Origin of the sequence: Dickeya zeae NCPPB 2538 (genome assembly GCF_000406165.1) — a bacterium.
Classification (GTDB): domain Bacteria; phylum Pseudomonadota; class Gammaproteobacteria; order Enterobacterales; family Enterobacteriaceae; genus Dickeya; species Dickeya zeae.
The window spans coordinates 4262054-4319724 of sequence record NZ_CM001977.1 but is presented as its reverse complement, the minus strand read 5'-3'; the positions used below and the strand labels follow the sequence as shown (position 1 = coordinate 4319724).

Genomic DNA, 57671 nt, shown 5'->3' with positions numbered 1-57671 from the left:
GCGCCCTTTCATTTCGTGCAAAATATGCGTCAGGTTACCGTCGACAATTTGTGCGTGATACAGATCGACCTGCACCATCACGTTACGGCGGTCTATCCGGTTGACCATCTCCAGCGTCTGATATTGGCTGGCGAGGAGATAGCGTGGTTTGAGGCCAGGATTTAACGCTTCCAACATCACGGTGATGCCGTAGGGCGCAAACAGATCCGCGGCGTAGCGAATATTGTCGATGTAGGTTTGTTGGCAGCGCTGAATATCGGCATGTTCGGGTATCACGCTTGCCATAATATGTACCGACGGACACTGCAGTGCGATGGCGTATTCCAGCGCGAGCTGAATATCACGACGGGCGTCATCTACCCGCTCAGGCAGTGCGGTAACGCCCCATTCTCCGGCGGCGACGTTGCCTGGCGCGGTATTAAATAATATCTGTTGCAGTCCATGCTGCTTTAATTTCTCCGCCAGCAGGTCGGCGGGATAGTCATAGGGAAACAGAAATTCAACGGCCTTGAACCCGGCCTGCGCAGCGGCCTGAAAACGGTCCAGAAAAGGCAGTTCGGTAAATAGCGTAGAAAGATTGGCGGCAAATTTCGGCATGATTAACTCCGTAATTCGGCAATTTCTTCATCCGTCAGATAACGGATGCGTCGGTCACCAAGAATAAAAATCAGTCTGGCGGTTTCTTCCAGCTCTTCCATATTGTCTGCGGCGGCCCGCAGGTCTTTGCCGGTCACAACTGGCCCGTGGTTGGCCAGCAGAAATGCCCGGTAATGCGGCGCCAGGCGGGCGAGGTTTTCCCCCAGCCGGGCATCGCCAGGGCGGTAATAGGGCACCAGCGGCACAGGGCCTACCCGCATCACGACATAGGGTGTAAACGGTCGGATCACATCCTGCGTATTCAGTCCTTCCAGACAAGATAACGCGGTGAGGTAAGCACTGTGCAAGTGGACCACGGCGCGGCAGTCGGGATTATTCAGATACAGTGCCCGGTGAAAGCTCACCTCTTTAGACGGTTTGTCACCAGATAACCATTCGCCGTTCAGGCTGACTTTGGATAAGCGCTCAGCCTGTAATTCCCCCAGACACGAGCCGGTGGGGGTGGCGAGCAGGTTGCCGTCTTCCAGCAGCAGCGACAGATTACCGGCCGAGCCGGTGGCATAGCCGCGCTGAAAGAACGACGCACCCAGCCGCACCATCTCTTCGCGGGCCCGTTGTTCGCTTAAGGTAATATGTTCACTTAAGGTGATATGTTCGCTCATGCACTCAGTTCCTATTAGTAACGCGTTGAGGGTGACGAGGGATGCTGGGCGCGGGCAAAAAAGTTTTCATCGCCAAAGTTGCCAGACTTGAGTGCCAGCGACAGTGGGTGATCCACCGAGGTGACCCACGGTACGCCGGGTGAAATCGTGGGGCCGATGTGGAAGGCGCGAATACCAAGCGTTTGTACGACGATGCTGGAGGTTTCGCCACCCGCGATGATAAAGCGGCGGAAACCCGCAGCCTGCAAGTGTGCCGCCACGCTGGCGAACAGGGTTTCTACCGCGCGACTGCTGGCGGCGGCACCATACTGGTGTTGAATAGCACTCAGCGCCTGCGGTTCAGCGGTAGCGAACAGCAGGGGTGCCAGCGTGTCATTCCGATGGGCGATCGCCCAATCGGCGAGTTCACGGGCGTAACGTTGCAACCCGGCTTCGCTTGCCAGGCAGCGCGCGACATCCACCGCCTGACTGGCCGCCTGCTGGCGATAGCACGCCACCTGTTGGTTGGTCATCACCGAGCAGGAACCGGAAAGCACCACCGCCGGGCCGGGTTGCGGCTCGCCCGCCTTCGTCGCCGGGCGTGAGTCGGCACCAGCCCAAACGCGCGCCAGTCCTATCGCCAGCCCGGAACCACCGGTGACCAACTTCATCGTTCGCAGCGCCTCGCCCTGCGTCAGCAAATGCTGCTCGTTTAGGGTGTCTAACACCGCGTAGCGGCAGCCTTGTTCACGCAGTTGCGTCAGTTGCTGTTGCACCGCGGTGCTACCTTGCTCCATCACACGATAAGGCACCAGCCCACAACGTCCGCGCGCCTGACGTTCCATCAGTCGTAGCAGGCTGCTGTCGGTCATGGGTGTCACCGGGTGATGGCGCATACCGGAGTCGGATAACAACTGATCCATCACAAACAGGTGCCCCTGATACACGGTGCGACCATTGACTGGCAGCGCCGGGGAAATCACTGTCATTGACTCGCCCAGCGCGTCCAGTAGCGCGTCGGTTACCGGGCCGATATTACCGTTTGCCGTGCTGTCGAAGGTGGAGCAGTACTTGAAGTAAAACTGCTGACAATGCTGTGCCTGTAACCACGACAGTGCGCTCAGTGAATCGTCGATGGCTTGCTGCACCGGACAGGATCGCGACTTGAGGCTGATGACCACCGCCTGCGCCTGCACCTGATAATCCGCCGACGGTACACCGTTGAGTTGTACCGTCGACAGGCCGTTTTGCACCAGAAAGCTGGCGATGTCGGTGGCACCGGTAAAATCATCTGCGATGACGCCCAGGGTAATCATGCGTCCTCCCGTTGTTGTGACGATCCTTGTTGTGGCAGTTCGATACCACTGAAAATCTTGATCACCGCGCTGTCATCTTCTTTGCCGAAACCGGCGTTGCTGGCGGCGGTAAACATGTTGAACGCGGTGGAAGCCAGCGGTAGCGGGAAGTGCAACGATTTGGCCGTGTCGGTGACCAGGCCCAGATCCTTGACGAAGATATCGACGGCAGATTTTGGCGTGTAGTCACCCTCTACCACGTGTTTCATGCGGTTTTCGAACATCCAGGAATTACCCGCGGCGTGGGTCACCACGTCATACATCACTGACAGCGGGATACCGGCGCGGGCGGCCAACGCCATCGCTTCGGCACCGGCGGCGATATGTACGCCCGCCAACAACTGGTGGATGATTTTTACTGTCGCGCCAAGGCCAATCTCTTCTCCGATACGGTATACCTTGCCCGCGACGGCATTCAGCACCGGCTCCAGCTTCTCAAATGCGTCGTGGCTACCGGACGCCATGACCGTCATCTCCCCGGCAGCGGCTTTGATAGCACCGCCAGACACCGGCGCATCCAGCATCAGTAATTGGTGTTCCGCCAGTCGTTCGGCAATGCGTTTGGCGTCCTGCGCTGAAATGGTGGAAGACACCATGACCGCGGTGCCCGGTTTTAGCTTTGCGGCGACCCTGGCCTCGCCAAACAGAATGCTGTTGACCTGTGCGGCGTTAACCACCAGTAACACGACCGCATCGAGCTGTGCGGCAAAGTGGTCGATCCTGCTGTCGGCTTGTTCTGCGCCTTCCTGACGCAGCCGCTCTAGTGCGTGCGGGTTGATGTCTACGCCGTAGGTGGTTAATCCGGCGCGGATACAGGAGACGGCGGCACCAAATCCCATGGAGCCGAGGCCGATCACGGCGACAGCATACTGTGCGGGGGTCTGTGGGTTCATAGATCGCTCTCTGTTAATTTTAGTGATATTTTGTTGTGATGTGTTAAATGTAGGCGCTTGTTAGCGGTAATGCGGTGACTGATGTCACATAAATTAACACCAATGGAAAATACGAGTTCGGCCGGGGTGATGGACATGATGTGGGCATACAGAGGGAATGTTATGCCCTATCGGCGCTGGATGTCGGCGAGCGCATAGTTTGCGACGTGAATTTATGATAATTATCGCGCTCGGCACAGGGTAAAATCACAATAGTTATCACAGCAATTAACAGGAGCAGGGAGTGATACCGGTAGAACGCCATCAAAAGATTTTGTCACTGATAACTGAACGTGGTGTGGTCAGCATCAGTGAGCTGACGGACATGCTGGGCGTATCGCACATGACGGTGCGGCGGGATGTGCAAAAGCTGGAACAGGATGGACTGCTGCTCAGCGTGTCTGGCGGGGTACGTTCGCCGGAGCGGTTGGCGATGGAGCCTTCTCATCAGGACAAGTCAGTGATGTTCAGCCAGCAGAAAGAGGCGATTGGTCGGCTGGCAGCGCAGCAGATCCCGCACAACAGCTGTATTTACCTGGATGCGGGCACCACCACGTTGTCGCTGGCGCGCCAGTTGGCAGAGCGGGATGATTTACTGATTGTGACCAATGATTTCGCCATTGCCGCGTTGCTGATCGAATCCAGCCAGTGCCGCATGATCCACACTGGTGGCACCCTGTGCCGGGAAAATCGCTCCTGTGTTGGCGAGGGGGCGGCGTTGGCTCTGCGTAACCTGATGATTGATATTGCTTTCGTTTCTGCTTCCTCATGGAGCCTGCGTGGCTTGTCTACCCCTAACGAAGACAAGGTATCGGTGAAACGGGCAATTATCGAGGCCAGCAGTAAACGCATCCTGCTCAGCGATGCCTCTAAATATGGCCGTATCGCCACCTGGATTGCCACGCCGATAACGGTATTCGACAGCGTCATTACTGATAACGGGCTACCCGTCGCCGCCAGAGACGCACTGGGCAAGATGGGGGTAACGGTGATGGTGGCCGGGTGAGAAAGGCCTGTGTGATGAGGAGTCGCTGCTATTTTTCAGGCCACAGACGTGCTGGCGGCGGCTCACGTTTTACGGTGTCGTTTGTTGTGCTCAACAGTGATGGGGATCATGCCGACCAGGGCTGATGGCTACGGTGATGATTCTCAACAACGTACTGATTAAAAAATAAAATTCGGTTACTGACCTCTCGACCTTCCCCCGTCCCCTTTCCGCCAATGCAATCGTATGCATTTGTCATTTGGTTGTCACATTGGGGTTATTTTTCTGTCATCTGCGCGTGTCATGTTACCTGCCGAATATAAAACGCGCTTTTTCGCTCATGGCGCTAACAACGAATCCGTACTCGCAATCGCTCGGTACTGACAAACGATCCGTACTTACAGCAGTACTCACCATGATCTCAGGAGACAGCATGTTTCAGCACGCTATCCGTAAAACTGCCGCCGTCGTCATTATGGCGTTAGCCGCCAGCTCACAGGCGCAGGCCGCCACCGAAGTCCAGTTCTGGCATTCAATGGAAGGGGAACTGGGCAAGACCGTGAACTCTCTGGCTGACCGCTTCAACCAGACACACAGCGACGTCAAAATCGTTCCGGTGTACAAAGGCAACTACGAGCAGAGCCTGGCAGCGGGTATCGCCGCGTTTCGTAGCGGTAACGCCCCGGCTATCCTGCAGGTGTATGAAGTCGGTACGGCGACCATGATGGCCAGCAAGGCTATCAAGCCGGTCTATCAGGTATTCAAAGACGCGGGCGTGCCGTTTGATGAGAGCATTTTCGTGCCGACCGTTTCTGGTTACTACTCCGATGCCAAAACTGGTCACCTGCTGTCTCAGCCGTTTAACAGCTCCACGCCGGTGCTGTATTACAACAAAGATGCCTTCAAAAAGGCCGGTCTGGACCCCGAGCAGCCGCCGAAAACCTGGCAGCAGATGGCTGATTACACCGCCAAACTGCGCGCTGCAGGCATGAAGTGTGGTTACGCCAGCGGCTGGCAGGGCTGGATTCAGATTGAAAACTTCAGTGCTTGGCACGGCCTGCCGATTGCCACCAAAAACAATGGCTTCGACGGCCTTGATGCGGTGCTGGAGTTCAATAAGCCGATTCAGGTCAAGCATATTCAAATGCTCGAAGACATGAACAAGAAAGGCGACTTCACCTACTACGGCCGTAAAGACGAGCCGACCGAGAAGTTCTATAACGGCGATTGCGCGATGACTACCGCGTCATCCGGTTCGCTGGCGAATATTCGTCAGTACGCCAAATTTAACTACGGTGTGGCGATGATGCCATATGACGCCGATGTGAAAGGCGCGCCGCAGAACGCCATTATCGGTGGTGCCAGCCTGTGGGTGATGAGCGGCAAAGACGCGGCGACCTACAAAGGCGTGGCGGAATTCATGCAGTTCCTGTCTACACCGGAAATCGCCGCTGAGTGGCACCAGAAGACCGGCTATCTGCCGATCACCACCGCCGCTTACGAGCTGACCAAAAAGCAGGGTTTCTATGACAAGAACCCCGGTGCGGATATCGCCACCCGTCAGATGCTGAACAAAGACCCGCTGCCGTTTACCAAAGGGCTGCGTCTGGGCAACATGCCGCAGATTCGCACCATCGTCGACGAAGAGCTGGAAAGCGTCTGGACTGGTAAGAAAACCCCGCAGCAGGCGCTGGATGCCGCTGTGGAACGCGGCAACGTGCTGCTGCGTCGCTTCGAACAAGCGAACAAGTAACCGCATTCCGGGCCGAAGGGATTCGGCCACCCCTGTTTTTTCCTGAGAACCCTGTTTTCTGAGAATTCTGTTTTCTGAGAGCCTTGTGCATGAGTGCTTCCCGTCCTGTTTTTGGCCGCAGCCTGTTGCCTTACCTGCTGGTGCTGCCGCAACTGGCCATCACGGTGGTTTTTTTCCTCTGGCCAGCCGGGCAGGCGCTCTGGTATTCGGTGCAGAGCGTCGACCCGTTCGGCCTGTCCAGCCAGTTTGTCGGGCTGGAGAACTTCATTAATCTGTTCCACGACAGCTATTACCTTGGCTCGTTTTACACCACGCTGCTGTTCAGCTTCTTGGTGGCGGCCTCGGGGCTGGTGTTGTCGCTATTTCTGGCCGCATTGGTGGATTACACCCTGCGTTTTAGCCGCTTATACCAGACGTTGCTGATTCTGCCTTATGCGGTTGCGCCCGCAGTGGCGGCCGTACTGTGGATGTTTTTGTTCAACCCCGGTCTGGGGCTGATTACCTGGTTATTGCACCAGTTGGGCTATGACTGGAACCACGCGCAGTACAGTGGTCAGGCGATGTTTCTGGTGGTGCTGGCATCGGTCTGGAAGCAAATCAGCTACAACTTTCTGTTTTTCCTCGCGGCGTTACAGTCCATTCCCCGCTCGTTGATTGAAGCGGCAGCGATTGATGGTGCCGGGCCGGTACGCCGTTTCTTCAATCTGGTACTGCCGCTGATTTCACCGGTGAGTTTTTTCCTGTTGGTGGTCAACCTGACCTACGCCTTCTTCGATACCTTCCCGGTTATCGATGCCGCGACTGGCGGCGGGCCGGTACAGGCGACCACCACGTTAATCTACAAGATTTACCGCGAAGGGTTCGCCGGTCTTGATCTCTCCAGTTCGGCGGCGCAGTCGGTGGTGCTGATGCTGGTGGTGACCGTGTTGACGGTTATCCAGTTCCGCTTTGTCGAGCGTAAGGTGAATTATCAATGAGCCAGTCTGCCATGACCGCAAGCCGGATGATTGAGAACCGTCGTGGGCTGGATGTCTTCAGCCACGCCATGCTGGTCGTCGCCATTGTGGTGGTGCTGTTCCCGCTGTATGTCGCGTTTATCGCCGCCACCATGAGTCAGGAACAAATGTCACAGGTGCCGATGTCACTGCTCCCCGGCGGCCACCTGTGGGAAAACATGGTGTATATCTGGCAGCACGGCGTGGGCGACAACAACAGCGCGCCGTTCGGGCTGATGCTGTTTAACAGCTTTGTGATGGCGCTGACGATCACCGTCGGCAAAATCAGCGTCTCGATGCTGTCAGCCTACGCCATTGTCTATTTCCGTTTCCCGTGCCGTAACCTGTTCTTCTGGATGATCTTTTCCACCCTGATGTTGCCAGTGGAAGTGCGTATTTTCCCGACGGTAGAGGTGATTTCTCACCTGAATATGACCAACAGTTATGTCGGGTTGACTCTGCCGGTGATGGCATCGGCCACCGCCACGTTTCTGTTTCGCCAGTTCTTTATGACACTGCCGGACGAACTGCTGGAGGCGGCGCGTATCGACGGTGCCAGCCCCATGCGCTTTTTCTTCGACATGGTGCTGCCGTTGTCTAAAACCAATCTGGCGGCGCTGTTTGTCATCACCTTTATCTACGGCTGGAACCAGTATCTGTGGCCGTTGTTGATCATCAATGACCCTCGTTTGGGGACGGCGGTCGCCGGTATCCAGAGCATGATCGCCACCGGCGATACCGCTACCCCCTGGCATCAGGTGATGGCGGCGATGCTGATGACGATGTTACCGCCGCTGTTGGTGGTGTTGCTGATGCAACGCTGGTTTGTTCGCGGTCTGGTTGATAGTGAGAAATAAAACCCTATGGCATGCTTAAAACTTCAGGCCGTCACCAAATCCTACGACGGCAAAAATCAGGTAATTCGACCGATTGATCTCGACGTGGCGGACGGCGAATTTGTGGTGATGGTGGGGCCGTCTGGCTGCGGTAAATCGACCCTGCTGCGTATGGTCGCCGGTCTGGAACAGACCACCAGCGGCGATATTTATATCGGCGATGAGCGCGTGACGGATAAGGAACCCAAAGATCGCGGTATTGCGATGGTGTTCCAGAATTACGCGCTCTATCCGCACATGAGTGTGTACGACAACATGGCCTACGGCCTGAAAATTCGCGGCTTTGGTAAAGAACAGATTCGCCAGCGGGTGGATGAAGCGGCGCGCATTCTGGAATTGCAGCCGTTGTTGCAGCGCAAACCGCGCGAGCTGTCTGGCGGCCAGCGCCAGCGCGTGGCGATGGGGCGCGCCATTGTGCGCGAACCATCCGTGTTCCTGTTCGACGAGCCGTTGTCCAACCTTGATGCCAAACTGCGTGTGCAGATGCGTCTTGAGCTGCAACAACTGCACAAACGATTGAAAACCACCAGCCTGTATGTCACCCACGATCAGGTGGAGGCGATGACGCTGGCTCATCGCGTGATTGTGATGAATAAAGGCGTGGCGGAGCAGATCGGCGCACCGGCAGAGATTTACCGCAAACCGGCATCGCTGTTCGTCGCCAGTTTTATCGGCTCGCCTGCGATGAATTTGTGGGCCGGGCAGGTGAGCGCTGACGGTAGCCGGGTCGAGTTGTCAGCGGATTTTTCGCTGCCGTTGCCGGTGGCGAAACCGGAATGGCAAGGGCGTTCGGTGACGCTGGGCATGCGCCCGGAGCACATTGTGCAGTCCACCGCCGAGGCCGGTGGCGTGCCGCTGGTGGTAGACACGCTGGAATTGCTGGGTGCGGATAATCTGGCGCACGGCAAATGGGCGGGGCAGAATATCGTGGTGCGCCTGTCGCACGAGCATTGTCCGGCGGTGGGTGAAACCCTGTGGCTTACTCTGCCGACGGTATCCTGGCATATATTTGATTCGCAAAGCGGATTACGGATGGAAGCATGACCCCGAACTGGCTTTATCCTGCTATCGTCGCCCACCGTGGCGGTGGTTCTCTGGCACCGGAAAACACACTGGCGGCGATTGATGTTGGCGCGCAGCATGGTCACAAGATGATCGAGTTCGACGCCAAGCTGTCGCAGGACGGGCACATCTTCTTGTTGCACGACGACACGCTGGAGCGCACCAGCAACGGCTGGGGCGTAGCGGGCGAGCTGCCGTGGGACAAACTGGTTGGGTTGGACGCCGGTAGCTGGTACAGCAGCCAGTTTCAGGGTGAACGCCTGCCGTTGCTGTCTGAAGTGGCGAAACGCTGCGAACAGTACGGTATGGCGGCCAATATCGAGATCAAACCGACCACCGGCTGTGATGAGCAGACCGGCCGCGTGGTGGCGCTGGCCGCCCGCGAATTGTGGCGCAACCACCCTGTCGCGCCGCTGCTGTCGTCGTTTTCGGTCGAGGCGCTGGCAGCGGCACAGCAGGCCGTGCCGGAGTTACCGCGTGGTCTGCTGCTGGATGAGTGGGAGGATGACTGGCGTAATCTGACGACACGGTTAGGCTGCGTCTCGATTCACCTCAACCACCGCCTGCTCGATGAAGCACGCGTCAGAGAGTTGAAAGACGCCGGGCTGCGTATTCTGGTGTATACCGTCAATCAGCCCGATCGGGCGCGCACCCTGTTGCAGTGGGGCGTTGACTGTATCTGTACCGACCGGATAGATTTGATTGGACCGCAATTTAATTAACGTCGGCGGGTATCGTCTGTCCTGACAGCGCATAACGCCGACCCATAAATCGGCGTGTTTCGTCAGGCGTTTTCTGTATGACCTCGGGCTATGTCGCCCGCTCCCCGGTAAGGCGTCATGCCTTACCGTCGTGACCTGCCATCAGCCTTCGCCTGGGGAACAACGCCTTATTAAGGAAGGGCGATGCCCACGTTTATTGTTTCTCTTTGGCACCAGATTTTTCTTTCTCTGCCGCTGTTTGTGCTGATTGCGCTGGGATATGCCTTGATCCGTTTCGGCCACTGGTCGTCCACGGTGACCGATGCGCTGAGTAAATTCGTTTTTTCCGTAGCGCTGCCCGCCATGCTATTTCGCATGATGTGCGACTTTTCCAAACGACCGTCGGTGGATGCCCGGTTGCTCATCGCTTTTTTTGGCAGTTGTCTGCTGGTGTTCATTCTGGGTCGGGTGGTGGCCAGTCGGGTATTCCGGCTGGATGGCGTTTCCGGCTCGGTGTTTTCGCTCAGCGGTATCTTCTCCAACAACGTGATGCTTGGCCTGCCGATAGCCACCCTGATGCTGGGGCCGCAGGCGGTTCCGTCCGTGGCGCTGGTGCTAGTGTTCAATGGCTTGATTTTATGGACACTGGTGACGGTGTCGGTGGAGTGGGCGCGTAACGGTTCGTTGTCGATGCAGGGGTTTACCAAAACGGCGCTCGGCGTGCTGAAAAACCCGCTGATCATCGGTATTTTATCCGGCACGTTTTACAGTCTGACAGGCTTGCCGCTGCCGGATGTGGTGGACAAGCCGATAGGCATGTTAGGGCAAATTGCCGTCCCGCTGTCGCTGATAGCGCTGGGGATGGGGCTGGCGGAGTACCGCATCCGTGACGGGTGGCAAATTAGCATGGCTATCTGCCTTATCAAACTGGTGGTACAACCGCTGGTGGTGTGGGGGCTGGCGCTGGCATTAGGACTGCCGGAGATGGAAACCCGTGTGGTGGTGCTGCTGGGGTCGATGGCGGTGGGTGTGAATATCTACCTGATGTCCCGGCAGTTTAATGTATTGGGTGGCCCGGTTGCCGCCAGCCTGCTGATGTCGACCGCGTTGGCGGGGGTGACCACGCCGTTGATCCTGACGCTGATGGGCGTGAGGGTCTGACACACACTCAGGCCGCTGGCCTGCTCATGTCAGTGCCTGTCAGGCGATTTTTGACGGACACTGACGCCTATTCGGTGATCGCAACGATATCAGTAGCTGCGGTTGGTATTACCGGGGGCGGATTGCTGAATACGCTGGCGATTCTGCTCCAGTTGCTGTTGCAACTGCTGCTGTTGTTCACGGCTGCGCTGCTGGATTTCCTGATTTAACAGTTGCTGCTGCATCTGCTGGTTTTGCTGCATCTGCTGCAACAACCGCTGCTGGCTGCTGATGCCGTTTTCAAATTGCTGTTGCTGGGGCGAGATAGGTTGTGTAGCGGCCTGGGCCAGCAACGGCAAGCTCAGCAGCCACATCAGGGAAGGCAGTATTCTCATAGCTCCTCCGGGGGAAACGACGGCCTTATCAGGTTTTATTCTAGCGGTTTATAAAGGCCACGTCTGGTTTTCGCCGACAGATCGGACGATGTGCTACACAGGTCGTTGCTGGGGTATCGACAGGGAATAGACTATACCCGTCATACTTCAAGTTGCAGGTGTGTTGGCTACGTTCGTTCACCCGAATCACTTACTAGAGTAAGCTCATCGGGCTTCACTCACTTGCCGCCTTCCTGCAACTTGAATTATTTTGGGTATATACTGACGCCCACCTTTTTTCGTGCCTGACTTTATCATGTTTCATATTGCACTCTATGAGCCGCAGATTGCTCCCAACACCGGCAATATTATCCGTCTGGCGGCCAACAACGGTTGCTCGTTGCACCTGATCGAACCCTTGGGTTTTGATTTCGAGGAAAAAAAGCTGCGTCGCGCCGGGCTGGACTATCACGATCTGGCGAATGTCAGCCGTCACCGTAATTATCAGGATTTTTTGCAGGCCGTGGCAGGGCAGCGGATTTTCGCCTGTACCACCAAAGGCAGCCGTCCTTACGATGAGCCTGACTATCAGCCGGGTGATGTGCTGTTGTTTGGCTCGGAAACCGCCGGTCTGCCGGATGAAATTCGCAATGGTTTTGCACCGGAAAACCGCATCCGTATTCCGATGGAACCCAATTGCCGTAGCCTGAATTTGTCCAATTCGGTGGCGATCATCAGTTACGAAGCCTGGCGTCAGAATGGATTCGGCGGCCGCCGCTGACTGACTGCGCATGCCATCGAGAAACAGGCTATTTCGCCCGATGGCATGCAGGATGGATGACTGTTTAACTGCCGCGTTGATACAGCCATCCATCACGAAAGGCGTGTGTTTTTAATGCGCTAAGGCTTCGCGTGGGTGTAAGCCTAACCATCCAGGTGAGGGCTCGCCTTTCACTTCTCCGAAGTAAAGTGTCATCTGTGAGCGGAAGCGTTCCACGGCTCCTCTGTCCTGCATGAATTTCGCAAAAGCATCAGGATTGGTATTTTTGTACTCCCAGATAGGCTTATAGCCTTTTGGTGGGGTCACATCTGTTCTGACGGACCACATGTACCAGGTGTTTTGTTGTGTCTCTTTGTCCGTAAGCCAGTTGAGATAGAGCTTGGCCGCGTCAGGATGTTTGGCACCTTTCATGATGGCCGCCCGCTGAGCCCAGGATACGAAGGGGTCATGCTGCGGGAGTACGAAGCGCGAATGTGCTTTTTCATCCGGTACCAGACTGCCATCGGTTGAGAAGGTCGCTACTGCCTTGCCGCTCTCGACATCATCGGCAGGCGCTTGCGTACCTCTGACTAACTGCGGGTTCTGCTCAACAAATTTCTGAACGTATTCCCAGCCGTATCTGTCTACGACCTGTTTAAACCAGAAAAGAACTGCATCATCGTCGTTTGGCCAGGTAACGACAATTTTTCCTTTAAGTGATGGATTTAAATAATCGTTAGCTTCTCTTGGCCACTCCTTTTCAGGCAGGGATTTTGTGTTAACGACATTTGAGAACGCGTCCACAAAAACACCTGTCCATGCACCGTCTTGATCCTTGAACGTCGGATAAATCTGGTCCCATCCCCTGGGCTTATAGTTCAGGAGCGCACCTTCCTGTTTCCAGCGCGGGTAATCCTGTAGCGTTTGCAATTGAACCACATCAGGCACCAGCGTGCCGGTCACCAGTTGGTTATCAATACGTGCATCGTGAAATTTGCTGTAATCCACGATGACGTTGAGTTTCATGCCAGGAAACCGTTTTTCAAACGCGGCTTTGATGCCATCCTGCTGACCTGCCGTGTCGCCACCAGCATAGACGGTGACTTCGTGGCCTTCTTGCAATGCGCGTTGGTAAAGTTCGTCAAGGGAACGTGTCTCGGGCGAGACGGCGGCATGTGAAACGCCTGCGATAAGCAGAAGTGACAGCGTGCTTATGTTCAGATAGTTAAATTGCTTTTTCATGCATGAACCTCTTTTAAGGTAAATAAATCCGTTATAAAGCGGCTACTTGATTATTCTGTTTCCAGAATGGCGCGGCCGGACCTGACCCGTGAAAGGCCCGGCATAGTTCTAAAAATTTTTATGGGAAAACAATCCGATTACGGCGTCTGGATGATGGAAAGAAAGACACGCTCTGTCATGTGTTCGTCAGGCTTCTCAGTGCCGTTGCTGAGAAGGCTGCGTAGTAACCAGGCATCGGTATAAGCCACTACGGCATCCGCCTGTTTCGCATTCATACGGAAGTGCTGTTGCAGAATCATACTGTGCGTTCGGACCCATTCCATCGCACTCTCTCTTAGTCGGGGTCGTGCAACGGCGGCAACGAAAAGTTCATATTCGCTCAGGAGCCGCGCTTGCTGCTGCATCGTCCAGCAAAGAAACCGGGTTAACTGAACTTCGGGCTTGTCCGGTGGGCACTCACTGAACCACTTCAACGTCTGCGATTTAAAATTTTCAACAGCCTTTCTGATAACGGCATCGTGCAGATCGTCAAGAATTCTGAAATGCCAGGTAATGGTACCGGGTGAAATATTCAGCTCAGCGGCGATAGCCCGTTGAGTGCAGGCGTGTAGCCCGCCGTCCCGGATTATTTCTGATGCTGCTTCCAGAATGCGTTCTTTGGTCTGTTCGCTTTTGGCCCGTGACGCATGCTGCTGTCTGGATTTCATATCATCAATCATCCAGACGGCCCGCCCGCGTCATCCATAACATGGCGGTCTCCACAGGTACGGAACCGCGACAACTGACTGACAAGATTTTCATTATGTTTTCTTGAGTTGAATGCAAATCATGGCGTCAATATTAGCGGGATGGTGAAACAGTAAAATCCCCTCTGGTTGAAGGTATCCTTCAGATTTACTGAAAAAGTGATTAGAAAGAAAATCTCGTTCATTGCACAGTTAAAAGATTATTTGTCTTTTAACTGTACCATTAAAGCGTTATTCAAAATATTAAACTAAAAACCGTACATTGGAACGAGTAAGCGTTGTCAATAATTTATTCAGTAATGCGGGATCAGGGGCGACACCCTTGGAGTGAGGAAGTGGTTTTCTGTGTGCTCGAAACAACAGGCAGGTGAATTGACTGAAGGTTTAATCACGTGAACCTCATCTGGATCGCAGAGCTGATCACCACTGATGAGAGGCAAGGATAGGGGTACGACGCGCGGGTGTCGGGTTAAGTAGAAACACCACTTCGCCCCGGTAGAATGGCGATGATGCCAGCCGCCGCTGCCACTGTTCATCCCACTTGCCGTGTTGTACCAGCCCGAGCCGGAACGGCAAGGTCAGGCGCAACAGCGCAGGCAGATACGCGGTGTAATTCTCCACCGTGTGTCGCCCTTGATAGGTTTGCACTACGATTTCATCCACCACGCCGCTCAGGCGATTAAGCTGTCGGACGTCGCCGGTTTTGGCCCAATCCAGCAGCCCGGTAACGCTTAACCGGCAATCGGGCGGCAATTGCTGGCGCAACGCCTGTAAAAAGTCAACGTACTGGGACAGGTGGTAGCTTTTAGCGTCGAAATCAAGCTGGATGCCATCAAGGTGATTACCAGCAGCGGCCCAACGCTGCCGAAGATGTAACAGGCGTTGCCACCCCGATTTGTCCAACTGCAATTCAGACACCCGAAACGACAACCACAGGTGTTTGACCGGTAGCGTGCTGACCGGGATCCCCTGGCGCAGAAAGACGGTTTTGCCGTTCCGGCGGGCGATTTCCCCCTGATGAAGGTAAAGCGTATCGGCCTGCGCGAGCACCGGTTGCGGCTGTACCGCCGCCCATAACCAGAACGCGTGATAACGGGCGGCGTCAACGGTGGCACCGTAAGCAGTGATACTCAGGCACAGCAGGCTTGTCAGCACAACAGTACAACGGACTACCAGTAGTATTTGAGCTGTCGCGCCCATTGGCTACCTTTAAACTCGGTTTTGAGCTGTCGGAACCACGCTTTGCGGGTTTCCTTGCTGATATCCTGCGAACCGCAGTCGTTATAGCCACTAGGCGCATAGCAATAAATAGCGCGGTAGAGCGCGTAGCTCTTGTCTTCCGCTGGGGCTTTCGCGTCGGCAATCACTTGCATGTAATTATCCAGACGGTTGAACTCCTGGCCGGGATAATAATCGGTGGCATCCGTCAGGCCGTTGAGCATGTTGCTTTCACCCCAATCGAACCCCACGCCGTTACCGGTGCGCAGGAAGAATTCACCCATGCAGTTGAGTGCGTGGGCATCGTTGGCGTTGCGGCTCAGAGACGTGACTGTTTCCTGCAAGGTGGGGCATTCATACCCATCTTCAGTGTCGCTGCCGTCCCAGTTAAACAGCGTCAGATCTTCTTCATTCCAGCTCATGTTTTCCGTGCTTTTCAGCGGTGCGATGACTTTCAGCAATTCGCTGTCTTTCAGGAAACCGGCGTAATCGCGGTGTGTGAGCTGTTTGGTGAGCAGTGTGTGCAGGGCGATGGCGCGTTCTTCCGGCGTTTGTTGCGGGCCGGTCTGTCGGTGCAGCAGATCGGCATCGGCGCTGACTTTCAGAATGGCAGAGCGAAAACGCAGGTTTTTGACCGGGCTTTCGGGGGTGAAGACCCGCTCAGGATGGTCGCTATCCACCAGCGTTTGTGCCAGCGCCAGTTGCAGATACTGCTGCTGGGTGTAGGTGGTTTTCAACGTCAGCAGGTGACGCCAGTGTGCTTCCGCGTCATCCCACTGTTTCTGGCGTTGCATCGCCAGCCCGCGCAGCACCTGACTGCTAAAGGCGGTTACATCAGAGATATCCTTTGCGGTGGTCATCGGCAGGGTTTTGAGTACCGCCGCGTCGTCCCGCAATTGGTAATACTGAAACGCCGCCTGTAGGTAGTGAAAGGCGTCCTGCATACCGGCTTTTTCAAACAACGGTTGCTGATGGGTGATTTCTTCCTGCGTCAGGGCGGGTAAAGTCATCCAACCATCGGGGCTGCGCAGGCGTTTGATGTCCTGCACCAGCATCAGAATAGGGGTGTCGGCGGAGGACACAAAGCGACTGTCTTCCAGCAGTTTGTTGTCAATTTCGTTACCGATGGTTTGCAGTTGCTCCACGCTGGTGGCTGATGCCAGCGCTTTGCTAAAACGTCGGGCCAGCGCGACGGTATCACCGCTGATCCATTCGGCCCGGCGGTACAGGCCTTCTGCGGAGTCGGTGTATTTCCCTTTGGGGTACAGTTTCAGGTAGTCATCGATACGCTGCACCGCCTGTTGCCCGGCCACCTTATCCATCTTGCGCGGGTCGAACATGTTGTATTCGTCCTGCGCGTCTTTCATCGCCTGATTAATCGACACTCGAATCAGCATATAACGGGCGGTTTCTGCTACCCACGGCTGGTCGGCTTGCAACAACTGTTGGAAGCCTTTGTCCGCCTGATCCAATTGTCCGTCATAAAATGCGGTGGCGCTGATGAGGTAGCGTCGTAACTCGCCAGCGTGGCCTGTTTCAGGCACATCGGCCAGATCGGTTGTCGCGTTATCCAGGATGTAATCGCTGGATAACATCCTCGTCCTGACCAGGGCTAGCTGGGTACGCTGGGCGTCGCTCAGCGACTTGTCCGCCAGTAGCAGGTCGAAAAAACGCTCAAGTGTGGTTAGGTCGTTGGATATCCAGCGGCCATCCAGATCGACGGGCGTCAGATCGCGCAGTTTGTCCAACTCGGTATCGGGGAAACGTAACTGAACGGCTTTTTGCAGCAGTGACGCATTCTCGTCGTTGGCTTTATCATCTGAGGGTGCACTGGGATCGGCTGCGGTGTCGGCGTCAGTGCCGCCGTCATTGTCTTCGGCTGCATCGAGCCCCATCACACGGTATGCGGTGAACGGGTCGACGCGGGAACGGGTTTGATCCGGCTCTGGCTGTGGGATAGGCAGCGGAATATGATTATGGCTGCTTTGCAGCAGCATGAGATTGGTACGGGTGTCGTTATCCGGCAAAAGGTAAGGAAGCGCGGGCATACCGCAATCAGCATCGGAAAAACCGCATACCCCATCACCGGAGGCATACGCTGACATTTGTACCAGAGTGGCAATGAATCCAGCCAATAAGGCTAATCCTTTCATGTCCTTTTCCTGTGCAGGGTGTCAGGCAACATCAAGAACGTATCCATCAAACATGTGTAGGTTCATGCATGACTGAAGGGACAAACAGCATGGCCAGCGGGCGGTCTGGTTTGTTGGCAAGTCAGGGCCTGTGGCACTGGTCTACACTCTACCCGACCACAGGAAAAACTCAATTGGTTGACGGTCTGGATGTGACAACGGGCGCGCTACACCGCGCCCAAAAACCGTCACACACCGGAGCTGAGTTCCTACTCTTCTCCACCCACTCTTCTCCACCTAATCTTGATGCGCCCTTGAGACGGCTCAGGCGACAAAACATCCTAACGCTGGTAGAGCGGTAACCAGAGTGTGAGCTGTAAACCGCCCAGCGGGCTTTCGTCAGCTTTGGCCCAGCCACGATGTTGGGTCAGTGCCGTTTCGACGATAGCCAGCCCCAGACCAGTACCGCCAGATTCCCGGTCACGGGCTTCGTCAGTACGATAGAACGGGCGGAAAATTTGCTCCCGATCTTCTGCGCTGACGCCAGGACCATCGTCACCGACGACAATGGTCACGCCCTGCGCATCGACCGAGAACGACACCGCGATGTGGCTGTGCGAATAGCGCAACGCGTTGCGCACCACATTCTCCAGCGCACTGTCGAGTGCGGTAGGGTTGCCGAACAACGGCCACGGACCCGGTGGTGATAACACCTCCAGAGTTTTGCCCATCTGTTCGGCTTCAAAGCGGGCGTCGTCCAGCACATCGTTCCACAGCTCATCCGCCTGTAGCTCTTCGCGTAACAGTTCATTCTTATGCTGGTTGCGGGAGAGCACCAGCAAGTCGTTGATCATACCGTCGAGACGCTGGGTTTCAGTTTCGATACGGTTGAGTTCGTTGCCTTCGCCCTGACGACGGCGTAATAGCGCGGTCGCCAGTTGCAGCCGGGTCAACGGTGTGCGCAACTCATGAGAGATATCGGATAACAGGCGCTGTTGTGCGGTGACCATGCGCTCCAGTGCGCTGATCATCTGGTTAAAGCTGGCTCCGGTCGCCCGGAATTCCTGTGGGCCCGACTCCAGCTCCGGGTGCTGTTTCAGGTTGCCGCGCGCCACATCATCGGCGGCGTTTTTCAGTTTGCGTGCCGGTTTCGCCAGACTCCAGGCCAGCCATAACAACAATGGCGAACTGGTGAGCATGGTGACTATCAGCAATAACAGCGGGCGGTCAAACAGCAGGTTGATAAAATCGGATTGCGGGCTGCTGGCGGGACGTAACATGTACATTAGATAGCTGTCTTCACCATCGCGTACAGCAAACGGCCCCAGCAACTCCAGCCGACCGTATTTTTTCTTTTGCGGGAAATCCGCACTGTCGGACTGGCCGATGAAATTACGCACCATCTGCATTTCGTTACGCTGAGCACCTATCACCCGCCCTTCACTGGTGACCAGCAGCAGGCGCTGGCCCGGCGGTGCCCACTTTTCGATCACGCGAAACAAGCGACGCCACCACAGCAAATCATTGGCGGGATCGCTCGCCAGCTCGGCCTCGATGTGCTGCTCTAGCATCAACCCCTGCCGCTGTTCGTTTTCCAGCAGCGGGGTGAGTTGCCGTGAGTCCAGTTTCGGCAGCATCAGCACCAACATCAGTACCAGTGCCAGCGTCAGCCAGAAAATAGCGAAAATACGGGCGGTGAGGCTGTTTATCATACGATGGCGGCCTGAATCATGCGGTAGACACCATCAGATAACCTCTGCCACGCAGGGTTTTAAACCAGGGCAGCCCATCTTTTCGCTCAGGCAGCTTACGTCGCAGGTTGGAGATATGCATGTCGATAGCGCGATCGAACGGCGTCAGGCGCTTACCCAGCACTTCCTGACTGAGGTGCTCACGCGAGACGACCTGCCCCAGACGTTGTGCCAGCAGGTAGAGTAGGGTGAATTCCGTACCGGTCAGATCCAGCACTTCGTTATCGAAGCTGGCTTCCTGACGACCGGGGTTAAGCCGTAGCGCGTCCACTTCGATAGTGGGGGCACTGGCTTCGCCGGCCTGTTGTTGATCGGTCCAATTAGAACGACGCAGGATAGCGCGGATACGGGCGATCAGCTCCCGGTCATTAAACGGTTTCGGCAGGTAATCGTCTGCGCCCAATTCCAGGCCGAGAACACGGTCCAATTCGCTGCCGCGGGCGGTAAGCATGATTACCGGCGTCTGGTAGCGTTGGCGCACTTCTTTGAGTGTGTCGATGCCGTTTTTCTTCGGCATCATGATATCCAGCAATAACAGGTCAACCGAGTCATCCAACACGCTTAACGCCTGTTCGCCATCATGGGCGACAACGACGGTAAAGCCTTCCATTTCGAGCAATTCCCGCAACAGGGATGTCAGTTCGCGATCGTCATCAACCAACAGGATTTTATTCATGATTTACCTACCTCCACGGGCAAAATACGCCATAGATCGCCGCTATTCCATGACTTTACTTAGTTTTACATCGTCTGACGCATGTTTGCAGCAAGGCATTTAGACTAAGCCCATCGATTAGCCAAACAGTACACGGCACACTTTACGCAAACATAAGCTGTACGTGAACACATGTCGGTGAACACAGAGGAGTCATGAGATGCGGGGCACCATCATCACGTTATCTTTTACTTCACTGCTGATGCTGGTCACCGGCACTGTGATGGCGATTGAGCATCATTCTTCTGTCGACAGTGATGCCTCTGCCGAAAGCAATACCCCACAAGTGGGGAACTGTTATCGGGATGACTCTGCCACGAAACGTGAAGAGAGTCAGCAAGGTATGTTCGACGGTGTGAGGCTGACGGAACATCAGCGTCAGCAAATGCGTGACCTGATGCGGCAAGTGCGCCACGAACAGCCGACTTATGAGGCGAACGATGTGGAAATCATGCATCGGTTGGTTACGGCAGAAAAATTCGACGCCCCGGCGGTGCAGGCGCAGGTCGCCAAAATGGTACAGGCGCAGATTGCGCGTCAGGTAGAAATCGCCCGGGTGAGTAATCAGATGTACAACATGCTGACGCCGGAGCAAAAAGCGGTGTTGAACCAGAAGCATGAGCAGGCGATGCAGGCTGTGCGTCAGCAGATGCCGACCTCCGGGTCGAACAGCCAGGATTTGCAACTGTCCCGTCAGGGGCAGGATGAGAACCCTGAGCAGTGATAGTTTTGAGTAATGAATGATAGTACCGAGTAATGCGTGTTTTTCCGAGTAGTGAGAGTAGTGCCGAGAGTAGTGTGTTAAAGAAGTAACCTGTTTTCCTTGCCATAGACACCATCCCTGTCTTTTAGCCCTCCTTGATGGAGGGCTTTTTTTTGGCGCACAATAACTAATAACGCTTCTGCCTTTAACTAACACAGGCTGATACATCGATTACCAATAGCGCGGCTGGGGTCTAATTGTGACGCCATTTCTGGGTGATGGGGTTACTGATGTTGTTTTCTGCCAGGGTAAAGGTGCCATTCTGTTGTGCGATAGCTTCTCCCGTGTCGACAATCGCATTTTGTATAAAGTATTTTTCCTTATCCCCATTAATAAAGGTTAACTGGTGAAAAGCGGTCTTTTTCCCCCAATCTTCGGAAGGCAATGAGATATATCTGATGGTGTATGTTTGATCTTGAAAGTTTCCCTGCATGACGTAGACGCCATAATGCTCTTCACCCTGGGAAATTATTTTATAAATACCGTTGTCATAATAAAATATTTCCGCATCGGGAAAGGGTTTCTTTTCATAGAGTTTACGGTAATGCAGCGTTTGCTTGTAAGTCGGCGCACCAAAGCCAACTTCGAGTTTTTGTTCATTATTATCGGTGGTTAACGAGCTTGCCTGACTGGAGCTAACAGCCATCAGTCCCAGTAAAAGAAATGAAAAATTCATCTTCATGACTTATCTCCTTAACGTTGTTTCATCAACTATCCGAAAAATAATAATGCATGCTGACTAACGCTATAACCAGCCTGTCGATTCTCTGGGTGAATGATATTTCTGTCATGCTAATGATGTTACTAATCATCATCCAGCTCCCCGTTGTTTATCGCATTAATAATCGGAATAGGGGCTGTTGTGCTATCGCTGTTCCAACCTTTATCAGGCGTTTTTTTGTTGGCCTGTCAGCATAATGCCCGGTACTGCCACAACAGGCTTAAATCGCTTGAAAAAGCGCATGTCGACAGGTGTGGCGGTATTTGCTCCATGCCTGAGCATGGGTCCCTTTATCGCTAATTCTGATGAGACATACTATGAGCACGAAATATACGGCTCTGCTTACCCAGGTGGGAGCCGCCAGGCTGGCTAATGCTATCGCGCAGGGAAAACAACTGGCGATCGCACGGATGGGCGTAGGCGATGGCGGTGGTATATTACCCACGCCGGATCCCTCCCAGACTGCGCTGTTGAATGAAAAACGCCGTGCTGCGATTAATTCGTTGAGTATCGACCCCACTAATGCGAACCAGATTATTGTCGAACAGGTGATCCCGGAAAACGAGGGTGGATTCTGGCTGCGGGAAATTGGTTTGTACGATGACGATGATAATTTGATTGCGGTAGCTAACTGTCCGGAAACCTATAAGCCGCAGTTGCAGGAAGGTTCTGGCCGTGTACAGACGGTACGTATGATTCTGGCTGTCAGCCAGGTTGATGCGGTGTCATTGAAAATTGACCCGGCGGTCGTGTTGGCGAGTCGGCAATATGTCGACGACAAGGACGTATCTTCGTTGGCGTATACCGATACGAAAGTCACGGAGGTTAAGTCATATACCGACAATGGATTAGCCGCACATATTGCTGCTGTGAATCCACACAAGCAGTATGCGCCGATTGAGAGCCCGGTCTTTACCGGTAACCCCACTGCACCGACACCGCCTTTATTTGATGCGGATAGCAGTATTGCGACTACGGCGTTTGTGCAAAGATCACTGGGGAATTTACAGGGTATATACCAGATAAAAGAGTCGACCACACTGACCCGTGATGCGTTTGGGCGCTTTATTGAAATCCTTTCGCCCGGTATTACACTGACCTTGCCTGATGCAACCCTATGTCAAGGCGGGGTAATTGAGCTGCGTAACGCTAGCGGCGGTGTGCTCTCGGTCTCTGGGGCGGGGAAAGGTATCGTGGGTTCAGTGACCCCTTCTGGGCCGGACAGTATCGTATTGCAGAGCGGAACTTACGTACGCTTACTGACGACAGGGGGCGATTGGCGTGTCTCAGGTGCCAACCTATCACTTGATGAAATTGCAGGTATTCCATTGCCCTGGCCGCAGGCTACGGTACCCGTTGGTTGGCTTAAATGTAACGGTCAGGCTTTCGATAAAAACCTATATCCCAAGTTGGCTCAAGTTTATCCATCGGGTACGTTACCGGATTTGCGTGGCGAGTTTATTCGTGGCTGGGATGATGGGCGCGGGGTGGATGCGGGGCGTGCGCTGTTGTCAATGCAAGGAGCGACTCATATTACGGGGGATAATGGTGTCGATCCGACAGTTCAGACAATCGGTAATTTGTCTGAGTGTAACGTTGATATTGGTGATGGTGTTGGAAGAGTGATCTATATGCCTGCCAGCGGTGGTGTGAGCCAAGTTGTGATTTCTGGTGAGTACTGGAGAGCAGTACGCCCCCGCAATATCGCCTTTAACTATATCGTGAGAGCAGCATAATAAGCGAAAGACACTCTGTTTATGAAATAAATACCCTCTCAGAATAATGACATGTTGAGTATTCTATTCAGTATGTACTGACTGAATATTTCACCTTTCTCCTACCCGCCTTCATGGTGGGTTTATTTTTATTAGCACTGTTGTGTCATAGCGGATACAACGCCTGTCAGACGATTTACCCCCTATCTCTTTGCATAATGTTGTCAGAGGCAACAACAACATGGAATGGCTTGAAAAAGCAGGTGGTGATTCTTGCTGTGTATTATGGCGATACAACGTGACTGTTTAAGGTAACCTGGAAGGAAAATGGTATGGCGGCAAAATATATAGCATTGCTCACTCAGGTGGGAGCAGCGAAACTGGCGAATGCCACGGCATTAGGGAAAATACTGAATATTACCCATATGGGAGTAGGGGATGGCGGCGGTAACCCGACAACGCCTAATCTGGCTCAGACGGCATTAATTAATGAAAAACGTCGGGCGGAATTAACGACCCTGAACGTGGATCCGGCTAATCCAAACCAAATTATTGCCGAGCAGATAATTCCAGAGAATGAAGGTGGGTTCTGGTTGCGTGAAATCGGGTTATACGATGCGGATGGGGATTTGATCGCGGTCGCCAACTGCCCGGAAACCTATAAACCGCAGATGCAGGAAGGCTCAGGTCGTGTACAGACGGTGCGTATGATTCTGGCTGTCAGCCAGACTGACTCAGTGTCATTGAAAATTGACCCAGCGGTGGTGTTGGCGAGTCGGCAATATGTTGATGGGCAGGCGATTCAGGTCAAGGTTTACGTTGATAATCAACTTGCGACCCACATTGCCGCTGTAAATCCACACAAGCAGTATGCACCGATTGAAAGCCCGGCGCTGACAGGGGTACCGACTGCGCCAACGATAAATTCCGGAAATAATTCCTCTCAGTTGGCCACAACCGCATTTGTGCATAATGCGCTCACTGATAATGCGTTCGCGCTCGATTTTACCGGCAGCGTCACGAACTGGGACGTGCCATGGGATGCCAAAAGTGGGTTTTACAAGGTAGATCTAGGGACGTATTCAGAGGCTGTTCTGCACTTCCACGGTTCTTCGTCCAGTTGTACTGCGCTTCAGCTTGCCGCGCATTATGGTAACCGGGGGCTGAGTTATCGCACATCACGCGATAACAAGGGTTTTGAGAATGACTGGGAGCAGATTTATACCACCGGATTCAAGCCGTCACCTGCGGATATTGGGGCTATTTCTGTAGCTGAGCTAACCGGCATTCCACTGCCCTGGCCGCAGGCTAGCGTGCCTTCGGGCTGGCTCAAATGCAACGGCCAGGCATTTGATAAAAACTTGTATCCTCGGCTGGCACAGGTTTACCCGTCGGGAGTATTGCCGGATTTGCGTGGTGAGTTTATTCGCGGCTGGGATGATGGGCGCGGGGTAGATGCAGGGCGTGCGCTACTAGCGTATCAATCTGGGTCACATATTACCGGTGATAATGGTGATTACCCTGCGGTACATGGCATTGGTGTACTTCAGCAATCAGACGTCGATATTCCTGATTCGACACCACGGACATTTTACTTTCTCAGCACGACTAATATACAAACTTCTGTGGGGCCGAGTTATTGGGGGATGACTCGCCCCCGAAATATCGCCTTTAACTACATCGTGAGAGCAGCATAAACGAGAGATGTTTTCCCACTGTAGTAAATATCTTCTGGTGATAAAAATGCATTGATTATTCTATTTGAACTGGATTGACTGAATATATCTCTCTTCTCCTACCCGCCTTAATGGCGGGTTTATTTCTATCTGCGTTGTTGTGCCATAGCAGATACAACGCCCATCAGACGATTTACCCCCCATCCCTTTGCATAATGTTGTCAGAGGCAACAACAACATGGAATGGCTTGCAAACACAGATAGCGATTTCCGCTGTGATGATTGCGATATCAGATAACGATTTAAGACGATGCAAAAGGAAAATGGTATGACGGTGAAATACATGACATTGCTCACCCAGGTGGGGGCGGCGAAACTGGCGAATGCCACGGCATTAGGAAAAATGCTGAATATTACCCATATGGGGGTGGGGGATGGTGGCGGTAACCCGACAACACCTTACCCGACTCAGACGGCATTAATTAATGAAAAGCGCCGGGCGGCATTGAATGCACTGAGAGTGGATCCTAATAATCCAAACCAGATTATTGCCGAACAGGTGATCCCAGAAAATGAAGGTGGGTTCTGGCTGCGTGAAATCGGGTTATACGATGCGGATGGGGATTTGATCGCGGTCGCCAACTGCCCGGACACCTATAAACCACTGTTGCAGGAAGGCTCGGGTCGCGTGCAAACCGTGCGTATGATTCTGGTGGTCAGTAACACCAGTGCGGTTACCCTGAAAGTAGACCCATCGGTAGTGCTGGCAACCCGCCAGTCGGTTGATGACAAGGCGATTGAGGTGAAGGCCTACGCCGATGATCTGATGGCGAAACACATCGCCAACGCGAATCCACACAAGCAATATGCACCGATTGAAAGCCCGGAATTTACCGGTAATCCCACGGCACCAACGCCACCGCTATTTGATGCCGATAGCAGCATTGCGACCACCGCGTTTGTGCAAAGAGCCTTGGGTAATATGAGGTCGGTATTGGGTGTCAAAGAAAGCCAGGTGTTAACCGGTGATGCGTTTGGCTGCTTTATTGAAGCCCAAGTGGCAGGTATTACGATTACGTTACCGAACGCGTCCCTTTGCGTTGGTGGGGTTATTGAGTTTAATAATGGATCCAATGGAGCGGTGACGATTTCTGGGGCAGGGGTGAATATTCTGGGGCCTAATAACCCATCTGGCTCAAATACGATGACGGTTAAAAGTGGGACGAATATAAAATTCCTTTCCACGGGGCCACAGTGGCGTGCGATTGGTGGCGTGGGCGTTGTTGGTGCAGGGTTGAATGGTTATCAAATTTTACCGTCCGGCATTATTATGCAATGGGGGACAGGGGTAACGTTAGGTGCCGGGGTTATCAACCAGTCATTCCCTATTGCCTATCCTAATAATATCTTCTCCGTCGTTGTTACGGAAAATAACTCTGTTGGCTGGAATTATACGGGGGTGACAGTGTATGGGCAAAGTAATAGCACAAAAGAAATGCTGAAAGGGTATGGCGCCTTTGTCCGTAATGGCGGTTCCGTTGAGTTCTCTTCGGGTATCTCATATCAGTTTATTGCAATAGGGAATTGAGGTGTAATATGTTTTACTCTAAATCGTTTAATGGTTTTTATAGCCGTGAAATTCACGGTGTTAATGTTCCTGATGATGCTATTGAAATCAGTGATGATGATTATCAGGACTTATTAAGCCAACAGGCTCTTGGTAACGCTATTGTGTTTGATGAATCAACCCAAAAACCGATAGCGGTTACACCCGCATCCCCATCGCAAACGCAGTTGGCGGAGGCTGCGCGGCGTCAACGAGATAGCTTGTTGGCTACCAGTGACTGGACACAAGCGCCTGATGCCCCAGTAGATCAGCAGGTCTGGCGTACATATCGGGAAGCACTGCGCAAGATTCCTGAACAGGCGGGGTTTCCCGTCACTATTGAATGGCCATTATTACCCGAAAATAAATAACCGTATTTTTCTTTTTAGTTTTTCTCATCGTCTTTTTATTTTTCCCGCCTTGATGGCGGGTTTTTTTCACCCGTGTTGTTGTGCCATAGCCGATACAACGCCAGCCAGACGATTTGCCTGCCGTCTCTTTGCATAATGTTGTCAGAGGCAACAACAAAATGAAATGGCTTGCAAAAACAGACGGCAGTCTTCGCGCTACGGATTGCGATGCCATATGACGGATTAAGCTGACCTGAAAGGAAAATGGTATGACGGTGAAATACATGACATTGCTCACCCAGGTGGGAAGGGCGAAACTGGCGAATGCTGCAGCATCTGGAAAAATGCTGAATATTACCCACATGGGGATAGGCGATGGGGGCGGTAACCCGACAACGCCTGACCCGGCACAGACGGCATTAATTAATGAAAAACGCCGGGCAGTATTGAATGCGTTGAGAGTGGATCCTAATAGCCCAAACCAAATTATTGCCGAACAGGTGATCCCGGAGAATGAGGGTGGGTTCTGGCTGCGTGAGATCGGGTTATATGATGCGGATGGGGATTTGATCGCGGTCGCCAACTGCCCGGACACCTACAAACCGCAATTGCAGGAAGGCTCGGGTCGCGTGCAAACCGTGCGTATGATTCTGGTGGTTAGCAATGCCAGCGCCGTTACCCTGAAAGTGGACCCGTCAGTGGTGCTGGCAACCCGCCAGTCGGTTGATGACAAAGCCATTGAGGTGAAGGCCTACGCCGACACGCTGATGACCAGCCACGTGAGTGAGGCGAATCCGCACAAGCAGTATGCGCCCATTGAAAGCCCGGCATTGACGGGGACTCCCACCGCGCCGACCGCAGTGGCAGGAACGACCACAACACAACTGGCAACGACGGCGTTTGTGGCGGGGGCGGTGAATGCGCTGTCAGATAAAACCGACAACAACATCAAACTAAAACTGGATATTAATGACATCGTGGGTATTCCACTGCCCTGGCCGCAGGCTAACGTGCCTTCGGGCTGGCTCAAATGCAACGGTCAGGCGTTTGATAAAAACGTGTATCCACGGCTGGCACAGGTCTACTCGTCAGGCGTATTGCCGGATTTGCGTGGTGAGTTTATTCGTGGTTGGGATGATGGGAGAGGTGTGGATAGTGGTCGCCAATTAAGTAGCTGGCAGGAAGGTTCTTATATGCTCCAGGAAATAATTAATCCACCAGATAATGTTGTTAACTTCTCATGTAATTCTCGAGAATCACTGAACTGGGATAACCCTGTTGCGGCGATAATGAATTTTCGTGCACGGGCTATTGGTGCTTCTAGTACATGGGGGACGGGATCTCAAGGATATATTGGGGTCTCTCGTCCACGTAATATTGCTTTTAGTTACATTGTAAGAGCAGCGTAACACCGAGTAATAAAAATATTATTCAGTACTTATGTCTTATTTAATTAATATTTCTATTTTTCTTTTAAATTCTGGCGATGGAGAGGTCTGTTTATCCCATCTGTTGTGCCATAGCAGAAACAACGCCATCAACAGGTAATTATTTTAGTGTTTTCGCATAATGGTTGTGAGAACGCAGAACGAACATTCGACTCTGGTATTACGGCAATACTTTTGCCGCTGACTCTATTTTAAATTTATTCAGACGAGATAAACGATGGGAACCAAATATTTTACGATTCTCACCCGTATCGGTGAGGCGAAATTAGCACAAGCAATCTCAACCGGAAAACCACTGGAAATCACCCAGATGGGGGTGGGGGATGGCGGTGGTGTATTCCCGACGCCGGACCCGACGCAGACCACATTGGTGAATGAAAAACGCCGGGCGGTAATTAATTCCCTGAGTGTGGACCCGGATAACCCTGGTCAGGTTATTGCCGAGCAGGTGATCCCCGAAAATGAAGGAGGTTTCTGGCTGCGCGAGATTGGGCTTTATGATGTGGCCGGTAATCTGATTGCGGTGGCGAATTGCCCGGAAACCTATAAACCGGAACTGAAGGAAGGGTCGGGCCGAATTCAGACCGTGCGCATGATCCTGATCGTCAGCCGTACCGATGCAATAACGCTGAAATTTGACCCGACGGTGGCGCTGGCGACACGGCGTTATGCCGATACACTGCTGGCGGGGCATCTTGCTGAGCCTAACCCGCATTCACAGTACCTGCTGATCAATGAGTTTGTGGGTATTCCACAACCCTGGCCGCAGGCGACCGCTCCGACGGGCTGGTTGAAATGTAACGGCCAGTCGTTTGATAAAAGCGTTTATCCCCGGCTGGCACAGGTCTACCCGTCCGGTGTGCTGCCGGATTTGCGCGGTGAATTTATTCGTGGCTGGGATGATGGGAGGGGGATAGATAGTGGTAGGGGACTGCTTTCACTGCAAGGCGATGCGATCAGGAATATCGTTGGTTCTCTTTATATTGGCGTTAGCACGTCAACTCCTTTGTCATTAACGACTGTTGCGGCGTCGGGTGCAATCTCTGCTGACGAATTCGGTGATGTTGGAATAGCTGACAGTCTTGGCAGCTACAAAGGACCGGCGGGTGCTCGCTTTGATGCGTCACGTGTTGTTCCAACCGCAGCAGAAAACCGTCCTCGCAATATTGCCTTTAACTACATCGTGAGGGCCGCGTAATGACGATATCGACGCAGGACGTGCGTGCAGTGCTGGCGGCAGACGGGCTGGCCACTCAGGCAGGCTGGTTGCGGGTGTACCACGTGGATGTGCTCACCCGTGAGTACGATGGTTACAGCGACGAATACCTGATGGTTGGTACCGGGATTCCCGCCTATAGCTACGCCGATGAGCCGCCGCAGCCAGCGGTGGAAGGGCAGGCGCTACGGCGTTCATCTGACGGCCTGCAGTGGGAATGGGTGCCTGATTTACGTGGGCGGACCGCTTATGACACGCAGACCCGTCAGCCACAGGTGGTGAGTGAGCTGGGTGCGTTGCCCGCAAACCTCACCCTGCTGCCGCCTGCCAGTGCCTTTGACCGTTGGGAGGGGGCGCAATGGGTAACGGATACGGCGGCCTATCAGGCAAGCCTGGCGCAATCGGCCCGACAGGAGTATGACGCCCGTCGCCAGATAGCACATGACCGCATTCGCGAGCTGACCTATGCGCAGGAACTGGACATCGCCACTGAGCAGGAAACCGAGGCGCTTAAAAGCTGGAAAATCTATCTGGTGCAGTTAAGTCGCGTCGATTTGAGTCATACACCGGACATCGACTGGCCGACCCCACCATCACACTGATGAGACGCTACACCCGTTCGGAATAACGCGGCGTTGTTATTCCGAACGGGTTGTTTTTTGCTACCCCATTCGAATGCTTTATCCCTCCAGGGTCTTATCGCTCGTTCCTGTTACCGGCCTTGTAGTGATGATGATGTTGTGCCATTGCTGCCACATCCGTATGAGCGGGTGATTTGACGGGCCATCAGCATAATGGTTGTCAGACGGCAGACAGGACGGCGCACGCTTGCCGTGTGCGGATTCTCCCCGACCACTGCCTGACCTTTTCCTTTACATTCATGCTGATGAGAGAAACGATGGGAACGAAATATTTTACCTTGCTCACCCAGGTGGGTGAGAAAAAGCTGGCAGCGGCGATAGCCGCAGGAAAAGCGCTGGAACTGGCCCAAATGGGCGTGGGGGATGGCAACGGTGTACTCCCCACCCCCGATCCGCTGCAAACCAAATTGGTCAATGAAAAGCGACGTGGGGTGATCAACTCGCTAACGGTTGACCCGGACAACACCAGCCAGATGATTGCCGAGCAAGTGATCCCGGAAAACGAAGGGGGATTCTGGCTGCGTGAAATCGGGTTGTACGATGTTGATGGCGACTTGATTGCGCTCGGTAACTGCCCGGAAACCTATAAACCGGAATTGAAGGAAGGATCGGGCCGGGTGCAGACGGTGCGCATGATCCTGATTGTCAGCCGTACTGATGCAATAACGCTGAAATTTGACCCAACGGTGGCGCTGGCGACACGGCGCTATGCCGATACCTTGCTGGCTGATCATGTCGCTGCCGTTGACCCGCATAAGCAGTATGCACCGATTGAAAGCCCTGCGTTTACTGGCAGTCCCACAGCGCCGACACCAATAGCCGGTGATAGTAGTCAAAAGCTGGCGACGACAGAATTCGTTGCTGCCGGGCTATCAGGAAAAATGGATAAAAATCAGAACGGTGCTGATATTCAGGACCCGACTCAATTTGTCAAAAACCTGGGCTTAGAAAATCGTTTTGCAGGCCGCATCCTGCGCATAAAAAAAATCACCTCAAGCCAGAATTATCAATGGCCCGATGATGTGTCTGCTATTGATGTCACCATCTGTGGTGCAGGTGGCGGTGGCGGTGCGGCGGCGGCGTCCCCACAAAATTATCACTCGGCAGGTTCCGGCGGTGGTGCGGGCGGCTGGGCACGATCTTTTTACCGTAAAGGTGACGTTCCTGCATTGATCTATCTGGAGGTCGGTGCGGGCGGTATAGGCGGTGTAGACGCGACATATGAGCCGGGTTTTGGCGGCGCGACGAAATTTGGAACGTTAATGACGGCGAGCGGGGGGACAAGAGGTGCTAACGGTATTGCGATTGCAATCGGTATGTCCGTCTTGATTGGTAACGGTGCTGGTGGAGTTGCATCTGGTGGGAATCTTGTCGCAGGTTTTGGTGGCTCAGGGACACCTGCGATGTTTCTCAATAGTGGCTATGAATCCGGTGCGGGCGGTGATTCTGTTTTTTCATTTGGTGTACCACCGATTGCATCAAATGCGCCTACAGGCGGATTTGATGGTGTGGATGGCGCTGGCGGTAGTGGCGGATATACGGTACCCGCAGGAGCCAGTGCTAAAGGCGGTAATGGTGGTAATGGCGTCATTATGATTGTGGAGTATTCAGCATGAGTAAAATATACGCGTTAATCGAAAACGGCGTGGTGATTAATACTGTGGTCTGGGATAGCGATATTGAGTCTGACTGGAAGCCGCAGAATGGCGCACTAATCGATATTTCATCAGAACGTGTCGGTGTCGGTTATCTGTATTCTGACGGTGTATTTACGCCACCTGAAAAAAGCCGGGATGAATATATTGCGGACGCTACGCTACGGAAAACGCAGCTATTGTCAGAAGCACAAAAAATGATAGCAAACTGGCAGACCGATCTTCTGCTGGGCGTGATTTCTGATGATGATAAAAGCCGTTTAGTGCGCTGGCGTGAGTACATGAAACAGGTTGACGCCATTGATGCGCAGAGCGCACCCGATATCACCTGGCCTGCTCCTCCCGCGGCGTAACCAGACAAGCTCTGCCCGGCCACAGCATTTCAACTAGCTGTTCCGGGTAGACCTTATCCTGTGTGGCGAGAAGTTCATCGCGGCTCCACCAGTGATGGTCTCGCATCACTTCCTGTTCATGCGCCGTCCAGTTGCCAGTGTGGAGAGTACTGTCGGTGATAGGGATGACAAAAAACCGTTCATCGGCAATCACGGTGTCTCCATCAGGCATCGCCATGGTAAAGGTACACGTCGCAATACACGGGCCGGGATCCTGACGACGGATACCGGTCTCTTCCCACAGCTCTCGTACCGCTGCTTGCTCAAACGTTTCTCCGTTTTCTACCGCCCCGCCTGGCGTTGCCCAATAACGCTGTCCGGCAAGGGCATCCTGAGTATGATGGAACAGAAATAGCAACACCCGTTGTTCAGGGTTGAGAATCAGCAGGCGTGAAGCTGGTCGCCGTTTCATACGATTTCCCGATGTCTATCTGGTCGTCACTATTCTCCTCATCACCATCAGCGATGTCCATGCCTGCTGCGAAAAAGCGAACCATGGCGCGGCTTGTGTGGCGTGTCAGGTGGCTGTCGGGTTGGTGTCAGGTTACTGTCGTGGTGTTTTTCACGGCGCTAACGCAGGCTTGCATCGGGTTTTCATTCAACAGGAGTGCATCATGAACACGATCAAATCACAGCGCCTTGCCCGTGCCTGGTCTCAGGAACAACTGGCCGAACTGTCGGCGTTGAGCGTCAGAACCATTCAGCGGATTGAAAACGGAGAGCGTGCCAGCCTGGAAACGCTCAGCGCCATTGCGGCGGCGTTTGGCGTCAATGTGACGACGTTGATGCCAGAAGACAGCGAGCAGGCGGCGAGTGGCGACTCGCTGGCGTTACGCATTTCGCAGGCCAGAACACAGGTTGAGCAGGAAAGCCGTTTCTGGCGCAGTCTGTTGCTGTTTGTGCCGGTGAACATCGTGCTGGTGGTCATCAATCTGTGGGTCAACCCGCAAACGTATTGGTTTATCTGGCCGCTGCTGGCATGGGGCGGCGCGCTGCTGGTTCGGGCGGCACGGATTTTCTGGCTGCGGGATCGCTGGTTGCGCTGGGAGCAGGAACGGTTGCAGAAAATGTTGCGCAAACCCTGAGCCGGAGAACGTCTGGCGGCACGGAGAACCATCGTAGGCAGGTTATCCGTGCGTCGCCATGAGGCACTGTATTGATGTCAGTGGGGTGGCATTCCCCGGAAAAGCGCGGGTGACCCCAAATACTGACATAAAGTGTCACGGTTTTTCCCTGCTGGAATTCGGTATACTGACTCCCTCGCTTGAATGGAATAGTGTATGAATTCTCATTACGCACGTCTGGTGACGACCGCTGCTTTTCTGGCTACCGGTATGGCGTTATCGCTGTTTGGTATGAAGGTGTACGCCTGGTGGTACACCGGTTCGGTCAGCTTGCTGGCATCACTGGTGGATTCGTTAGTGGATATCGCGGCGTCGCTGGTCAACCTGTTGGTCGTTCGTTATTCCCTGCAACCCGCTGATACGGAACATACGTTCGGGCATGGCAAAGCCGAGTCATTGGCTGCGCTGGCGCAGAGTATGTTCATTGCCGGCTCGGCGCTGTTTCTGTTATTGACCGGTGCTCAGCATCTGATGAACCCACAGCCGCTACAAGGGGCTGAACTGGGGATGTGGGTGACCGTGATTGCGCTGGTGGCAACGGGCTTTCTGGTGAGCTTCCAGCGTTGGGTTATCCGCAGAACACATAGTCAGGCGGTGCGAGCAGACATGCTGCATTACCAGTCTGATGTCCTGATGAATGGTGCCATTTTGCTGTCGTTGGTACTAAGCTGGAAAGGTATCAACTGGGCGGATGCGGTCTTCGCGCTGGGGATAGGCATTTATATTCTGAGCAGCGCGCTGCGTATGGCCTACGATGCGATTCAGGTCCTGCTGGACAGAGCCCTGCCCGATGACGAGCGACAGGAAATCGTCAATATCGTGTCTTCATGGCCGGGGGTAAGTGGTGCGCATCAGTTACGGACCCGCCGCTCAGGCCCGACCCGTTTTATCCAGCTGCATCTGGAAATGGCGGATAACCTGCCGTTGGTGGAGTCACACCAGATTGCAGACGAACTAGAGCAGGCATTGCTCAAACGCTTCCCCGGTTCAGACGTTATCATTCATCAGGATCCTGTCTCGGTGGTGCCGCAGGAGCAGCGTGGGCGCTGGGAACTGTAGCGGGTCGGGTTTTATCCGGGCCATGATGTGTTGTAAAAATGTGATCTGCGATAGATTTTTCGTGGACGAAGAGACTGACCTGAATCAATTCAGCTGGGTGTATTTGTTATACTATGTCGATAAAACGGTTAGGCTTTGTCCTGTGAGCCTTGAGATAGAAGAATCTGCGAATTTACATCTACAAATCCAGAGGTTGTCATGATTAAAAGAATCGGAGTACTGACGAGCGGTGGCGATGCGCCGGGGATGAATGCGGCCATTCGTGGTGTGGTGCGTGCCGCGTTAGCGGAAAACCTGGAAGTATACGGTATTTATGACGGCTATCTGGGCTTGTATGAAGATCGCATGGCGCAGTTGGACCGCTATAGCGTGTCTGACGTGATCAACCGTGGCGGCACGTTCCTGGGTTCAGCCCGTTTCCCGGCGTTCCGTGAGGAAGCGGTGCGTCAGGTGTGCGTGGAAAACATGAGAAAGCATGATCTGGACGCGCTGGTGGTGATCGGGGGTGACGGTTCCTACATGGGGGCTAAGCGCTTGACCGAGATGGGCTTCCCCTGCATCGGCCTGCCGGGCACCATCGACAATGACGTGGCAGGCACCGATTACACCATCGGTTATTTCACCGCGCTGGAAACCGTGGTGGAAGCGATTGACCGCCTGCGCGATACCTCGTCTTCCCACCAGCGTATTTCCATCGTGGAAGTGATGGGGCGTCACTGTGGCGACCTGACGCTGGCGGCGGCGATTGCCGGTGGCTGTGAATTCATCGTGCTGCCGGAAGTCGACTTCAAAAAAGAAGACCTGGTGGAAGAGATTAAAGCCGGTATCGCCAAAGGGAAGAAACACGCCATCGTCGCCATTACCGAACTGGTGTGTGATGTGGATGAACTGGCACACTATATTGAAACGGAAACCGGGCGCGAAACCCGTGCTACGGTGTTGGGCCACATCCAGCGTGGTGGTTCACCGGTGGCGTATGACCGCATCCTGGCTTCCCGCATGGGCGCGTACTCCATTGAGCTGTTGCAGCAAGGCTATGGCGGCCGTTGCGTCGGGATCCAGAATGAAAAACTGGTCCATCATGATATTATCGACGCCATCGAGAACATGAAGCGCCCGTTCAAAGGCGACTGGCTGAATACCGCCAAGAAACTGTTCTGATGTGTACCCGGCGTGCCGGGTTGAGCAAGCAAATCCCGCCCTTTTGGGCGGGATTTCTTATTGGGAAACGGAAAACGGCGACGGCCCGATGAACGAGGCGTATGCCAGCAACGGGTAACCGGGAAACGCCATCCTCACCGTCATGATTCGCTGGCATAATGTCGATGCCCTGCGGCGTTCACCGGGCGTCGGGTGAGTTGTTGATCTACACTTTTACCCGTCTCATGCTGTTCCCACGCGCTGGTGGCGCAGGCATGAGCACCCATACAGAAATTATTGAGGTTTTCGCATGACAAAAGTTACCGTTGCCGCCACGCAGATGGCCTGCACCTGGGATTTGCCAAAAAATATCGAAAACGCCGAAAGGCTGGTGCGTCAGGCTCATGCTCAAGGGGCGCAAATCATTCTGATTCAGGAACTGTTTGCCGCGCCTTATTTCTGCATCGACCAGAGCCCGGAGCATTACGCGCTGGCGCAGGAATTGGAAACCAGCCCGCTTATCAAACACTTTTCCGCGCTGGCGGCCGAGTTGGAAGTGGTGCTGCCGCTGAGTTTCTTCGAACGCGCCAATAACGCCTACTACAACTCACTGGTCATGATTGACGCTGACGGTAGCGTACTGGACGTGTATCGAAAAACCCACATTCCTAACGGCCCGGCCTATCAGGAAAAACAGTTCTTCATTCCGGGCGATACCGGGTTCAAAGTGTGGCAAACCCGCTACGCCAAAGTGGGCGTGGGCATCTGCTGGGATCAGTGGTTCCCGGAAACCGCCCGTTGTCTGGCACTCAAAGGGGCCGAGTTGATTTTCTACCCGACCGCCATCGGTTCTGAACCGGCGTATCCGGATATCGACAGCCAGCCGCACTGGACCCGCGTACAGCAGGGTCATGCTGCCGCCAACCTGATCCCGGTGATCGCGTCTAACCGTATCGGTACCGAAGCCAGTAAATACCTCGACGGTCTGGAAATGACGTTCTATGGCTCGTCGTTCATTGCCGATCAAACCGGTGCGCTGGTCGCGCAGGCCAACAAGACCGACGAAACAGTGCTGGTGCATGAGTTCGATCTGGAAGCGATCGCAGCGCAGCGCGCTGCCTGGGGCTTGTTCCGTGACCGCCGTCCGGACATGTACGGTGTTATCGGCACCTCTGACGGCAAGACCTGGAGATAAGTGATGTCTGAGCTGACCACGCCGTTGCAAGACGGCTTCGCCATGCCAGCGGAATGGGCGCCGCACGACGCGGTGTGGATGTTGTGGCCCTACCGTCGCGACAACTGGCGCATGCAGGGCGACGCGATTCCCGCCCAGCGTACCTTTGCTGCCGTTGCTGCGGCTATTTCGCAAACCACACCGGTTGTGATGGGCGTGCCGCGTGACCAGATGGCGCTGGCTAAAAGCGTGATGCCGACTGGCGTGACGCTGGTGGAAATGGAAAGCGATGACGCCTGGGTACGTGACACCGGGCCTACCGTGGTGTTGAACGCGGCTGGTGAGCGTCGTGGTGTCGACTGGCAATTCAACGCCTGGGGTGGCGCACTGGGCGGCCTGTATGAAGACTGGAGCCGTGACGAGAAGGTGGCGGCGCAGGTGCTGGCTTATCACGGCGATGCGCGCTATGCCGCCCCGTTGATTCTGGAAGGTGGCTCGATCCACACCGATGGTGAAGGCACGCTGCTGACCACCGCCGAGTGCCTGTTAAACCCGAACCGCAATCCGCATCTGAGCAAAGCGCAGATTGAGCAGCACCTGCGGGATTATCTCGGGGTGTCGGCCTTTATCTGGCTGGAAGAGGGCGTCTATAACGACGAAACCGACGGCCATATCGACAACATGTGCTGTTTTATCCGCCCCGGCGAAGTGGCGCTGCACTGGACGGACGATGAAACCGACCCGCAGTATGCCCGCTCTCAGGCGGCGTATCAGGTGTTGTCCCAGACGAAGGATGCTCAGGGCCGGTCGCTAAAAATTTGGAAACTACCGGCACCCGGCCCGCTTTTCGCGACCCCGGAAGAAGCGGCGGGCGTGACCGAAGGCAACGCGATTGAACGTAACGCCGGGTCACGGCTGGCGGGCTCATACGTCAATTTCCTGATCAGCAACAAGCAGGTGATTTATCCGCTGCTGGATGAACGTACTGACGGCGAGGCACATGCGCTGTTGCAACAGATGTTCCCCGACTACCTGATAAGTGGTGTTCCGGCGCGCGAAATCCTGCTGGGCGGCGGCAATATCCACTGTATTACTCAGCAGATCCCGGCGGTACGCCGTTAGTCCTGCTGCGGCCCCCCCATTCACGGGGGGCCTGACTCTTCCGCTTTCTTTCTTAAAATATTCTTAATGCTAATCAATAGCTGCTTATAAAAAATCCAACTAAGTAACCTGTTTTGTTCTTTTACGCGTTTATGTAAACTCCGCAACGTAAATTATTGTATGTTTCTTTACAGTTTTTTGACGAAACGGATAGCTATGTTCATCGATCTTCAGGGAAGAAGGCGCAATACGGCCTGTTTTAAGCAATTCCCCTTATTTCTTAAATTTTACTTTTTATTTTCAATTTCTTATTGTTTTTCAGCATCGGCTGCAGAACCCGGCACCCCGCTGGAGCAGCAATCTATTAGCCAGCAAGAACGATTACGGGCTCAGGAGAAAAAGCTGGCACCGGTAACGCCGGATGTCCGGTTTCAGACCTCGCTGGAAGAGGTCTCTGGCAACGGGTTTCCCGCAGAGCAGCCGTGTTTTGATATCGACCGTGTCGAACTGACCGGACTGACTTCCTTTCCATCCTGGTTACCGCTACAGCGTCTGGCAGATACAGGCCGTGGGCACTGCCTTGGGGTCAAGGGCATCAATCTGTTGATGAGCCGGTTACAGAACCGGCTGGTTGAATATGGCTATGTGACATCACGTGTACTGGCACCCGCGCAGGATCTGAAAAGCGGTACCCTCAAACTGGCGTTGGTGGCGGGGACTATTCGCCACGTGGTTCTGACGCCGGGGAGCGATAGTTATGTGCAGCTCTATAGCGCATTACCAGCACATGAAGATAACCTACTGAATCTGCGTGATATCGAGCAAGGGCTGGAGAATTTGCAGCGTTTGCCGACGGTGAAAGCCGACATGCAGATTGTCCCCGGTGAGCAGCCGGGTGAGAGTGATGTCGATATCAGTTGGAAGCAGTCCCGTCACTGGCGTGTGGCGACCTCGCTGGATGACTCGGGTACGCGCAGTACCGGCCGTTATCAGGGCGGGATGACGCTGTTTCTGGATAACCCGCTATCGCTCAGTGACATGTTCTATGTGTCTGCAACCCACGATCTGCAATGGCGTAGCGCCCAATCTAGCCAAAACTATACCGCGCACTATTCGGTGCCGTGGGGCTATTGGCTGGCGGGTATTACCACCAGCGGATACGACTACCACCAGACGATCGCCGGTATCAATCAGGAATATAAATACAGTGGTCGCAGCCAGAATCTTAACGCCAGCCTGCGGCGGGTTATTCATCGCAATGCCACGCAGAAAACATCGGTCAGCTACGAGCTGCTCACCCGCCAGACACGAAATTACATCAACGACACCGAAGTGGAAGTGCAGCGGCGTAACAGTGCTGCCTGGCGTCTTGGTTTACAGCATCGTCACTATATCGGGCAATCCACGCTGGATATGGCGGTCAGCTACCAGCGCGGCACCCGTTGGTTCGGCGCATTACCGGCCCCGGAAGAGGCGTTTGATGAAGGTACTGAGTTGTCGAAGATTGTGCAGTGGACAACGCAACTGGAGGTGCCTTTCCATCTGTTGGCGCAACCTTTCACCTATAACCTGCAATACCAACAGCAGCACAGCCTGACCCGGCTGACCCCCCAGGAACAATTTGCCATCGGCAACCGCTGGACGGTGCGGGGATTTGACGGCGAGCGCACCCTGAATGCCGATGATGGCTGGCTGGTTCGCAATGAACTGGTGTGGACGACGCCGTTGCCGGGGCAGTCACTCTATCTCGGCGTGGATTATGGCGCGGTGGACGGCGGCGGCAGCGATACCTTGCTGGGACGCCACCTGGCCGGGGGCGTGCTGGGCTGGCGTGGCGCGGTTAAGAGCATTAACTATGACCTGTTCGCCGGTATCCCGCTCTCTAAACCCGATGGATTCAACACCAGCCCGGTAACAGTAGGATTTACCCTCAACTGGCAGTATTAGGACGTAGCAAGGATGCAGATTGACCATTTTGACGTTCAGTCGCCAGCGTTGATTGGCGGCGAAAGCAGCGAAGCAGAAATCTTGGGGGCCGCCGTGTGGCTCTGGATGCATTCGCCGCTGCACCGTGATGCGCCCTTACAGGCGTTATCGACACTACTGTTGCCGATTATCAAGCACCAACAATACGTGGTGGTCAGTCAGCAGCAACAGCCGATTTTTTTCATGAGTTGGGCATGGCTGGATGCCGAAGCCGAACGGCGTTACCTCACCCAACCCTCTATTCTGATGCCGCAGGACGACTGGGCCTGTGGCGATCGCATGTGGATCATCGATTGGATCGCGCCCTTCGGCCATTCTCGCGCCATGCGCCATCTGGTCGGCCACACCTTACTGCCGGATTACTGCTTCCGTTCGCTTGACCATCAGGGTGCCAGACGTGGCAAACGCGTCTTCGTACACCATGGCGATCAGGTATCACGTCAGTCACGCGATCACTGGCTGCAACAACACCCTTTAGCTGAACCGCTCCCCGAGATTTGCATTCGATAAGGATATCTTGCTGTGAACAAATTGCTCTACCGGATCATTTTCAACAAAAGCCGCGGCATGTTGATGGTTGTGGCGGATATTGCCCGATCAGGACAAGGTGGCGGCGGCCGTTCCTCACGACCCGGTACCCTTTTGCCACATCAGTGGGCCCGTCTTTCTCCGCTGGGTTTTGCACTGCTGACCGCGCTCGGCTGCGTGTCTATTGTGGCACCTGCTCAGGCGGGAATAGTGGCGGACGCGGGTGCGCCAGCTAATCAGCAACCGGTGATCGTCAACACCGCCAACGGGGTGCCGCAGGTTAATATCCAGACGCCCAGCGCGGGCGGCGTATCCCGCAATACCTACAGCCAGTTTGATGTGGATGGCAAAGGTGCCATCCTCAATAACTCGCGGGAACGTATCCAGACGCAGCAGGGTGGCTGGGTTGAACGTAACCCTTATCTGGCGCAGGGTGAGGCCAAAGTCATCCTCAATGAGGTGAATTCCAGCAACCCCAGCCGCCTGGGTGGGTATGTGGAGGTGGCAGGCACCCGTGCGCAGGTGATTATCGCGAACCCGGCGGGCATCACCTGTGATGGCTGCGGTTTTATTAATGCTAATCGGGCGACGCTCACCACCGGCCGGGCACAGATGCAGGACGGCAATCTGACCGGTTATGACGTGCGACAAGGTGAAATCATTATTCAGGGCGGTGGGCTGGACAGCCGCACTCAGGACTACACCGATATCATCGCTCGCTCCGTGAAAGTGAACGCCGGTATCTGGGCTAACGATTTGCGGGTCACCACCGGCAGCAATCAGGTCAGCGCTGCCCATGACAACATTCAGGCGACCCGTGACGGCAGCGCCTCACCTCAACTGGCGCTGGATGCCTCGCAACTGGGCGGGATGTACGCCGGGAAAATCCGCCTGATTGGCACCGAGAAAGGGGTTGGCGTGAGAAACGCCGGGAATATCGGTGCCTCGGCAGGCAGTGTGACGCTGACGGCTGACGGGCGTATCGAAAATAGCGGCACAATCAATGCCAGTCAGGATATCCAACTGACTTCACGTCAGGATATCAGCAATCAGGGCAAGGTATACGCCAGCGGCGAAACGTCCGTCACGGCAGGCGGCCAGCTCGGCAACAGTGGCGTTATCGCCGCTGCCAGCCACACCCGCATCAAAGGCGGTACGATAAACAATAGCCAGTCGGGTGCGATCGCCGGTGGTATGAGTGCCGACGGCACCTTGTCCGGCAGCGGCACGCTAACGCTGGATGCCGACGGCAACCTGACGGGCAATGGTAAGCACCTGGCAGCGGGCCAACTGACTGTGACCGGTAGCGATGTGGATCTGGGCGGTAGCCAGACCTACGGCAAACAGGTGGCGATCACGGCCAGACAAGGCAGTGTCTCAGTCAGTGGTGCCAATATTCAGTCGGACACCCTGTTGTCACTGAATGCGCCGGTCAGCATCAACAACGACGGCGGCATATTGCAGGCGGATACCCTGAACCTGAGTACCGACCGGTTATCCAACCGCAAAGGGAATCTCATCCAAACCGGTAGTCAGAGCCTGACACTGAATCATCGCGGCGGCATCGACAACCGTGGTGGGCAGATTACCAGCAACGGGCAGGATCTGACGTTGCAAACTCAGCAGCTCAACAATCAGCAAGGCAGCATTCAGCATGTGGGCGCGGGTCATTTCACGCTGACGGCTGATCAACTGGATAACCGACAAGGAACGCTCAGCACGGTTTCCGGCGATGCGCTGATCACCAGCCAGCAGCAGTTGCTTAATGACGGCGGTAAACTGGGGGCGGGTAAGCGCCTGCAGATTCAGGCGAACGGCATGAGCAATACCGCCGGTCTGGTGCGGGCGAATGTGCTGGATGTCGACTTGCAGCAAGGCGGTTTGATTAACACTCAGGGAACGTTGCTCAGCCAGGGCGCGTTCACCTTAAACAGCGGTGATGTGAATAACCGCAACGGTTTGCTGGTGAGCGGCGCGGATGCCGCGCTCACGCTGGGCGCGCTGGATAATCAGGGCGGACGGATTGGCGCGACCGGCACGCTGACGATGGATACCCTGCAAGTACAGAACGATACCGGGTTGATACAAAGCGGTGGTCTGCTGTCGTTAAACACCAACGGCGAGTCGTTGAGCAACGGTGCCAGTGGCAGCCAGGGTGGTATCACCAGCCAGTCGGACATCCAACTGCGTACCGGGGTGTTCAGTAACCTCGGTGGTGCGGTGATAGCCAACCGCAACCTGACGTTAAACAGCGGTAGCCTCAATAACCAGCAGGGACAACTGGCTGCACTGGGGGCCTTGCAGGCGAGCACGGCCGATGTCAGCAATCAGGGCGGTAAAATTCAGGCGGGTACGTCGCTGAGTTGGGATACCCGCCCCTTGCGCAGCGCGGCCCGGCAGTTCATGACTCTGCTGGCGGCAGCACCGGCGGCAAACAATGTCATCCTCAATGCCGGTGGGCAGATCCAGTCCGGCGGTGACCTGACGTTGGCCGGTTCATCGCTCGATAACTCACAGGGCGGGTCTATCATCACCAACGGGAACCTGACGGTGACCGCGGATGGTGGCATCAGCAACCAGAGCGGCACCCTGCAGGCGGTGGGTAACCTGACGCTGGATGCGGTGCAGGCGGTGATCGATAACACCCTGGGGCTGATTCATGCCGGGCAGCAGGCCACGTTGCTGGCCGGGTCTGTACTGAATCAGGGCACACGCAACCAGAATGGGATTCTGGGTAACAACGTCAGTGTGACCGCCGGTCAGTTGCAGAACGGCAACGGTGCTATCACCGCCAGCCGCGATCTGGCGCTCACCCTCAGCGGCGCGCTGGATAACAGCAACGGCATGCTATCCAGTCAGGGCAGCAGTGAGATTCAGGCCGATACCCTGCTGAACACCAATGGCGATATACAGGCGCAACAACAACTGACGTTGACGGCCAATCAGTTAAGCGGCGATGGTCGCCTGCTGTCGCTGGGCAACATGCAGGTGTCGCTCACACAGGACTTCATCAACACCGGCAGCGTGCGTGCCAGTAATGCGCTGACCTTCCAGACCAACGGGCTGCTGCGTAATGCGGCACTGATGCAGGCCGGGTCAACGCTGCAACTGGGTGCGACGAATCTGGAAAACCTGAACGGAGCTGAGATCAGCGCGACCACCACCCGGCTCAGTGCTGGTCAGACGCTGACCAACTACGGGCTGGTGGATGGCAGCAACACGCTGCTCACTGCTTCCACGATCAATAACCTGTCGACCGGTCGTATCTTCGGTGATGCACTGGCGCTACAGGCCGGGACTATCAATAACCTCAACCAGAATGGCGTGGCACCGGTGATTGCCGCCCGCCAGCGGCTGGATCTTGGCATGTGGGCGCTGAATAACAACGAGCACGCTCTGATTTATAGCAGCGGGGCGATGGCGATAGGCGGCGCGCTGGATAGCCAGAACCAGGCGACCGGTCAGGGCGGCGTTATCAATAACGGCAGTGCGACGATTGAAGCCGCAGGCGACATGGTGCTGAATGTCGGCACGCTCAATAACACCAATAACCATTTTGCCACCGCGATCGTGCCGGTGTCGGATGAACAGGTGCAGCAGTACCGCATGGCTGGGTCGACCACCATGTACACCCCAGACCAGATCAGTATCGGTCATGGTGAAGTTGACAGCCTGGATACGCCGGACGGCAGCAACGAAGAATTTACCCGGTATGATTTCACCCGGCATATTGAAGAGTCGCGCATCATCCAAAGCGACCCTGGCCAGATACTGTCGGGCGGCAATCTGCTGATTACCTCCGGTATGGTGCTGAACGACAAGAGCCGCATCATTGCCGGTTCAGGCCTGGGGATCAACGCCGGACAACTGAATAACGTGGAAGTCCCCGGCGAGCGGCATATCACTGAAAACGGTACCGCCACCAGCTTCTGGCGTATTCGTCACAAAGGGCGTGACGAACAAGGGCAAGATAGCGCGGCGTATACCCCGCCGGAGCAGATCCAGTCGATCACCTTGCAGCCGGGGGCGATACAGTCGTTTACGGCGGCGGCCAGCAACCGTGGCTTACAGGGGCGCAGCGATAGCAGCGTGAACGGTAGCGTAGCGGGCGCAACCGGCGTGAATGCCGCCGTGTTGCAGGCGCTGCCCAATCAGCCGGTGATAGTGCCATCCGGCCAGGTTTTCGAAGTGACGTCGGGTACCGCGCCGGAAAGTGGTAAACCCGCGGCTATCATCAGGTTGGTGGGGCCGGACATCCGGCTGCCGGATAACAGCCTGTTCCATACCAACCCGGACCGTAACGCCAGTTATCTGGTGGAAACCGACCCGCGTTTCACCAACCAGAAGACCTGGCTGAGTTCAGACTACATGCTGAGTGCGCTTACCGGCGACCCGACCAGCGTCCACAAACGTCTGGGGGATGGGTTCTACGAACAGCGGCTGGTGCGTGAGCAGATAGTCTCGTTAACCGGGCAGCGTTACCTTAACGGTTACAGCAACGATGACACCCAGTTCAAGGCACTGATGGATGCCGGTATTGCGTTTGGCAAGCAATACGGGCTGACGCCGGGGGTGGCGCTGACAGCGGAACAGATGCGGTTACTGACCAGCGACATGGTGTGGATGGTCAACCAGACGGTGACGTTGCCGGACGGCACCACCCAGACGGTGCTGGTACCACAGGTTTACGCCCGACTGAAAGACGGTGATCTGGACGGCAGCGGTGCGCTGCTGGCCGGGCGCACGGCGGATATTCGTGTTGATGGCGATATCAACAACAGCGGCCGTATTCAGGCGGCAGGCAACGCCACCCTGCTGGCGGAGAACCTTAACAACACCGGTGGGTTGATCCACGCCAATGATCTGGCGTTGCAGGCGCGCACCGATATTACCAGCATCGGTGGGCTGATTTCGGGCAACGACAGCCTGACGGCGCAGGCGGGACGGGATATCACCCTCACCACCACGACCCGCAGTGCCACCAGTGCCGACGGCAATTTCAGCCGTACTGCGCTGGACCGGGTGGCCGGCCTGTATGTGCAAAACGATGCCGGGAAACTGGTATTGCAGGCCGGGCGTGACGTTAACCTGACGGCGGCGCAACTGACCAACGGCGGTGAGAACGGCACCACCACGGTGGCGGCCGGGCGGGATATCAACCTGAAGACGGTCACTACCGCCAGCCGGGATAATATCGTCTGGAACGGCGATAATCGGGTCACACAAAGCGCCAGCAATGAACAGGGCAGCGAAGTAAACGCCAAAGGCGATATCCACATGAGCGCGGGCCGTGACCTGACGGCGACGGCCGCCTCGATGAGCGCGGGCAACGGTCTGATGCTGGCGGCGGGCAACAACCTGACTATCCAGCAGGGAACGGATACCGCCACGCTGGATGAGCGGCACAAGACCACCGGTAGCAATGGCTTTGCCTCCAAGATAACCACGGTACGTCAGGATACGGTAGACCGGCAGACGGCGGCGGCGAGCGTGCTGAGTGGCAATACGGTGGCGCTGGCGGCAGGCCATGACCTGACGGTCTCGGGCAGCGATGTGGCAGGCACCGGCGATGTGAGCCTGTCGGCGGGCAATAACCTGACGGTAACGGCAGCCCAGGAGCGGGATGCACAGACGCACCTGCGTGAGGAGACACACTCCGGGCTGATGGGCAGCGGCGGTATCGGGTTTACGATAGGCAGCAACAGCCAGAAGACCACCACGGCGGAGAGCGCGCAGCAACATCGCGGCAGTACGGTAGGCAGCAGCACGGGGTCGCTGACGCTGAACGCGGGCGGGTCGCTGGGTGTGGCGGGCAGCGAGCTGATAGCGGGTGAAGACGTGACGCTGAAAGGGCGTGACGTAAGCGTGGTGTCGCTGGAGAATCGACAGGACAGGAAGGAAACGCGAGAGCAGAAACAGAGCGGTCTGACGATTGCGCTGAGCGGTAGCGTGGGCGGCGCGCTGAACACGGCGGTGGAAACGGCGCAGTCCTCGCGTGAGACGCAGGACGGCCGGGTGAAGGCGCTGCAGCAGACGAAGGCGGCGCTGAGCGTGGCACAGGGTGTGCAGGCGGCGCGGCTGGCGCAGGCGCAGTCGGAAGGGGCAGGCGGTCAACAGGGCGGCCAGACGGTGGGTGTCAGCGTGTCGTACGGCAGCCAGTCGTCCAAATCGGTGCAGGCGCAGACGCAGACCACGGCGCAGGGCAGCAGCGTGACGGCGGGTCACAACCTGTCGGTGACGGCGACGGACGGTGACGTCACGGTGGCGGGCAGCACCCTGAAGGCGGGTCAGGACCTGCTGCTGGATGCGTCGCGGGATATCCGGCTGCTGTCGTCGGCCAACACGCAGCACACCGAGGGGAGCAACCAGAGTCAGGGCGGCAGTATCGGGGTGAGCTTCGGGGTGAGTGCCTCGGGCAGCTTCGGGCTGAGCGTGAGTGCGAGCGTGAACGCGGCGAAGGGCAGCCAGCATGGCGACGGGGTGACGCACACGGAAGCGCTGCTGGAAGCAGGGCGGGCGGCGGTGCTGCACAGCGGTCGTGACACCACGCTGCAGGGCGCGCAGGTCAATGCAGAGACGATAACCGCGCAGGTGGGGCGTGACCTGCTGATACGCAGCGAGCAGGACAGCGACCATTACGACAGCAAGCAGCAGAGCATGAGCGCCGGGGTGACGATACCGATTTACGGCGGGGGTGGCGGCGCGAGTTTCAGCTTCAGCCGTGACAGGGTGAACAGCAACTTTGAGAGTGTGCAGGAGCAGTCGGGGCTGTTTGCGGGCCGGGGCGGTTTTGACGTGACGGTGGGGAACCACACGCAACTGGACGGCGGGGCGATAGCGTCGACGGCGGAGGCGGAGAAGAACCGGCTGGATACGGGGACACTGGGGTTCAGCAATATCGACAACCACGCGGAGTACAGCGCGTCGCACAGCGGGGGCGGATTGGGCACCGGCGGCCCGATAGGGATGCAGATGCTGAGCAACCTGGGCGGTCTGGCGCTGGCGGGGGCGAACCAGAGCGGCTCCTCATCAGGGACGACCTATGCGGCGGTGAGCGACGGCGCGCTGATAATCCGTGACAGGGCCGGTCAGCAGCAGGATGTGAGCGGGCTGAGCCGGGATACGGCGGGGGCGAACAGTGGGGCGCTGAACCCGATATTCGACAAGGAGAAGGTTGAAAGCAAACTGCAGCAGGCGCAGCTGATGTCGGACATCGGTGCGCAGGCGCTGGATATCGCCTCGACGGAAGGGGCGATAGCAGCGACGAAGGCGGCGAACGATAAGGTGGCCGCGGCATCGGCGGCGGAGCGTCGGGCGAAGGGCAGCGAGCTGGCGCAGGCGAACCCGAACAAGGCGATAACGCAGGATGACATCACGCAGGCGCTGTACCAGTCGTACTACGATGAGGCGATGCGGACATCGCCGTACGGAACGGGCGGTGCGGTACGTCAGGGCATTCAGGCGGTGACGGCGGCGCTGCAGGGTGTGCTGGCGGGGAACATGGCGCAGGCGCTGACGGGGGCGGCAGCGCCGTATATGGCGGAAGCCATCCACCGGGCGACGACGGATGCGGCAGGCAACACGGACGTGGCGGCGAACACGCTGGCGCACGCGTTGCTGGGTGCGGTGGTGGCGCAGGCGAGCGGGAATAACGCGCTGGCAGGGGCGGCGGGTGAAGCGGGCGGTGAACTGGCGGCCCGCGCCCTGATGGACGCGCTGTACCCGGGCAAGAAACCCTCGGAGCTGAACGAAGAGCAGAAGCAGTACATCAGCACGCTGGCGACGATAGCGGGTGGCCTGGCGGCAGGCGTGGTGGGGAATACCGGCGCGGACGCGGTGCAGGGGGCGCAGTCGGCGCAGGTGGCGGTGGAGAATAACTACCTGAGCAGCACGGAGAAGAGCCTTCAGACGTATCTCAACCACAAAGAGAACCTGACCGAGCAGGAAAAACAAAAGCGTGATGCGCTGAATCGTAAGGATTTGGAAAGCGATCTTGCAGCGATAAAGGCGTGTCAGGTAGAAGGAAGTGATTGTCAGGCGGAAAGAAATAAAGCCCTTGAGGCGCTGAATACATATACCAACCTGAGTTACCTGAATCCGAAAGAAGCGCAGGCGGGGTATCAACAGATACAGAGCCTGCTGAATTCGACAGATCCCCTGGCGAAGGATGCATTTAACGTACTGGAAGGGTATACCCAGGCTCTCATGAGGTTCGGGTATACAGAAGAGGAAGCCAGAGCACGGGCTGGGGTTTATATCGGTGGAATGTATCTGTATGGCGGCATCAGTGCGATAGTGGCGTCCAAGGAGCTGGTGAAGCAGTTCGGGGAAGATATAGCGGTGGGCAACAAAAGCTTAGCCGCAGGGGCAGCAAATTCTCTTGTTAAAAATGCAGATGGTATTTATGAAGTAAAAATGGATTCTACTCCTCTGGAAGGCCAACAGCGCTTAAATACACCAGATATAAATGGTAACGGAAAGTATAACCCAGCAGAGGCAGCGGCGGCTGCAAGGTTGGAAAACGTGCTAGGGACATTGGAAAGAGCTCCTGATACAGGTGGTAAAACAGCTGACTTTATTATCAGTAGTGGCTCCAATGCGGGGAAAACAGTTGATTTTATGTATACAACTAAGAATTTATCCCAAAAGGAAGTTGATGGAATAAATAAATTTTTTGAAAAGAATATGACCGTTGTAAGATCTCCAGGTAAGTTACCCGCTGGGCAGCAACAAATATTGGATCATTTAAATAAAGCTGATATTGTTCCTGTTGATTTTAGCGTGTTGTCACCAAGTAATCAGAAGTTATTTACTGATTTCATTAAGACACTACCGGATACACAGCAACAAAAAGTAATTATAATGAGGTGAGTCATGGGTGCAACTATTTTTATTGGCTATCCAGAAGGAAAAGATTTGCATGTTACCCTTAACAGGAGAGCTTCGGATGCGTTAGAGGATTTATTCAATGATGCTCTACAAAGTAGCTATCCAATAATATATGAAAAAATAATGGAGGTTTTAGTCCTTGATCAGATCAGTTTTACTGATCTGAGTCGTGAAGACTTTAATCTTGCGGTAAAAAATATTCGGGATTGTATAAAAAGGCGTACTGAACTAACAGAATGGCAGCTATACCAAAAACGCATATGGGAGGAGGAAATAGAACCTCTCGTTCAGCAAGATGAGCGCTATCAGCAATAGAGTTATTGAAACGATCCCGGCCTTGTGCCGTGATCGCTGTTTTTACCAGGCTGACTCCGAGTTCCGCTTTAATCACCAGCCGCACGAATTCAACTGTGATAATAACGGGTTGACCAATGTTAAAAATGAGCGTTGGTGGTTCTTGAAAGAAAACTGTTGTTGGGGCTATTTACTTACCGGTGTGGCTATCACTGGTTTTATACTCGTGCAAAGCTCTGCTAGCGATTTTTTGGTCTGATGGGTGACTGAGGCCACGCAATTTTTGTTAGGTTATTATTAATAATATTTTTTCTGGAGATAATAATTTGTATGAGAAAATTTATAGCAATTATTCCTGTTTTATTTTCTGTGGGATGCTCGATTAGTACAACCAAATCTATGTCTGACTACGAGGGGAGTGACTCTTCGCGTATCCGAGTAAAAAATTATCTCCCTCCGTTAACGTTGGAAGTTCATGAAAAATCAAATGGGTGTTACAAAGTTATAGATGCGAGAACATTAACGGCCGGTGTGAACTTTATAGGAATAAAGTCAACCTATAACAAGAGAATTCCAGGGATGGCTCCTCCCTCAACGGCAATGCAAGGTATGGACTCTCTTGAGTATGTAATTAAAGCTAATCAACATATAAAGATAACCTATCAAGAAGAAACGTTTAGATCTCAATACACTCAGATAATTGCTACACGTTCAGCTTCATTTATCCCTGAAGTTGGGCATGACTATGATATATATCCTACTAATGGAGGAATGGCGATAAAAGATATTACGGCGGCGAATAGTCAAGTTCGTTGGTGGGGGGGGATGAAGTTGAATGTAAATATCATTTGGGATGGTTCGGTAGAAAAGCATATAATAGTTAATGTTAAATAACTAAAAAGGAGTGAAACATCACTCCTTCTATAATAAGAGTCATGGTGTTTTTGGCTGTTCATTGTATTTTTCGATAATAATTTTTCACTATTGAATGTTATTTTTCTACTACAGGGTATCAGGTGGAACTGCTGGCGTTTTCAATCACAACTGGCCGGTATTAAAACAGCAAGCGACCCTGGAGGGGATGCGGCGGCGATGTCGCTTCGCTGCTGTAAACTCGCTGTCTTAGCGCAATATACCTTTAAGGACTCTCTTCTCCTGCTGTGTGGGCGCATTCATTTATTCGTTTCTTGGATTCAGTTGTCAGTCAATTTGATAATATTCGGCCAATAGGTGTTAATATTACTGAAATGAGTGCTGTGCTATCTAAGAATGGGGTTGGTAATAATGTTATTGCCACATTAACACCAAATCAACTCAAAGAGTTGAGTTCACAAAATACACCATCAATAATAGCGATTTCCTCTGGTGGTTCAGGTTATTTCATTGTTGTAGATGCATATAAGGAAATTAATGGAGTAGGTTATTATATGATAAGAGATACTTTTAATGGTCCGCTTGGGATTAGAACTGATTTCTTATACGGCAAGATGACTGGAAACGGAGTTATCATAAAATGATGAATGTAAGTCAGTTGATGAGTCTCAATGTAACTAACCCCCCACTTATGATAACTGGGTGGTTGGTTAGTGTCGGGCATGATTTTTATTTGATTGATTGGGATGGCCGTGATGACTATATGAATTCACCAAAATTTCCAATAGAAAATAAAGGCCTGCTTGATTGTCTAAAACTGGATGGGAGATTACTTTTTAATGGGGGTGGCCCATTGTTATTTCATCCTGCCAGAGCCTTGTGTTATATATTGACCAATATCGAGTTTAACGAAAATAAGTTGTATTTAAGTGAATTATCTCTTGAAAATGATAATATTTGGATTGATATAAATCTCAATGCAAAAAATGATAATGAAAATAATATGGATTGGAATGATATTTTTAAATAAAACGAAACTATATAGGCTTTGTTGAATAAATCGAACTTTTGCTGAGTTGAAGGAGCAGAGCACGCATTCCCTGACAACGCAGGCAGTCCCGTGGCAAAGCAGAAGTTCAGCATCACCAACTGGCACACCTATAACAAAGCGCTTATCAACCGTGGCTCCATGACTTTCTGGCTGGACGACGAAACAATTAAGGCGTGGTGTGGCACAGCCCCGCCTTCAGCACGCGGAAGACCTCAGCGCTATTCTGACCTTGCCAGCACTGCCGTTCTGGTGATTAAACGCGTATTCCGGCTGACCCTGCGGGCTGTACATGGCCTAATTAGCACAGAGTACACTGAATTATCTTGCCGCCGCAGTAGGGTTGATGCCAGTCTTAGATGACGCTGCAGGCAAGATGCTTAAGATGGCGGAAAAGGCGTTAAAAGCAGGAGATATTGAAACTGCTTCTAAGTTAATCAACAAAGCCAGTGATGAAATTGCCGGTTCGGTAGCTCATACGGGAGCGGCGGTTAACCTTGGCGAAGTCAACCGACTGAAATATGACCCCCATGCTGGCAAGAACAAGCTTGCAGAAGGTTCAGCCGCCACCGAATTGCAAAATACTATGGGCGGGAAATTGGAACGTGTTGATCCTGATGCAAGTGGTGCCGATTTTGTATTTCTCTACGGACATGGAAAAATTATGTATAAGTAATGGGAGTATATTTATGGAAAAAAAGATTGGTTTCTATCAGGAGGTGAGGATATCTCCTAATTGCAAAGAAAAAAACAAGAAATATATAGGTAAAAAAGGCGGTGTTATGGGGGGGAGCGAAGAAGGCGGTATACTATACGGGTACTCAATAAAACTTTATGATGAGGAGTATCTTTTATCTTTTGATAAAGATGAAATTATCCCAACTGGGAAGCAGCTAACCCAAGACGATTTTTACTGAAAAAGAGAACGGCTTAATAGCTTCGCTCCTGATGTTGGATATCGGTGCTCAGATGATTGAAAAATCTAATAAAAATACAGCGTAGCGAATTAACTCAGGGCGCTGGCATAGGGCAACCAATGATGAATTGTCTAATTTTAAAGATAAATTTTATGATTATGTAAGGTGGTGGAGGATGGAATTATTAGAGACGAAGTTTATTTCTTGTGTCACTTTACTTGATGTGAGGTTATCGGAAGGAGAAGTTACAGTATTGGCTGATTGTTTAAATTTTATGCTGAATAATTGTTCTGATGAACAAATAAATCAAGAAACAGAGTGTGAGAGTAAAGAAGAATTATCTTGGTATCGAAATAGCTTACTTGAGTTGCTAAAAGCAATAGAAAATAAAGAATATCTTCCTGAACGATATAAAAATCTGTAGCTTAGCCAGCTTTATCTGGGTGTCTCAGGTGGGCTGTGCAGACAGCGTTCCATAACAGCGTATCTGGTTAACGTGAATGGAAGTGTTGTCAGCCAGTGCCAGTTGTGTCAACTCTGCGGTTTTGCGCAGTTGTGTTAGTCGGACAGGAAATGTTTCGTCATGACCGTCATGCCGACGGTATGACAAAACCACCCGGTCAGAGCCACGCCCAGGCCACCCGCGCGAAAACAAAAAACCAGCGCAGGCCGGGGGTGAGTGTGTTATTACTCGGCAAACTTAAGGCCGCTGGGGTAACGCTTTAGCCAGTCATCGATATCGGTAGTTTGGACAAAACAACATAGCTCTATTCCGGGATGGAAAAATTACGCGCAAGTGATCGCCATGAAAATAGCTTTTTATCAGGAAGTCGAAGTTAAAGAAGATGCTAAAAATGACAAGTATGCAAAATGCAAAGGAGTAGTTATTGGAATTAGCGAAGAAGAGGATATTGTCTATGGTTACTCTGTGGTAATTCATGGAAAAGAAAATTCAGTGTACTTCGAGAAGGACGACGTTTTCCCCACGGGTATTATCTTTGAACGAGAAGATTTTTACTGATAAAGAGCCTGGCTTAACAGCCAGGCTCTTTTGTCAGCCCTAAACCACCTCCTATGGAGGTAGTGATTGTTCCTGAGAGGCTATAGTAATCATTCAGGGGACAGGAAAAGATGCAAGTAAGTGATGAGAAATTACGGCAAATTTTATTGGAAAGGGATAGGTTGAAAAAGCCTCCTCAATCAACAGATAAAGCCACTGGTGTTGGAATCGCCAGATTCATTGTGTCTTGTGATGATGTTCCTTCAGTATTAGGTCTGGCAAAAGAGGTGTTGATCACTGTAAATCATTATTCAACCGAAAACTGGCTTTCCCTTAATGAATGGTCAAATGTCCTTCCATCCCGGTTTGTTAACGCCTGTTTGCCAGAACTGACTGAAGCGGAAAGAAAAAAGCAAACTAGAAGGTGGGATGAATTATCTTATGAAGAAAAACTTAAGGAGGCCTCTAATGATAAAAAATGGACATTATCATCATGGTTATCTTGGCTAGAACCTGATGAGCGAGAATGGTTTTGGTGGGATGCGGTGTTATTCGATGCACCGTTGAGTAATAGCCATTTTATAATCGAGGTTACTGCTATTGACTCCCCTTTTATGTCTGGTGCTTTGAAATGGTTATTTGAAGCCTGCGGGGCGATAAATATTATTTCGGAAGATGATTTATAAAATAAAACCTCGGCTGAGTTGGTTGGGGATTTTTGCTTTTAAGTCCTAAATCCCTTTCCTCCATTTATTATCACCGTAGTTGGAGTATATCGGTCACAATGGTGACCGACTGTTTTTCAGCGCTGGTGATCCCGGATTCAGTGAAGTACAGGCTGCTAGGGTAATGCTGTAAGAATTTATGCTACTTGGACGATTTTACCTGACGGTTCAAAGCGGCTATCAACTATACAAACGGGGGCATTTAAGTGATGTTGAATCCAACCCAATCAAACATCAAAGATCTATTTGATGGATTAAACAGCTATCTAGCGAATGGTTATGTTAATGAATTGTCATCTGAAGATCCTGAGAAAGAGGCGTTTGATTATCTCAATAAACTTTACTTAATTAATGAGCGTGAAGGACTTGCCTTTTGTAAGTTAATTTTGGAGTCGGAAATATTATATAATGACTTCCTAAGAGCGGCTTGTTTGTCATATCTATTACTGTCGGAATGTGATTGGCAGTATGCGTTTTCATTTATAATTAGGTATAGTGAGAGTTTATCAGTTCCATCTCTAAAGGATACTCTGTTTTATTTTTTTGTGCGAAAAATGAGTCAGATCCTCATCCGATACCTGATGGGCTTTTTAAAAAATTAATGGAAAGGTATCAAATGATAAAAAATGAGCCTGATGCAGATTTTTATCATCTACATGAAGTATACAGTGACTTTGTTAAAGCGTATTCATTGGATACTTAGTTAGGTTAATGGAAAAGTGGCGATGATTCTAATTATTCGATTCTGATAACTAATGTGTATTAGCTCAGATACTGTATTTCGTCTCAATTCCCAATCTACACGTACTGATCTACAACGACCTGTATCCGCAGGATGCTGCCAATGCAAGCTCCATGATGGATGTAACATCACCCGCGATGCGGCCATCACAGCCATAGCTGAAGCAAACAAAAAAGCTGGGATGAAGTGGCGGCGCAGTATGATAGGTTGATGCAACTGCATAGGATGGTCAGTACGCTGGCAGGATACTGTTCTTAACAGGATTAAGAATTACAATGGGATTATATTAAAATGATGACTGTCAGAGAAGTAGTTGATAATTTCTCTAATTATAAAGAGGTATATGTTAATGGATATATTATCTATCATTCAGATGGTAATTTAATTTTGATTGATAAGGACTATGGAAGTGATTATTTAAAACCCCCTTTTTTGAAAATTGAAAACCATGGGTTGAGTGATAATCTTGAGAATAATGTTAGTTTATATGGCGGTGGTTCATCAAGGTTATTTCATTATGCGAAAATAAAAGGGGTGCTATTTTTAGATGAAATGGAAAAGCCATACTTGAAAGTAAGGGAATTATTTGTTGAAGATAACGGATTGTGGCGTTTGATAGACTTAAGCAGGCACTATGAGCCAAGAGATAGAGAGGAAATAAATTGGCATGATATTTTTAAAGAGGATGGTCATTAAAATCAGTATTCTTGTTCTTGTACCTTTTTCCGGGAAGATCAGTTTTATCGATTAGCCTCTCCGTTTCGCCTCAACTGCCCGGCATATTTGAGAGATCGGTGGTGATTATCTAAGAGTGCTTAATCTCTCGGACCGGAAGTATTTTGTGTCCACCAACAGTCTGCTGAATGTGTTCTCCGAAATAATCAGTTCAGAGGCTCTACGGAACCACATGTCAATAAAATGATTCCCCCTGTTATGGCTGTAAGTTATGCTTGTCTATGAATAGGCGATAATGTAGTGATAAAGATGACAAAGCAAGAGATATATAAGAAGATATTTGACCTTGTTTTACCTTATATAAGAAATGTTCAGTTACAGAATGCTTGGCTAAGGGCAAGAGACAGGTCCTGTTATTTTGATGTTGAACTTATACATAACTTATCAAAAAGTATTCTGGATTTTGATTTTGTGGAACATGACATTTGGTTTTTAAATAACCAAGCAAAGTACTATTTTGAAAAATGCAGTGATGAGATATCCCCCAATTACACCCAGAATGTAGAGTACATTAAATTGTTATTTAAAATAGTTCCTGATGAGTTAAAGTCAAGGTTGTCTTGGGGGGGGGCCGTAATCGGATATATATCTTGAAATAAGTGGGGGCGATTTTATTTTATCGTGTGGATTTTTTTATTAACTTGAGATGGATTGGAAAATGAAGGATGTTAAAAAATTGCTAGACGCTTTTGGTTTATTGCCAACATCTATAGGATGTAAGATAAAAATAAATGCTAAGTTGATTATTCATGCTGAGCGTGTTTATTTAGTGCCAAGAGATGCTTGTTTTGATAATAAAAACCACATGGAAATATATTTTCCAAATCTTGAACGTATGTTAGATGATATTGTAGGTGGATGGGTTGGAGGGACCGTCAGTTACGATGATGATGTTGAAGTAATTGGAGTTCTTAGATATGGGACTGTAAAGGAGAAGCCATTATCTATCTGTGAGATAGAAAGTTTCTCATTATTTAGGGATGACGAGTTGTTTCGTGTTATCTGAGGAAACTTTGGTGTGATGCAATGGATTAAGATAGATGGTATAAGATTGAACAGTGAATAATTTCACTGCGTATTCAAGTAAAGAATGATTTTCTTATACCAATTAACTCCATTGGACACAAGAGATATATCAGACAGATACAAATCAACTAATGATTTCATGATAATTGACTTGTAGTGTTTTTTAGGGGTGAGTTAATGCTGTTAAAGGTTTTTTTCCTGAAAATTTATTGACTGGTTCTCTTGTTGAACAAAACGATATACCTTGTATGATTAAGATCTCAGATAAGTTCGAACTAATTTTTTCAGTAGTTGAGCCTGCTTCTACAGGTATAGTAGATGAATGGGATAGAGACAGATTTGAGAAAAGAACTCTTGCAAGGGCAGGGGGGAGCATACTCATTATGAACCAGGGTTGGTGACTTTAAATAGGGTAGGTGGTGATATTTACAAAATATCTGATCTATCTGTTTTTTATAATGATTTTGGGTGGTGTCCTATCCTTATAAATGGAGATTATGCGGATCCATATCCATTCTGGGATAGTGATGACGACGACCCTGGCTATATACGATAATTAGAATATGCTTTGGGGGGTATAGCATGAAAATGTTGAACCCGAAAGTTGGCGCGCTGTATGAAAATCTTAAATACAGCGAATAGTGCGACTAATCAATCAGCCTTGAGTGCAGAAGAAGTAGCTGTACAAAATGTAACAATCGTAGGTAAGTTTAAGGGAACTTGGAATGGAAATGCCGTCTTCAACTAGTAACTCATTATATATAGATAATGTTTTATATTCGGAAGAGGATAGAAGCGTTATTTTATATTTTAGCTGCATTAACAATAAAGAGATTTTATCAGCAAAAGTGAAAAAAGTTGGGGAGATAAAGGTAGTCAGTTCTGACGAGTTGTATTTGTTTTTAATGAAATTTATGCCTGATAAATCCTCAATTTTTAATGAGTTGCATAAAATAATCTGGAATTACATTGACGGTAGGGAAGTAGCCTTCCCGATCCAGTTAGTTCCCTAAATATCGACAATCTCCCATCCCATGCTACGGATTAGAGTTATCCCCAAATGGCCGTTTCCGCGCTTAAGCCTCGGCGTAGCGCTACTGCTAGCGGTGTTTTGGGCTGTTGTAAGTATCCC

At 52.8% G+C, this 57671-nt stretch carries 53 protein-coding genes and 1 pseudogene (1 of these 54 cut by a window edge); 41 read left to right on the top strand and 13 right to left on the bottom strand.

All coding sequences use genetic code 11. The features are described from left to right. The 4 genes in view from otnI to ltnD are tightly spaced (at most 14 nt apart) and all read right to left on the bottom strand, a layout consistent with a single transcriptional unit that may run on beyond the window. Nucleotides 1-597, bottom strand: the 5' portion of a protein-coding gene (gene otnI / locus DZE2538_RS18980) for a 2-oxo-tetronate isomerase (RefSeq protein ID WP_038916999.1). It extends 186 nt beyond the left edge of the window; only the first 597 of its 783 coding nucleotides appear in the window; the start codon lies at nucleotides 595-597; its stop codon lies beyond the left edge, outside the window. Between the two features lie 2 nt (nucleotides 598-599). Continuing rightward, nucleotides 600-1259 carry a 3-oxo-tetronate 4-phosphate decarboxylase gene (gene otnC / locus DZE2538_RS18975; protein ID WP_038916998.1) on the bottom strand — a complete coding sequence of 220 codons (660 nt, stop codon included), beginning with the start codon at nucleotides 1257-1259 and terminating at the stop codon, nucleotides 600-602. A gap of 14 nt (nucleotides 1260-1273) precedes the next feature. Continuing rightward, nucleotides 1274-2554 (bottom strand): 3-oxo-tetronate kinase, encoded by a 1281-nt coding sequence (otnK, locus tag DZE2538_RS18970; RefSeq protein ID WP_038916997.1) that lies wholly within the window; start codon nucleotides 2552-2554, stop codon nucleotides 1274-1276. Beyond that, entirely contained in the window at nucleotides 2551-3486 is a 936-nt protein-coding gene (gene ltnD / locus DZE2538_RS18965; protein ID WP_038916996.1) for an L-threonate dehydrogenase, read from the bottom strand. Before ltnD ends, otnK begins: the two co-directional genes overlap by 4 nt. Nucleotides 3487-3769: 283 nt before the next feature. On the opposite strand from ltnD, the gene ygbI reads away from it, so the two are divergent. From ygbI to DZE2538_RS18930, 7 genes are all read left to right on the top strand, one after another. After that, nucleotides 3770-4531 (top strand): DNA-binding transcriptional repressor YgbI, encoded by a 762-nt coding sequence (gene ygbI, locus DZE2538_RS18960; RefSeq protein WP_019845391.1) that lies wholly within the window; start codon nucleotides 3770-3772, stop codon nucleotides 4529-4531. 412 nt (nucleotides 4532-4943) lie between these two features. Continuing rightward, nucleotides 4944-6263, top strand: coding sequence for a sn-glycerol-3-phosphate ABC transporter substrate-binding protein UgpB (ugpB, locus tag DZE2538_RS18955; RefSeq protein ID WP_038916995.1), 1320 nt, complete (start codon nucleotides 4944-4946; stop codon nucleotides 6261-6263). A gap of 89 nt (nucleotides 6264-6352) precedes the next feature. After that, a complete protein-coding gene (ugpA, locus tag DZE2538_RS18950) occupies nucleotides 6353-7240 on the top strand; it encodes a sn-glycerol-3-phosphate ABC transporter permease UgpA (protein ID WP_016942805.1) in 888 nt (295 codons plus the stop codon). Nucleotides 7241-7266: 26 nt separating this feature from the next. Beyond that, on the top strand, nucleotides 7267-8115 hold the full coding sequence (gene ugpE, locus DZE2538_RS18945) for a sn-glycerol-3-phosphate ABC transporter permease UgpE (RefSeq protein ID WP_023641019.1): 849 nt from the start codon (nucleotides 7267-7269) through the stop codon (nucleotides 8113-8115). A gap of 6 nt (nucleotides 8116-8121) precedes the next feature. Beyond that, nucleotides 8122-9198, top strand: a complete 1077-nt coding sequence (locus tag DZE2538_RS18940) for a sn-glycerol-3-phosphate import ATP-binding protein UgpC (protein WP_019845392.1) — start codon at nucleotides 8122-8124, stop codon at nucleotides 9196-9198. Further along, on the top strand, nucleotides 9195-9938 hold the full coding sequence (ugpQ, locus tag DZE2538_RS18935; protein WP_012886605.1) for a glycerophosphodiester phosphodiesterase: 744 nt from the start codon (nucleotides 9195-9197) through the stop codon (nucleotides 9936-9938). The genes DZE2538_RS18940 and ugpQ overlap by 4 nt, the downstream gene beginning before the upstream one ends. Nucleotides 9939-10121: 183 nt before the next feature. After that, nucleotides 10122-11078, top strand: coding sequence for an AEC family transporter (locus tag DZE2538_RS18930; RefSeq protein ID WP_038916994.1), 957 nt, complete (start codon nucleotides 10122-10124; stop codon nucleotides 11076-11078). Between the two features lie 89 nt (nucleotides 11079-11167). Here DZE2538_RS18930 and DZE2538_RS18925 read toward each other — a convergent pair whose 3' ends face one another. Further along, on the bottom strand, nucleotides 11168-11452 hold the full coding sequence (locus DZE2538_RS18925) for a DUF2756 domain-containing protein (protein ID WP_019845394.1): 285 nt from the start codon (nucleotides 11450-11452) through the stop codon (nucleotides 11168-11170). Between the two features lie 295 nt (nucleotides 11453-11747). Here DZE2538_RS18925 and DZE2538_RS18920 point away from each other — a divergent pair, with 295 nt between their 5' ends. Next, entirely contained in the window at nucleotides 11748-12212 is a 465-nt protein-coding gene (locus tag DZE2538_RS18920; protein WP_012886602.1) for a tRNA (cytidine(34)-2'-O)-methyltransferase, read from the top strand. 111 nt (nucleotides 12213-12323) lie between these two features. Here DZE2538_RS18920 and DZE2538_RS18915 read toward each other — a convergent pair whose 3' ends face one another. The 6 genes from DZE2538_RS18915 to cpxR form a co-directional block, all read right to left on the bottom strand. Beyond that, nucleotides 12324-13433: an ABC transporter substrate-binding protein gene (locus DZE2538_RS18915; RefSeq protein WP_019845396.1), complete on the bottom strand. Its 1110-nt coding sequence runs from the start codon at nucleotides 13431-13433 to the stop codon at nucleotides 12324-12326. 137 nt (nucleotides 13434-13570) lie between these two features. Continuing rightward, a complete protein-coding gene (locus tag DZE2538_RS18910) occupies nucleotides 13571-14140 on the bottom strand; it encodes a TetR/AcrR family transcriptional regulator (RefSeq protein WP_038917229.1) in 570 nt (189 codons plus the stop codon). Nucleotides 14141-14599: 459 nt separating this feature from the next. Beyond that, nucleotides 14600-15379, bottom strand: a complete 780-nt coding sequence (locus tag DZE2538_RS18905; protein ID WP_038916993.1) for a DUF3142 domain-containing protein — start codon at nucleotides 15377-15379, stop codon at nucleotides 14600-14602. Then, nucleotides 15349-17550 (bottom strand): hypothetical protein, encoded by a 2202-nt coding sequence (locus DZE2538_RS18900; protein WP_038916992.1) that lies wholly within the window; start codon nucleotides 17548-17550, stop codon nucleotides 15349-15351. The genes DZE2538_RS18905 and DZE2538_RS18900 overlap by 31 nt, the downstream gene beginning before the upstream one ends. Nucleotides 17551-17870: 320 nt before the next feature. Continuing rightward, nucleotides 17871-19241 (bottom strand): envelope stress sensor histidine kinase CpxA, encoded by a 1371-nt coding sequence (cpxA, locus tag DZE2538_RS18895; protein ID WP_023641015.1) that lies wholly within the window; start codon nucleotides 19239-19241, stop codon nucleotides 17871-17873. Nucleotides 19242-19257: 16 nt separating this feature from the next. Next, nucleotides 19258-19956, bottom strand: coding sequence for an envelope stress response regulator transcription factor CpxR (cpxR, locus tag DZE2538_RS18890; RefSeq protein WP_023641014.1), 699 nt, complete (start codon nucleotides 19954-19956; stop codon nucleotides 19258-19260). A 199-nt stretch (nucleotides 19957-20155) separates the two neighbouring features. Between cpxR and cpxP the strand changes: the two genes are divergently transcribed. Next, nucleotides 20156-20719, top strand: a complete 564-nt coding sequence (gene cpxP, locus DZE2538_RS18885; protein ID WP_019845402.1) for a cell-envelope stress modulator CpxP — start codon at nucleotides 20156-20158, stop codon at nucleotides 20717-20719. 232 nt (nucleotides 20720-20951) lie between these two features. On the opposite strand, the gene DZE2538_RS18880 is transcribed toward cpxP, so the two are convergent. Then, on the bottom strand, nucleotides 20952-21440 hold the full coding sequence (locus DZE2538_RS18880) for a hypothetical protein (RefSeq protein WP_012886593.1): 489 nt from the start codon (nucleotides 21438-21440) through the stop codon (nucleotides 20952-20954). Between the two features lie 356 nt (nucleotides 21441-21796). Here DZE2538_RS18880 and DZE2538_RS18875 point away from each other — a divergent pair, with 356 nt between their 5' ends. The 9 genes from DZE2538_RS18875 (at nucleotide 21797) to DZE2538_RS18835 (ending at nucleotide 32139) form a co-directional block, all read left to right on the top strand. Continuing rightward, nucleotides 21797-23215 carry a phage tail-collar fiber domain-containing protein gene (locus tag DZE2538_RS18875; protein WP_038916991.1) on the top strand — a complete coding sequence of 473 codons (1419 nt, stop codon included), beginning with the start codon at nucleotides 21797-21799 and terminating at the stop codon, nucleotides 23213-23215. A gap of 311 nt (nucleotides 23216-23526) precedes the next feature. Then, nucleotides 23527-24891 (top strand): phage tail-collar fiber domain-containing protein, encoded by a 1365-nt coding sequence (locus DZE2538_RS18870; RefSeq protein ID WP_038916990.1) that lies wholly within the window; start codon nucleotides 23527-23529, stop codon nucleotides 24889-24891. Nucleotides 24892-25198: 307 nt separating this feature from the next. After that, nucleotides 25199-26458, top strand: a complete 1260-nt coding sequence (locus DZE2538_RS18865) for a phage tail protein (RefSeq protein WP_038916989.1) — start codon at nucleotides 25199-25201, stop codon at nucleotides 26456-26458. Nucleotides 26459-26466: 8 nt separating this feature from the next. Continuing rightward, complete coding sequence (locus DZE2538_RS18860) at nucleotides 26467-26847, top strand: tail fiber assembly protein (RefSeq protein WP_038914829.1); 381 nt, start codon at nucleotides 26467-26469, stop codon at nucleotides 26845-26847. Between the two features lie 248 nt (nucleotides 26848-27095). Then, complete coding sequence (locus DZE2538_RS18855; RefSeq protein WP_038916988.1) at nucleotides 27096-28235, top strand: phage tail protein; 1140 nt, start codon at nucleotides 27096-27098, stop codon at nucleotides 28233-28235. A 256-nt stretch (nucleotides 28236-28491) separates the two neighbouring features. After that, a complete protein-coding gene (locus DZE2538_RS18850) occupies nucleotides 28492-29472 on the top strand; it encodes a phage tail-collar fiber domain-containing protein (RefSeq protein ID WP_038914826.1) in 981 nt (326 codons plus the stop codon). After that, nucleotides 29472-30092, top strand: coding sequence for a tail fiber assembly protein (locus DZE2538_RS18845; protein WP_038916987.1), 621 nt, complete (start codon nucleotides 29472-29474; stop codon nucleotides 30090-30092). Before DZE2538_RS18850 ends, DZE2538_RS18845 begins: the two co-directional genes overlap by 1 nt. 296 nt (nucleotides 30093-30388) lie before the next feature. After that, nucleotides 30389-31747, top strand: a complete 1359-nt coding sequence (locus tag DZE2538_RS18840) for a phage tail protein (protein WP_038916986.1) — start codon at nucleotides 30389-30391, stop codon at nucleotides 31745-31747. After that, a complete protein-coding gene (locus DZE2538_RS18835) occupies nucleotides 31744-32139 on the top strand; it encodes a tail fiber assembly protein (protein WP_038916985.1) in 396 nt (131 codons plus the stop codon). Before DZE2538_RS18840 ends, DZE2538_RS18835 begins: the two co-directional genes overlap by 4 nt. Here the strand turns inward: DZE2538_RS18835 and DZE2538_RS18830 are convergent. Further along, nucleotides 32111-32590 carry an NUDIX hydrolase gene (locus tag DZE2538_RS18830; RefSeq protein ID WP_038916984.1) on the bottom strand — a complete coding sequence of 160 codons (480 nt, stop codon included), beginning with the start codon at nucleotides 32588-32590 and terminating at the stop codon, nucleotides 32111-32113. The genes DZE2538_RS18835 and DZE2538_RS18830 overlap by 29 nt on opposite strands. A gap of 202 nt (nucleotides 32591-32792) precedes the next feature. Here DZE2538_RS18830 and DZE2538_RS18825 point away from each other — a divergent pair, with 202 nt between their 5' ends. The 23 genes and pseudogenes from DZE2538_RS18825 (at nucleotide 32793) to DZE2538_RS18720 (ending at nucleotide 57552) form a co-directional block, all read left to right on the top strand. Then, nucleotides 32793-33263 (top strand): 2TM domain-containing protein, encoded by a 471-nt coding sequence (locus DZE2538_RS18825; RefSeq protein WP_038916983.1) that lies wholly within the window; start codon nucleotides 32793-32795, stop codon nucleotides 33261-33263. Nucleotides 33264-33458: 195 nt separating this feature from the next. Next, the gene (gene fieF, locus DZE2538_RS18820; RefSeq protein WP_019846430.1) at nucleotides 33459-34361 is read left to right on the top strand and encodes a CDF family cation-efflux transporter FieF; all 903 of its coding nucleotides are present in this window, start codon (nucleotides 33459-33461) and stop codon (nucleotides 34359-34361) included. A 198-nt stretch (nucleotides 34362-34559) separates the two neighbouring features. After that, nucleotides 34560-35522, top strand: a complete 963-nt coding sequence (gene pfkA / locus DZE2538_RS18810; protein ID WP_012886581.1) for a 6-phosphofructokinase — start codon at nucleotides 34560-34562, stop codon at nucleotides 35520-35522. A gap of 289 nt (nucleotides 35523-35811) precedes the next feature. After that, nucleotides 35812-36696, top strand: coding sequence for an N-carbamoylputrescine amidase (gene aguB, locus DZE2538_RS18805; protein ID WP_019846432.1), 885 nt, complete (start codon nucleotides 35812-35814; stop codon nucleotides 36694-36696). A gap of 3 nt (nucleotides 36697-36699) precedes the next feature. Further along, entirely contained in the window at nucleotides 36700-37797 is a 1098-nt protein-coding gene (gene aguA, locus DZE2538_RS18800) for an agmatine deiminase (protein WP_038916982.1), read from the top strand. 195 nt (nucleotides 37798-37992) lie between these two features. Next, nucleotides 37993-39723, top strand: a complete 1731-nt coding sequence (locus tag DZE2538_RS18795) for a ShlB/FhaC/HecB family hemolysin secretion/activation protein (RefSeq protein WP_038916981.1) — start codon at nucleotides 37993-37995, stop codon at nucleotides 39721-39723. A gap of 12 nt (nucleotides 39724-39735) precedes the next feature. Next, nucleotides 39736-40272 carry a toxin-activating lysine-acyltransferase gene (locus DZE2538_RS18790; RefSeq protein ID WP_038905980.1) on the top strand — a complete coding sequence of 179 codons (537 nt, stop codon included), beginning with the start codon at nucleotides 39736-39738 and terminating at the stop codon, nucleotides 40270-40272. A gap of 12 nt (nucleotides 40273-40284) precedes the next feature. Then, nucleotides 40285-49161, top strand: a complete 8877-nt coding sequence (locus DZE2538_RS18785) for a two-partner secretion domain-containing protein (protein ID WP_038916980.1) — start codon at nucleotides 40285-40287, stop codon at nucleotides 49159-49161. Nucleotides 49162-49164: 3 nt separating this feature from the next. After that, entirely contained in the window at nucleotides 49165-49494 is a 330-nt protein-coding gene (locus DZE2538_RS18780) for a hypothetical protein (RefSeq protein ID WP_050568713.1), read from the top strand. A 309-nt stretch (nucleotides 49495-49803) separates the two neighbouring features. Further along, on the top strand, nucleotides 49804-50367 hold the full coding sequence (locus DZE2538_RS18770) for a hypothetical protein (RefSeq protein WP_236616980.1): 564 nt from the start codon (nucleotides 49804-49806) through the stop codon (nucleotides 50365-50367). 266 nt (nucleotides 50368-50633) lie between these two features. Then, on the top strand, nucleotides 50634-50990 hold the full coding sequence (locus DZE2538_RS20975; protein WP_152486150.1) for a hypothetical protein: 357 nt from the start codon (nucleotides 50634-50636) through the stop codon (nucleotides 50988-50990). Next, entirely contained in the window at nucleotides 50987-51376 is a 390-nt protein-coding gene (locus DZE2538_RS20970) for a hypothetical protein (protein ID WP_038916978.1), read from the top strand. The genes DZE2538_RS20975 and DZE2538_RS20970 overlap by 4 nt, the downstream gene beginning before the upstream one ends. 46 nt (nucleotides 51377-51422) lie before the next feature. Further along, nucleotides 51423-51754: pseudogene (locus tag DZE2538_RS20565) on the top strand (transposase); the annotation flags it as partial. After that, complete coding sequence (locus tag DZE2538_RS18760) at nucleotides 51741-52070, top strand: hypothetical protein (protein ID WP_050568712.1); 330 nt, start codon at nucleotides 51741-51743, stop codon at nucleotides 52068-52070. The pseudogene DZE2538_RS20565 and the gene DZE2538_RS18760, both read left to right, overlap by 14 nt. A 13-nt stretch (nucleotides 52071-52083) precedes the next feature. Further along, nucleotides 52084-52311, top strand: a complete 228-nt coding sequence (locus tag DZE2538_RS18755; RefSeq protein ID WP_038916976.1) for an Imm31 family immunity protein — start codon at nucleotides 52084-52086, stop codon at nucleotides 52309-52311. 175 nt (nucleotides 52312-52486) lie between these two features. After that, on the top strand, nucleotides 52487-52735 hold the full coding sequence (locus DZE2538_RS20560; protein WP_071603595.1) for a hypothetical protein: 249 nt from the start codon (nucleotides 52487-52489) through the stop codon (nucleotides 52733-52735). Between the two features lie 381 nt (nucleotides 52736-53116). Further along, nucleotides 53117-53332, top strand: a complete 216-nt coding sequence (locus DZE2538_RS18750; RefSeq protein WP_038916975.1) for an Imm31 family immunity protein — start codon at nucleotides 53117-53119, stop codon at nucleotides 53330-53332. 110 nt (nucleotides 53333-53442) lie between these two features. Then, nucleotides 53443-53997 (top strand): hypothetical protein, encoded by a 555-nt coding sequence (locus DZE2538_RS18745; RefSeq protein WP_038916974.1) that lies wholly within the window; start codon nucleotides 53443-53445, stop codon nucleotides 53995-53997. A gap of 248 nt (nucleotides 53998-54245) precedes the next feature. Continuing rightward, nucleotides 54246-54638, top strand: coding sequence for a hypothetical protein (locus DZE2538_RS18740; RefSeq protein WP_236616979.1), 393 nt, complete (start codon nucleotides 54246-54248; stop codon nucleotides 54636-54638). 431 nt (nucleotides 54639-55069) lie between these two features. After that, nucleotides 55070-55474, top strand: a complete 405-nt coding sequence (locus DZE2538_RS18735; protein WP_038916973.1) for a hypothetical protein — start codon at nucleotides 55070-55072, stop codon at nucleotides 55472-55474. A gap of 288 nt (nucleotides 55475-55762) precedes the next feature. After that, the gene (locus tag DZE2538_RS21325; RefSeq protein WP_038916972.1) at nucleotides 55763-56107 is read left to right on the top strand and encodes a hypothetical protein; all 345 of its coding nucleotides are present in this window, start codon (nucleotides 55763-55765) and stop codon (nucleotides 56105-56107) included. 64 nt (nucleotides 56108-56171) lie between these two features. Next, nucleotides 56172-56519 (top strand): hypothetical protein, encoded by a 348-nt coding sequence (locus DZE2538_RS18725; RefSeq protein WP_038916971.1) that lies wholly within the window; start codon nucleotides 56172-56174, stop codon nucleotides 56517-56519. 745 nt (nucleotides 56520-57264) lie between these two features. Further along, a complete protein-coding gene (locus DZE2538_RS18720; protein ID WP_038916970.1) occupies nucleotides 57265-57552 on the top strand; it encodes a hypothetical protein in 288 nt (95 codons plus the stop codon). Nucleotides 57553-57671 lie beyond the last annotated feature (119 nt).

Coding starts and splice junctions, on each gene's coding strand:
- otnC (WP_038916998.1), bottom strand. CDS start 1,259: ATGAGCGAACATATCACCTTAAGTGAACATATTACCTTAAGCGAACAA.
- otnK (WP_038916997.1), bottom strand. CDS start 2,554: ATGATTACCCTGGGCGTCATCGCAGATGATTTTACCGGTGCCACCGAC.
- ltnD (WP_038916996.1), bottom strand. CDS start 3,486: ATGAACCCACAGACCCCCGCACAGTATGCTGTCGCCGTGATCGGCCTC.
- ugpB (WP_038916995.1), top strand. CDS start 4,944: ATGTTTCAGCACGCTATCCGTAAAACTGCCGCCGTCGTCATTATGGCG.
- ugpA (WP_016942805.1), top strand. CDS start 6,353: ATGAGTGCTTCCCGTCCTGTTTTTGGCCGCAGCCTGTTGCCTTACCTG.
- ugpE (WP_023641019.1), top strand. CDS start 7,267: ATGATTGAGAACCGTCGTGGGCTGGATGTCTTCAGCCACGCCATGCTG.
- DZE2538_RS18940 (WP_019845392.1), top strand. CDS start 8,122: ATGGCATGCTTAAAACTTCAGGCCGTCACCAAATCCTACGACGGCAAA.
- ugpQ (WP_012886605.1), top strand. CDS start 9,195: ATGACCCCGAACTGGCTTTATCCTGCTATCGTCGCCCACCGTGGCGGT.
- DZE2538_RS18930 (WP_038916994.1), top strand. CDS start 10,122: ATGCCCACGTTTATTGTTTCTCTTTGGCACCAGATTTTTCTTTCTCTG.
- DZE2538_RS18925 (WP_019845394.1), bottom strand. CDS start 11,452: ATGAGAATACTGCCTTCCCTGATGTGGCTGCTGAGCTTGCCGTTGCTG.
- DZE2538_RS18920 (WP_012886602.1), top strand. CDS start 11,748: ATGTTTCATATTGCACTCTATGAGCCGCAGATTGCTCCCAACACCGGC.
- DZE2538_RS18915 (WP_019845396.1), bottom strand. CDS start 13,433: ATGAAAAAGCAATTTAACTATCTGAACATAAGCACGCTGTCACTTCTG.
- DZE2538_RS18910 (WP_038917229.1), bottom strand. CDS start 14,140: ATGAAATCCAGACAGCAGCATGCGTCACGGGCCAAAAGCGAACAGACC.
- DZE2538_RS18905 (WP_038916993.1), bottom strand. CDS start 15,379: ATGGGCGCGACAGCTCAAATACTACTGGTAGTCCGTTGTACTGTTGTG.
- DZE2538_RS18900 (WP_038916992.1), bottom strand. CDS start 17,550: ATGAAAGGATTAGCCTTATTGGCTGGATTCATTGCCACTCTGGTACAA.
- cpxA (WP_023641015.1), bottom strand. CDS start 19,241: ATGATAAACAGCCTCACCGCCCGTATTTTCGCTATTTTCTGGCTGACG.
- cpxR (WP_023641014.1), bottom strand. CDS start 19,956: ATGAATAAAATCCTGTTGGTTGATGACGATCGCGAACTGACATCCCTG.
- cpxP (WP_019845402.1), top strand. CDS start 20,156: ATGCGGGGCACCATCATCACGTTATCTTTTACTTCACTGCTGATGCTG.
- DZE2538_RS18880 (WP_012886593.1), bottom strand. CDS start 21,440: ATGAAGATGAATTTTTCATTTCTTTTACTGGGACTGATGGCTGTTAGC.
- DZE2538_RS18875 (WP_038916991.1), top strand. CDS start 21,797: ATGAGCACGAAATATACGGCTCTGCTTACCCAGGTGGGAGCCGCCAGG.
- DZE2538_RS18870 (WP_038916990.1), top strand. CDS start 23,527: ATGGCGGCAAAATATATAGCATTGCTCACTCAGGTGGGAGCAGCGAAA.
- DZE2538_RS18865 (WP_038916989.1), top strand. CDS start 25,199: ATGACGGTGAAATACATGACATTGCTCACCCAGGTGGGGGCGGCGAAA.
- DZE2538_RS18860 (WP_038914829.1), top strand. CDS start 26,467: ATGTTTTACTCTAAATCGTTTAATGGTTTTTATAGCCGTGAAATTCAC.
- DZE2538_RS18855 (WP_038916988.1), top strand. CDS start 27,096: ATGACGGTGAAATACATGACATTGCTCACCCAGGTGGGAAGGGCGAAA.
- DZE2538_RS18850 (WP_038914826.1), top strand. CDS start 28,492: ATGGGAACCAAATATTTTACGATTCTCACCCGTATCGGTGAGGCGAAA.
- DZE2538_RS18845 (WP_038916987.1), top strand. CDS start 29,472: ATGACGATATCGACGCAGGACGTGCGTGCAGTGCTGGCGGCAGACGGG.
- DZE2538_RS18840 (WP_038916986.1), top strand. CDS start 30,389: ATGGGAACGAAATATTTTACCTTGCTCACCCAGGTGGGTGAGAAAAAG.
- DZE2538_RS18835 (WP_038916985.1), top strand. CDS start 31,744: ATGAGTAAAATATACGCGTTAATCGAAAACGGCGTGGTGATTAATACT.
- DZE2538_RS18830 (WP_038916984.1), bottom strand. CDS start 32,590: ATGAAACGGCGACCAGCTTCACGCCTGCTGATTCTCAACCCTGAACAA.
- DZE2538_RS18825 (WP_038916983.1), top strand. CDS start 32,793: ATGAACACGATCAAATCACAGCGCCTTGCCCGTGCCTGGTCTCAGGAA.
- fieF (WP_019846430.1), top strand. CDS start 33,459: ATGAATTCTCATTACGCACGTCTGGTGACGACCGCTGCTTTTCTGGCT.
- pfkA (WP_012886581.1), top strand. CDS start 34,560: ATGATTAAAAGAATCGGAGTACTGACGAGCGGTGGCGATGCGCCGGGG.
- aguB (WP_019846432.1), top strand. CDS start 35,812: ATGACAAAAGTTACCGTTGCCGCCACGCAGATGGCCTGCACCTGGGAT.
- aguA (WP_038916982.1), top strand. CDS start 36,700: ATGTCTGAGCTGACCACGCCGTTGCAAGACGGCTTCGCCATGCCAGCG.
- DZE2538_RS18795 (WP_038916981.1), top strand. CDS start 37,993: ATGTTCATCGATCTTCAGGGAAGAAGGCGCAATACGGCCTGTTTTAAG.
- DZE2538_RS18790 (WP_038905980.1), top strand. CDS start 39,736: ATGCAGATTGACCATTTTGACGTTCAGTCGCCAGCGTTGATTGGCGGC.
- DZE2538_RS18780 (WP_050568713.1), top strand. CDS start 49,165: ATGGGTGCAACTATTTTTATTGGCTATCCAGAAGGAAAAGATTTGCAT.
- DZE2538_RS18770 (WP_236616980.1), top strand. CDS start 49,804: ATGAGAAAATTTATAGCAATTATTCCTGTTTTATTTTCTGTGGGATGC.
- DZE2538_RS20970 (WP_038916978.1), top strand. CDS start 50,987: ATGATGAATGTAAGTCAGTTGATGAGTCTCAATGTAACTAACCCCCCA.
- DZE2538_RS18760 (WP_050568712.1), top strand. CDS start 51,741: ATGCCAGTCTTAGATGACGCTGCAGGCAAGATGCTTAAGATGGCGGAA.
- DZE2538_RS18755 (WP_038916976.1), top strand. CDS start 52,084: ATGGAAAAAAAGATTGGTTTCTATCAGGAGGTGAGGATATCTCCTAAT.
- DZE2538_RS20560 (WP_071603595.1), top strand. CDS start 52,487: ATGGAATTATTAGAGACGAAGTTTATTTCTTGTGTCACTTTACTTGAT.
- DZE2538_RS18750 (WP_038916975.1), top strand. CDS start 53,117: ATGAAAATAGCTTTTTATCAGGAAGTCGAAGTTAAAGAAGATGCTAAA.
- DZE2538_RS18745 (WP_038916974.1), top strand. CDS start 53,443: ATGCAAGTAAGTGATGAGAAATTACGGCAAATTTTATTGGAAAGGGAT.
- DZE2538_RS18740 (WP_236616979.1), top strand. CDS start 54,246: ATGTTGAATCCAACCCAATCAAACATCAAAGATCTATTTGATGGATTA.
- DZE2538_RS18735 (WP_038916973.1), top strand. CDS start 55,070: ATGATGACTGTCAGAGAAGTAGTTGATAATTTCTCTAATTATAAAGAG.
- DZE2538_RS21325 (WP_038916972.1), top strand. CDS start 55,763: ATGACAAAGCAAGAGATATATAAGAAGATATTTGACCTTGTTTTACCT.
- DZE2538_RS18725 (WP_038916971.1), top strand. CDS start 56,172: ATGAAGGATGTTAAAAAATTGCTAGACGCTTTTGGTTTATTGCCAACA.
- DZE2538_RS18720 (WP_038916970.1), top strand. CDS start 57,265: ATGGAAATGCCGTCTTCAACTAGTAACTCATTATATATAGATAATGTT.